The following is a 57,671-nucleotide window of genomic DNA, read 5'->3' on the forward strand; positions in this document are numbered from 1 at the left end:
TCCGTTCCTGGATCAGGCCCTGATGCGCCCGGGCCAGCACCTTGACCCCGGCCGCGAGCGGCGAGTCGGGCTCGGTGACGCGGAGCTGGTGGCGCTCGACCCATGGCCCGGCCGTTGGCGGGTCTCGGTGGATCATCTGTGGTCCTCGGACTGCTAGAGTTTGTGATGAAAGCCCCGGTGGACCGCTGACCTTGGTCATGTCGCCGGGGCCTCTGACTTTCCGGCCCGGCAGCCAGCCACTTGGTTGGTGAGCCGGGTTCTGCGCGTTCGGGTAGTCGCTGTCAGAGGCGCCAGGATTTGTTGTTGAGGTGCAGCCAGCGGAGGAAGTGTTTGGCTTGGCGTTGGGTGCTTAGGGGGCCGGTCAGGAGGTCTGCGGCGATCTGGGCCGGGGCTACGGTGCGGCTGTTGGTAGGGCGGGTTCGGGCTCGGATGAAGACGATGTCGGTTGCCGGTTCGGCTAGGAGGACGTTGGCGCGGGGGCCTGCGGGCGTGAGGTTCCAGCCTGCTGCAGCGGCGTTTGCGTCCGGGGTGTAGATCATCGCGGAGCGTGGGGCTGTGCCGTCGGCCCAATGAGCAGCGGCGAGTGGGCCGGTGACCGCGTGGGGGATTCCCGCGGTGTGGATCCGGGTCATCAGCGGTTCCAGGCCGCGAGGTGCATTCCAGCGGGTCAGGCGGTTGTTGCGGACGAAGCCGAGGTCGTCGGTCCAGCGACGGAGGAGCGGCGCCCAGTCCGGTACGGCGATGGCGCCGGGTGAATGGCGCGCCACGAGACCTTCAGCCTCGAGCAGATCGACGATCCGATGGACCTGCGGGGTGGGGATCTTCGTGATCGAGACGAGGTCGCGCGTGGTCCACAGGCCGTTGTAGTCGAGGAGCGCTCTGACGACCGCGGCTGTGTCGGCTCCCTGCAACGTTCCCGCAGTACCCGGTTTCCGCCAAGGGTCGCGGTCGGTACCGCGGTCGGAGATGAACAGGTCGGGGCGCAGTACGTTCAGCAGCAGGTTGCCGGTGCAGTCGGCAAAGGCGAGACCGGTCTCGGTCAGGCGCCTGCGCACCGGGGCGGACAGGTGATCGGCGACGACCAGCCCAGGACGGCCTGTCTCGTTCAGTTGGTTGCGGAGCCGCGGCACGTCCTGGACCTCGACGGTCTGGTGGATCGACAAGCGCAGCTCGACTGACAGGCCTTCCGGCGAGGTCAGGATTGTTCCCGGCTCGATGCGCCAGCCGCTGGGCAGACGGTCCGCGAGCACGAGCAGGGCGCGAGCCCTCAGCTGGTCGCAGGTAGGAGCCTCATCCACGGCGATGGCCTTTCACTAGGGAGTCAGCTGGAGGGTGGTGACGGGGGTCCAGTGGTAGAGGTGGGGGGAGCGGGTGAGGGTGATGAGGGAGACGGACGCGACGGTGGTGATGGCCGTTTGGGCGGGGGCTTCGGCGAGCTTGGCGAGTAAGGGCGCGGCGGGGGCTGGGGTGGTGAAGTAGCCGAGGGTGATGTGGGGGTTGAGGGCGGGGAGTTCCGGGACGGCATCTGGGCCCCAGACGTCGCCGATGGCGGCGCGGATCGTGTTGCGGAGGCGTTGGAGTGGCTCGGCCGGGGTGACGGGCAGTTGGACGGTCTCCGGGTCGACCACGGCCGGGCCGATCGTCACGTCGAAGGGCGAGAAGCGCTCCAGCCGGCTCTCGGCCGCCTCGGTGATCGCCCGCAGTTCGCCCGGCTCCACCCGGTCCGCGAAGCCAACGCCCTGCAGGGTCAGGTGCAACCACTCGAGCGGCACCGGCGCGATCCCTGGCATCGCCGCGACCACCGCCTCGTACGCACAGAACAGGCGCGCGACGGCAGGATCGTCGGCGAAGGTCAGGTGCCACGTATAGAAGGAGCGGTCCTCACGCCAGCCGGGACGCAGGTACCAGTGGTCGCGGACTTCGTCGAACATCTCGGGGCTCCCGTCAGTCGAGCCGGCCGCGCGTGGTCGCGGGGCGGCGGATGAACTCGCGGATGCCCTCGTGCATCGCGCGGGCCTTCGGTTCCTCGGCGTACCGCTCGGTCCTGGTGATCGCCGCGACCTCGCTGATCCGGTGGATCAACGGCCGGACGCGGTACTCCGTGGGGGTGGCGAGCACGGCGCCGAGTGCTTCCAGCGCGCCGTCCAGCACGCCGAGCTCGAGGCGCGCCTTCACCTGCTGCAGGCGGACCATCCGCTCGGACCCGTAGTTGCGCAGGGAATGCGGAGCCGCTTCGAACAGCGCGACCCCCCGGTCGGCGTGGTCGAGCGTGTACTGCGCTTCGCCGAGTGCCAGATGGGCGTCTGACCAGATCCCCTCGGCGCGTTCCGGAGTACAGAGAAAGGGGCCGCCGAGCTCGGTCAGGCCCGGCTTGATCCGGGTGTGCTTCGCGTTGTGCAGGGCGTCCCGGGCGTCGTCGATGCGGCCGCACCGCGCCAGGTCCACCGCCGCCACGCTCGCGAGGAACAGCGCGGACGTGCCCGCGGCGTACTGGAGTCCGTCCTCGGCGTACCGCGCGGCGCGGGTGAAGTCGTCCTGCCAGAAGGCGGCCGTGTGCTGGGTCGCGCGCACCCACGCGCGGAGCTCGTCGTTCCCCGCCGCCTCGGCGCACGCCCACGCGGTCCGAGTGTGGCTCTCCGCGATGTCCGGCCGGCCGAGGTCCACCGACATCCAGCCGAGGAGCGTGAGCGCCCACCCGGCCGCGGCGTACAGATCGCGCGTCTGGCTCGGTGGCTGCCTCCCGGCGAGCAGCCGGAACGCGCGGTCGCGGATCGCCCGGCAGCGCAGGAAGAGCGGCTTGGTCGGCACCTTGAGGTAGTTCTGCGCGATCCGGCGGATGTCCGCGTGCAGTTGCTCGACGGTGAGGTCGCCGACGTTCGACTCCTCCGCCAGCGCCAGCAGCGCGACCGACTCGTCACCCGCGTCGACCACGTCGTCCTCGAGCCCGATCGTCGAGCAACTGCTCAGGTCCAGGTCGAGCTGACCGGCCGCGCCCGGCGGCGGGGCGAAGCCGATCTCGTTGTCGGTGGCAACGTTCAGGACGAACCGCAGCCCGGATCGGTACGCCGCGCCCGGCCAGCGCACCGCACCACGTTCGAGCTTGGCGATGTAGTGCCCGTCCAGGTCGTACTGCGTATCGGTGGTCTCCCACAACCAGGTGCAGACGGCCTCCGCCAGCTCCGCGCGGGACATGTGTTCACCTGGTGCGCGGCGCGACGGGGTCCGCTCCCGCGCCGCCCGCAACAACCCGTTGGCCTCTGACATGGCCGCCACTGTAGGGGTCCGAACACGCTCCGCGATGGCCGAAAAGGCCCCTGTGGACGACTTGCCCCACGATGCCCCGAGATGCCCCGCGATGGCCCGGATCCCTGCCCCGCGAGAAGGTCTCCCAACACCACCCCTGGGTGCGCTATGGGGTCACACCCTAGGGTGACCGTGTGGCTGAAGAGGCGATCACTACGTTGCGTGCGGAACTCCGGAGTTTCGGCCGGGCCGAGGAAGGCTTCGCGCTGCTGGAGACGTTCCTCGAGGTCGCGCTGCCGCGGTTGAGCGACACGGTGATCGACCCGCGCGGCCTGGTGCTGCCGAACGAGATGACCGACGACCGTGCGGTGGTGCAGGGGCTGATCGACGAGATCGCCGCCGACCGGGAGCCGGCGCGGCGCCTGCTGACCGCGGCCGAGCGCTCCTATGACGTCGGGGACGAGCAGAGCCGCTGGGACTTCACCCGGCTCGCCTACTGCTCCGCCTCGGCCTCCGTCTGGAGCAAGGGCAGGCGCACCACGTACTTCGAGGTGGTACACCACGACCGAGCCACCTACTGGCTCCCGGACAGCCTCAAGGCGGAGTACTTCGACCGCATCTCCACCAAGGGCTGGGCCATCCCGGAGGCGTGGCTCCAGGCGATCCCCAAGCAGCCCAAGCCCTGGTGGAAGCGCGGGCGCTAGCCGATGGCCGGCAGCCGTTCGAGCGCCTTGGCGACGGACGCCTGGAGATCGGCGTCATCCCAGGCCCGGTCAGTCATCGAGCCGGACAGGTAGGCGTCGTACGCCGCCAGGTCCAGGTGACCGTGTCCGCACAGGGCGGTCAGGATGACCTTCTCCTCGCCGGACTCCTTGCAGCGCTGGGCTTCCTCGATCGTGGCGGCCAGCGCGTGGGTCGGCTCCGGCGCCGGCACGATGCCCTCGGCCCGGGCGAACAGCACGCCCGCGGCGAAGCACTCGGACTGCGCCTTGGCGATCGCCTCCAGCTCGCCGGTCTCGTAGAGGTGGCTGATCAGCGGGCTCATCCCGTGGTACCGCAGGCCGCCGGCGTGGATCGGGTCCGGGACGAAGTCGTGCCCGAGGGTGTGCATCTTCATCAGCGGCGTCATCCCGATCGTGTCGCCGAAGTCGTACGCGTAGGTGCCCTGGGTCAGCGACGGGCAGGCCTCCGGCTCCACCGCGCGCACCACCGGGGCCATCCGCCCGGCCCACTTCTCCCGCAGGAACGGGAACGCCAGCCCGCCGAAGTTCGAGCCGCCGCCGGTACAGCCGACCAGCAGGTCCGGGGTCTCGCCGACCATCGAGAGCTGGATCAGGGCTTCCTCGCCGATGATCGTCTGGTGCAGCAGGACGTGGTTCAGCACGCTGCCGAGCGCATAGTGGATGGTCGGGTCCTGCAAGGCCATCTCGACCGCCTCGCTGATCGCGATGCCGAGCGAGCCGCTGGAGTCGGGGTCCTCGGCCAGGATCTTGCGGCCGGACTCGGTGAGCTCGGACGGGCTCGGGTGCACGGTCGCCCCGAAGACCTCCATCATCGTCCGCCGGTACGGCTTCTGGTCGTATGACGCCCGCACCTGCCAGACCTCGCACTCCAGCCCGTACTGCGCGCACGCGAACGCCAGGGCGGTTCCCCACTGGCCCGCGCCGGTCTCGGTGGTCAGCTTCCGGATCCCGGCCTTCGCGTTGTAGTAGGCCTGCGGGACCGCCGTGTTCGGCTTGTGCGAGCCGGCCGGGGAGACACCTTCGTACTTGTAGTAGATCCGAGCCGGCGTATCGAGCGCCTTCTCCAGCCGGTGCGCCCGGTAGAGCGGACTCGGCCGCCACAGCCGGTACACGTCGAGCACCTCACCCGGGATGTCGACGTACTGGTCCTGCGACACCTCCTGCAGGATCAGATCCATCGGGAACAGCGGCGCCAGGTCGTCCGGCCCCACCGGCTGCCCGGTGCCGGGATGCAGCACCGGCGGCGGTGGCGTCGGCAGATCGTGCAGCACGTTGTACCAGCGGGTCGGCAGCTCGTCCTCGGGCAGCAAGATCTTGGTCGGCATCATCTCCGCAAAGTAAGGCCGCCCACGGACCCCGCGCAATCCCCGCCCCGCGCGATCGGGTGGGGCGAGACCGGCTGGCGGCTAGTACGCGGGTTCTGGTGCAGGTGAGTGTGCGGGCTGGGTGACGCCGAGCCAGGTGTCGATGTCGGTCAGGAGGGTCTTCTGTACTTCGGCTGGTGCTGTGGAGGCGAGCACCGACCCACGTGCTAGATCCGCAAGCTCAGCGTCCGTGAAGCCGTGCACGCTGCGGGCGGTCTCGTACTGCTCGGCGAGGCGGGAGCCGAACAGCAGCGGGTCGTCCGCTCCCAGCGCGATTCGTGCGCCCGCCTCGTACAGCTGGCGCAGTGGCACGTCTTCCGCACGCTGGTAGACGCCGAGCGAGACGTTGGATGCCGGGCAGACCTCCAGGGCGACCTGGGCGTCGACCAGGCGCTTCAACAGGTCCGGGTCCTCGACCGAGCGCACGCCGTGGCCGATCCGGCCCGCTCCGAGCTCGTCCAAGCACGTCCGCACCGTCGCGGGCCCGCACAGCTCGCCGCCATGCGGAGTCGCCAGCAGCCCCGCGTTCCGCGCGATCCGGAAGGCCGGGGCGAACTCCGACGTCGTCCCGCGCCGCTCGTCGTTGGACAACCCGAACCCGACGACACCACGTCCGAAGTACTGCGCCGCGAGCCGGGCGAGGGTACGCGCGTCGAGCGGGTGACGGGTTCGGTTCGCCGCGATGACCACTTGTACTGCGATGCCGGTGGTGGCCGACGCGTCGCGGGCGGCGTCGAGCACCAGATCGGTGAAGTCGGTGATCCCGTGGAAGCGGTTCGCGTAGCCGGAGGGGTCGACCTGGATCTCCAGCCAGCGGGACCCGTCGGCCCGGTCGTCCTCGGCGGCCTCGCGGACCAGCCGGCGCACGTCGTCCTCGGTCCGCAGTACGGAGCGGGCGATGTCGTAGAGGCGCTGGAACCGGAACCAGCCGCGCTCGTCGGCCGCGGACAGCTCCGGCGGCCAGTCGGTGCGGAGGGCGTCGGGCAACCGGACGCCGTGCTTGTCGGCCAGCTCGACCAGCGTCAGGTGCCGCATCGAGCCGGTGAAGTGCAGGTGCAGGTGGGTCTTCGGCAGCAGCCGCAGGTCCCGATCCGTCATCACAGAAGGTTACCGAGACCTGGCCCGACCCACGAAACCGGGCGGGCGCTGCAGAGGTTCTGCTGCGCCCGCCCGAGGGGTGATCAGGTGTTGGTCAGCTCAGGAGCTTGGCGATGCGGGAGACGCCTTCGGTGAGGTCCGCGTCGCCCAGGGCATAGGACAGGCGCAGGTAGCCCGGGGCGCCGAAAGCCTCGCCCGGGACGACCGCGACCTCGGCCTCGTCGAGGATGATGGCGGCGAGTTCGGCGGACGTGGTGGCGGTCCGGCCGTTGATCTCCCGGCCGAGCACACCCTTGACCGACGGGTACGCGTAGAACGCGCCGGTCGGCTCCGGGCACTCGACGCCGGGGATCTCGTTCAGCATCTGCACCATCGTCTTGCGGCGCCGGTCGAAGGCGACCTTCATCTCGTCGACGGCGCTCAGGTCGCCGGTCAGCGCGGCGATCGCGGCCCGCTGCGCGACGTTGCAGACGTTCGAGGTCTGGTGCGACTGCAGGTTCGTCGCGGCCTTGATGACGTCCTTCGGGCCGATCATCCAGCCGACCCGCCAGCCGGTCATCGCGTACGTCTTGGCGACCCCGTTCAGCACCACGGTCCGGTCCGCGAGCTCCGGTACGGCGACCGGCAGCGAGGTGGACTCGGTGTCGCCGTAGGTGAGGTGCTCGTAGATCTCGTCGGTGATCACCCAGATGTCGTGCTCCAGCGCCCAGCGGCCGATCGCCTCGACCGCCTCCGGGGTGTCCACCGCGCCGGTCGGGTTCGACGGCGAGCAGAACAGCAGCGCCTTCGTCTTCTCGGTCCGGGCCGCCTCGAGCTGCTCGACGGTGACCAGGTAGTCCTGGCTCTCGTCCGCCAGCACCTCGACCGGCACCCCGCCGGCCAGCTGGATCGCCTCCGGGTAGGTGGTCCAGTACGGCGCCGGCAGCAGCACCTCGTCGCCCGGGTCGAGCAGCGTCGCGAAGGTGTTGTAGACGGCATGCTTGCCACCGTTGGTCACCAGGACCTGCGCGGCCTCGATCTCGTACCCCGAATCCCGCTTCGTCTTGTCGACGATCGCCTGCTTCAGCTCGGGCAACCCGCCCGCCGGGCTGTAGCGGTGGTTCTTCGGATCGCGAGCGGCCTCGACGGCTGCCTCGACGATGTAGTCCGGCGTCGGGAAGTCCGGTTCGCCGGCGCCGAAGCCGATCACCGGCCGGCCGGCCGCCTTCAGGGCCTTCGCCTTCGCGTCGACAGCGAGGGTGGCCGATTCACTGATTGCACCGATACGTGCGGAGATGCGGGAGACCATGGCTCCCATCCTGACACTGCCGCCCGTGCGCTGACATCTGGGTATCACCTGCTGACCGTCCGTGCCTCTCCGCCCGCCGCAAGGTGGTGCCCCGGGGCTGGTCGGAACTGTCACGAGCCCCCTGGCGTTGGGTGCTGCGTGGAGACGGTATGGTTCTGCCCGCAGTACGACGTCCGGCCGGAAGTGCACGGGAGTTCGGCGCCGTGGCGGGGAGCCGGAGCGGCCTGGGGCTCAGTTCGACCAGGTGGCCCCGACCCCGTACACTCTTCTAGTCCGGGCGTAGATGGCCCTGACTCGGCATGCCCGAGATCAGGTCCAGCGGCGTTCGGAACTTTGCAGAGGGCACTAGCTCAACTGGCAGAGCATCGGTCTCCAAAACCGAAGGTTGGGGGTTCAAGTCCCTCGTGCCCTGCAAATCCTGACCGGCGAAGGGCCGGCCAGGCCGCCGCTAGCGAAAGAGGTAGGTCGTGACGGAGACGCGCACCCCGGCACCGTCCGGCGCCGGCAAGCCTGCGGAGAGCAAGTCGGGCAACCGCCTGCTGCGCTTCTACCGCCAGGTGGTCGCCGAGCTCCGCAAGGTCGTCTGGCCGACCCGCAAGCAGCTTTCCACCTACTTCGTGGTCGTCCTGACCTTCGTGGTGTTCGTCATCGCGATCGTGTCGGTGCTCGACCTCGCCTTCGGCTGGGCGATGTTCAAGATCTTCGGCTGATCCCGGCCGCCCCGAACCACCAGCCCGAGCTCACCGGTTCCACCACCCCGATGCACAGATGACGGAGTACAACGTGTCCGACCAGCGCGACGACGAGGTCCTCGACGTGGAGGACGAGTTCGACGTATCCGCTGACTCCGACGACGATCTCGACTTCGACCTCGACGACTCGGACGACGATGACGACGACCTGTTCAAGGCCGACGACGACGACCCGTTCGTGGAGCTCGACGTAGAGGCCTCCGTCGACGAGGACGATGACGACGTGCCGGTCGCCGCCGACAGCGAGTACTCCGCCGACGACGAGGCCGAGGACGGCCCGGCCGACACCGACGACTCCGACGACGAGCCGGTGGTGGTCGTCGCGGCCGCCAGCGCCGCCGAGGACGACGAGGTGGTGACCGAGGCGGACATCGAGGACGCCACGGACGAGCTGGCCGCCGAGACCGCCGAGACCGCGCCGGACGACACTACCGAGCCCGAGACCGAGCCCGACGAGGTCGTCTACGCCAGCGACGAAGCTCCCGAGGCCGTCGCGGACGAGGCCGAGGTCGAGGAAGTGGTCGCCGAGCAGGTCGAGCCGGAGGAGCCGGGCGACCCGCTGGAGGAGCTGCGCAGCACGCTGCGCTCCCAGATCGGCGACTGGTACGTGGTGCACACGTACTCAGGGATGGAGAACCGGGTCAAGGGCAACCTGGAGAACCGGATCAACTCCCTGAACATGGAGGACTACATCTTCGAGATCGTCGTGCCGACCGAAGAGGTCGCCGAGATCAAGAACGGGCAGCGCCGGATGGTCAAGCGCACCGTGCTCCCCGGCTACGTGCTGGTCCGGATGGACCTGACCGACGAGTCCTGGTCGACCGTGCGGCACACGCCGTCGGTGACCGGCTTCGTCGGGAACAGCCAGAAGCCCGTCCCGCTCAGCCTCGAAGAGGTCGAGAAGATGCTCGCTCCGGCCGTCGTGGCGGCGGCCGAGGCGGCGGCTGCCGAGACCGGTGCCGCACCCACCAAGACCGCGGCCAAGAAGAAGGTCGAGGTCGCCGACTTCGGTGTGGGCGACTCGGTCATGGTGGTCGACGGGCCGTTCGCGACCCTGCACGCCACGATCACGGAGATCAATGCCGACGCCCAGAGGATCAAGGCGCTGGTGGAGATCTTCGGCCGGGAGACCCCGGTGGAACTCAGCTTCAGCCAGATCCAGAAAGTCTAAGGACCCGAGAGAATGCCTCCCAAGAAGAAGATCGCTGCCCTCGTGAAGGTGCAGCTCCAGGCCGGTGCCGCGACGCCGGCCCCGCCGGTCGGTACCGCGCTCGGTCCGCACGGCGTCAACATCATGGAGTTCTGCAAGGCGTACAACGCCCAGACGGAGTCCATGCGCGGAAACGTCGTGCCGGTCGAGATCACCATCTACGAAGACCGCTCCTTCACCTTCATCACCAAGACGCCGCCGGCGCCGGAGATGATCAAGAAGGCCGCGGGCCTGCAGAAGGGTTCGGCCGTCCCGCAGAAGGACAAGGTCGGCAAGATCACCAAGGACCAGGTCCGCGAGATCGCCACCACCAAGATGCCGGACCTGAACGCCCGGGACATCGACGCCGCGATGAAGATCATCGAGGGCACCGCCCGCTCGATGGGTGTCGTCGTCGAGAAATAAGTCCCACCGCACCGTCGTTGGAACTTTGAGCACCACCAGTACCCGTGGAAGGGCGAAGCGCCGCCCGTGACACCACATCCCAGAGAGGAACACTCATGACTCAGCGCAGCAAGAGCTACCGCGCGATCGCGGAGAAGATCGACTTCGACCACCTGTACACCCCGCTCGAGGCGATCAAGTTCGCCAAGCAGGGCGCGACCGGCAAGAAGTTCAACTCCACCATCGATGTCGCGATGCGCCTCGGGGTCGACCCCCGCAAGGCCGACCAGATGGTGCGCGGCACCGTCAACCTTCCGCACGGCACCGGCAAGACGGCACGGGTCCTCGTCTTCGCCACCGGTGAGAAGGCCGAGGCCGCCCGGGCCGCCGGCGCCGACTTCGTCGGCGACGACGACCTGATCAAGAAGGTGACGGACGGCTGGCTCGACTTCGACGCCGTCGTCGCCACCCCCGACCTGATGGGCAAGGTCGGCCGGCTGGGCCGCGTGCTCGGCCCGCGTGGTCTGATGCCGAACCCGAAGACCGGTACGGTCACCCCGGACGTGACGAAGGCTGTCACCGACATCAAGGGCGGCAAGATCGAGTTCCGGGTCGACCGGCACGCGAACCTGCACTTCATCATCGGCAAGGTCTCCTTCGACGAGGCCCAGCTGGTGGAGAACTACAGCGCCGCGCTGGAGGAGATTCTCCGGCTGAAGCCCTCCAGCTCGAAGGGCCGCTACATCAAGAAGACCGTCTTCTCGACGACGATGGGTCCGGGCGTCCAGGTCGACCCGAACGCCACCCACAACCTGCTCGAGGAGAACCCCGAGGCCTGAGCCTCGCGGTCTCGTAGTACCCGCAGGACAAACGAAATGCCCCGGTCGGCGGACCGGGGCATTTCGCTGTCTCTACTGATACCCGCGTCCCCATCGCAACAGCGCGACCACGCGGTAGCCGCACCTGTGATCAACGATAGGACCGGATCAAGCGCTCCCGCAGTGAAGTCGCAGCGCCCTCCGGTACGGACTCCGGGCGGCGGTCGGATCGGGGCGAATCAGCGGGCAACGAGGTCCGGGGTCAGGTCGGCGATACGCTGACAGCCGGCCAGGCGGAGGGCGTGCTCGAACTCTGCGCCCAGGTCGCCGAGCAGGCGGGTGACCGCGTCGGAACTGCCGACCGTGAGTGCCCAGAGCGCCGGCCGGCCGACGAAGACGGCGTGAGCGCCGAGGGCGAGGGCGGCGAGGATGTGCTCCCCGCGCCGGATCCCGCCGTCGACGTAGATCTCGGCGCCGGTGCCCTCGAGGGCCTCCGCGACCTCGGGCAGCGCCTGCGCGGTCGAGATGGAGCCGTCGAGCTGGCGGCCGCCGTGGTTCGACACGATCACCCCGGCCGCTCCCGCGTCGACGCAGCGCTTGGCGTCGTCGCCGCGCAGGACGCCTTTGACCAGGACCGGGAGCCCGGTGCGCTCACCGAGCCAGCCGATCACGTCCGGCGTCAGGTCGTCGGCCTTGCCGAGGTCTTCCGCGGTGTACTGACTCTCGTCGAGGTTCGCCAGCAGGTGGCCCGACTGGATCACCTCCCAGACCGTCGGCCCGTCGTCCTCCTTGCGGCCGACCACCGGGGTGTCGGCGGTCAGGATGACGGCCCGCGCGCCGGCCGCGACCGCCGCGTCCAGCATCTTGACTGTCACCTCGCGGTTCCTCACCACGTAGATCTGCAGCCACCAGGGCGCACCCGTCGCCCCGATCTCGGCGAACGTCGTACCGGCGTTGCTCGACACTCCCATTACCGAGTTCGCCGCGGCGACGCCCGCCGACATCGCCGCCTCGCCGCCCGGATCGGCCTGCCGCTGCATCGTGGTCGGAGCCACCAGCACCGGCAGGTCGACCGGCGTACCGAGCACTGTGGTCGAGATGTCCACGGTCGACACGTCGGTGAGCACGCGGGGACGGAAGCGGTACGAGCTCCAGGCCGCGACGGCCTCGCCCGCGCTGATCCCACCGGCGGAGCCCTGCCGGAAATACCGGTGCAATGGCTCCGGCAGCTTCTCGGCGGCCGCCTCCTCCAGGCTGTCGATCCATCGCATAGGCCTGATCCTGCCATCCGGAAGGCGCTGTCGGAAGGCGCGTGCCGGCAGGTGGCCAAGCCAGGAAAGAGGTTGCCCAGCCAGGTAAAGTTGGTCCCGTGAAGCAGTACGAGCGGCGATTTCTCCGCCCCGGCCGGCACAGCGGTGCCGACGGGGTGAGCTGCTGCTGCGCTCTCTCCTGAGGTGACCGCGGCCGGTCGGGGTGTCTGTCCCCCTCGAACCCGCTGCTCCCTTGGAGAGAACTCCGATGTCTGTTCTGACCGCTGAAGAACTGAACAACACTCTTGCTCTGCGCGACCTCGCCGACCCGGCCCAGGGACCGCACGCGATCCAGCTGATCGTCGAGCAGCTCCGTACCGCGCTCGGCCACGCGTGGCCGTACACCGAGATCTGGACCCGCCGAGATCACCCGGTCGTCTCGCTCGCCGACAACTACGACAACCTCGGGTACGCCGCCGGGGCGGTCACCCGCGAGGCGCGGTATACGCGCTACGCCTCGGAAGGCGAAGTACTGCGCAGTCATACGTCGGCGATGATCCCGCCGGCGCTGCGCGAGCTCGGCGCGTCCGACTCGACCGACGTGCTGATGGTGTGCGCGGGGATCTGCTACCGGCGCGACTCAGTCGACTGGCAGCACACCGGTACGCCGCACCAGCTGGATCTGTGGCGGATCAGCCGCAACGTGACGCTCGGGGAGCCCGAGCTGGAGGAAATGATCGCCCGGCTGGTGGCCACTGTGCTGCCCGGGCAGACCTACCGGACTGTGCCGGCGGTCCACCCGTACACGACCCACGGCCGGCAGATCGACGTGCTGCTCGACGACCAGTGGATCGAGATCGGCGAGTGCGGGGTCGCGGCGCCTCACGTACTGCGCACGGCCGGGCTCGACGAGAGCTGGACGGGCCTGGCGATGGGGCCTGGCCTGGACCGGTTGCTCATGCTGCGCAAGGGGATCCGGGACATCCGGTTGCTTCGGTCAACGGATCCCCGGGTCGCCGAGCAGATGCTCGACCTGCAGCCGTACAAGCCGGTCTCCGCGATGCCCGCGGTACGGCGTGATCTGTCGGTGGTGGTCGGGCCGGACGTCGACACCTCGGCCGAGGTGCTCGGCGACCGCGTCCGCAACGCCCTCGGCCCCGACGCGGACGCCGCGGAATCCGTCGAGGTCCGCGGCGAGACGTCGTACGACAACCTGCCGGAGGCGGCGCGAACCCGGCTGCAGCTCGAGCCGGGGCAACGCAACGTCCTGGTCAGGCTGATCCTCAGGCCACTGGACCGGACGCTCACCGACGCCGAGGCCAACCACCTCCGCGACCTGGTCTACACGGCTCTGCATGAAGGCCCGGTGCTCGAACTGATCGGGTAGCAAGTACCTCCGGGGCTGGTGGTGAACACCAGCCCCGGAGGGATCAGCGCAACGCTGCGCAGAAGGTGGATGCCTTCTCGGTGATGTCGGCCCAGCGGCCGGCTGCCACGTCGGCCGGTGACACCACGTCGGTCCCGGCGCTGACCGCCAGCGCGCCGGCGTCGAGGAACTGCCGGGCGTTGCCGGCGTTCACACCGCCGGACGGGACCAGCGGTACGCCGGGGAACGGCCCGCCGAGGTCCTTCAGGTACTTCGGTCCCAGGTGGTGCGCCGGGAAGATCTTCACCGCGTCGGAGCCGAGCGCGACCGCGGTCATCACCTCGGACGGGGTGAACGCGCCGAGCACGATCGGGATCCCCGCGTCGTGCGCCGCCGCCACGATCGCAGCCGCTTCAGGACCCTGCCCGGGCGTGACCAGGAACTGCGCGCCTGCGTCGACCGCGGCGCGAGCCTGCTCCGCGGTCTGCACGGTGCCGGCGCCCACCACGGCTCCGGTGTCGCCGGAAGCGGCGCGGTCCAGGTGCCGCGGCAGGTCCGGGGTGGTGAACGTCAGCTCGATCACATGGATGCCGCCGGCAACGAGCGCCGAGCACAGGTCCCGCGCGTCGTCGATCGCCGGCGCCCGTACGACGCTCAGCACGCGGTCGCTGCGGAGCAGGTCCAGGGTGGTCATGCACTCTCTCCTCGGTTGGTTGCGGTACGGCGGATCGCGCGCCCGGGCAGTGCGTCGGTACGCCGGCCGTCGGCGATCACGGGGACGCCACCGACCAGGACCCAGGGGATCCCTTCGGCCTGCTGCCGGGGGTTGTCGAAGGTCGCGGTGTCGCGCACGGTCGCCGGGTCGAACAGCACCAGATCGGCGTGATACCCCTCACGGACCAGCCCGCGATCGTTCAACCGGAGGCGGCCTGCGGGACGGCCGGTCAGGTGGTGCACGCAGTCCTCGAGCTCGAGCACGCCCAGCTCGCGGACGTAGCGCGCGAGGTAGCGGGGGAAGGTGCCCCAGGCCCGGGGGTGCGGTTTGCCGCCGACCAGGATCGCGTCCGAACCACCGGTGTGGGCCGGGTGCTTCATGATCGCCCGCACGTTCTCCTCGTGCCCGATGTGCTGCAGGATCGTGGTCGCCAGGTTGTCCCGGACCAGCAGGTCGAAGAACACCCAGGACGGGGGTTTGCCGATGCCGGCCGCGATCGCCGCGACGGTGTTGCCCACCGCGCCGCTCAGGGTCTGGTTCCGCACGCCGCTGATCTCGATGGTGTTCCAGTCCGTCACGCAGCCGTGGCTGCCGTCGGTGCCGACCTGCTCCAGCTCGTAGGCGATCCGCTCGCGATCAGCCGGGTCGGCGAGCCTGGCCAGCAACGCGTCCGGGCCACCTTCGGCGGTCCAGCTCGGCAGGATCGCCGACAAAGTGGTTGCCCCCGGCAAATAAGGATAGGTGTCGGTGGTGATGTCGATGCCACCGGCCAGCGCCTCGTCGATCATCGCCAGCAGGTCGACGCCTCGACCTTTGTTCGGCTCGAAATTCATCGTCGCGTGGGTGAGGTGGAGCGCGCAGCCGGACTCCCGCGCCACGTCGACCATCTCGCCGTACGCCTCCAGCGCGCCCTTGCCGTACGACCGCTGGTGCGGGCTGTAGTAGCCGCCGTACTCCGCGACCAGCCGGCACAGCTCGATCAGTTCGGCGGTGTCGGCGAACATCCCGGGGGTGTACGTGAGCCCGCTGCTCATCCCGACGGCGCCTTGCTCGAGGCCCTCGGCGAGCAGCCGCTTCATCTCCGCGAGCTCGGTGGAGGTGGCCGGGCGGTTGGCGGTGCCGACCACCATCATCCGCAGCGTGCCCTGCGGGACCAGGTACGCAGCGTTGCAGGCGATCCCCCGATCCAGCCGGTCGAGGTACCCGGCGACGCTGGACCAGGAGAAGTCGAAGTCGTCCGGCTCGCCGTTCCACCCGGCGATCTGGCGCCGTACCGCGGAACGGGTGGCGTCGTCGATCGGCGCGAACGACAGGCCGTCCTGGCCGAGCACCTCCAGCGTGACGCCCTGGCTGACCTTCGCCAGGTGGTCCGGGTTGGCCAGGATCTGCAGGTCCGAGTGGGCGTGCATGTCGATAAAGCCGGGGGACAGCACCAGCCCGTCCGCCGGGATGGTCCATGACGCAGCCGGCAGGTCGTTGCCGATGGCCACGATCCGGCCGGCGTCGACGGCGACGTCGGCCCGCACTCCGGGCGCGCCGGTGCCGTCGACCACGGTCGCGCCGGTGATCAGCAGTTCGGTCATCAGGGGATCGCCGGCCCGTCAGAAGAAGGTGCGGACCAGGTCGACCACGAATGGGTCGTCGGCATCCGGGTCGTCGATGACCGGGATCAGCCCCCACTTGTCGAAGGCCGTGCATGGGTGCGACAGGCCGACCCGCAGCTCGTCCCCGATCACCAGCGGCGGTTCGCCGTCCGGGGAGAAGCGGAGGAACCCGTGCTGGTCGTTCAGCTTGGTCACCGTCATCCCGTCGACCGGCCGGGCGGAGTCCCCGGCGGCCCGCGGCCGGAGTACCTGCGGCTCGGGCATGCCCTCGTCGAAGGGCAGGTCGCGCTTGCCGGCGTCGAAGATCGCCAGCCCTGGTTCGGGTTGCGAGGTGACCCGTATCCAGCCGTGCATGGCCGGGATCAGCCGTTCGCCGTCGGTACGCGGTGCCGACCCGAGCGGCGACACCTTCCGGTAGTACCCGTCGTCGTGCGCGATGTAAGCGCCGGACCGCAGCACCACCCGCGCCCCGTTCTTGCCGAGCGGTGCGAGCACCTCGGCCACCTGCTCGAAGTACGCGCTGCCGCCGGCGCTGACCACCGGTACGACGTCAGCGTCGTACCGGTCCTGCTCCTGCAGGCTGGTGTGGACCGCGGCGAGGTCGCGGAGGTACGAGCGGACGTGTTCGAGCCCGGCCTCGTCAGCCCCGCGCGCGATCGCTCCTTCGTAGCCGGCCACCCCGGCCAGGCGCAGGGTCCGCGAGTCGGCGATCGCGTTGCCCACCGCGACTCCGGTCGCGACATCGCGCACACCGGTCCGGCCGCCGGCCCCACCGACCTCGACCAGTACGTCGAGCCGCCGGGCGTCGGGACCGATGTGGGCAGCGCGAGCGGCGTCCAGCAGTTCGACCGTGCGGACCGAGTCGGCCCAGACCATCACCTCGAAGTCCGGGTCGGCCGCGAGCTCGTCCGCGATCCACCGCAACTGCAGCGGGGAGATCACCGAGTTGGCGATCATCACCCGGCTCACTCCGTAGGTCCGGGCGACCCCGAGCTGGAAGGCGTTCGCCAGCGTGATCGCCCAGGAGCCGGCCTCGAGCTGAGCCGCCCAGAGCGCCGGGGCCATCGTGGTCTTGCCGTGCGGCGCGAGGTCGACGCCGTGCTCGGCGCACCAGCGGGCGAGGGTGGCGACGTTGTGCTGAAGGCCGGGCGCGGACAACGTGAGCAGCGGAGTCGGCAGATTGGACAGGCGTGGCTTGCCGGCCAGCACCTCGGCGACGGTCCGGCCCCAGAAGGACGGTGGCAACGCCTTGTCCTGCCAGCTGATCGGCTGGTCCGCCAGAGCGGCGACGGCGGCGGCATCGTACGAAGCTGACATGACGTCCTCTGCTGATCGATGATCGGTTTGGCGGGGCTAAGTCTGGGCCCAAGCTACTCCGATTGCATATGACGCAACAGTCGTTGCGCATTCTGACGTGCCGGTTGTAGCATCACGCCAGAACTCCGTCAACGCAGCGGTGAAAGGACACCTGATGGTCGACCTGGCGCCGCGTGCGGTCTGCCTCGGCGAGGCGATGATCATGCTCGCCGCCGAGACCGGTGCCCCGCTGGAGGATGCCGAGACGTTCCGGCGCTCCGTGGGTGGCGCCGAGTGCAACGTCGCGGGCGGGCTGGCTGCGCTGGACATCCCGACCGGCTGGATCTCGCGCGTCGGAGCCGACGGCTTCGGCCGCCACGTAGTGCGCGACCTGCAGGTCCGCGGTGTGGAGGTCGGCGCCGTCGAGGAGGATCCGGTCCGGCCGACCGGGCTGTACGTGAAGGACAGCGTCGGCGGGCGCACCCGGATGCACTACTACCGCTCCGGCTCCGCAGCGTCGGCGATGGATGCGGACTTCCTCGATCGGCCGGCCGTGCGGAGCCGCTTGGTCGGCGCCGAACTCGTGCACACCACCGGGATCACCGCGGCCATCTCGACCACCTCCGCCGGGATGCTCGATCGCCTGGCTGCGTTGAAGGAGACCCTGGGCTTCACCCTGAGCGTCGACCTCAACTGGCGTCCCGCGTTGTGGCGCGGCAACGATCCGGCTCCACTGTGGCGACTGCTGCGCGCGGCCGACGTCGTACTGATCGGGGCGGACGAGGCGATGCTGTTCGCCGGGACCAGTGATCCCGGCAAGCTGCGCGAACTGCTCGGGCCTCGATCGACGATCGTGGTGAAGTCGGACGCGCACGTCGCGCTCGCGTTGGGGCCGGACGGTCGTCGTACGGAGGTTCCTGCGCTCACTGTCGACGTGGTGGAGCCAGTGGGGGCCGGGGACGCTTTCGCCGCCGGGTTCCTAGCCGGGACCTTGCAGGGCATGCCGATGGAGCAGCGGCTGCGGCTGGGGCACCTGAGCGCCGCTGCGGTGCTGGCCGTGCGTCAGGACCACGCGGCTCCGCCTCCGCCCGCTGTCCGGCAGGCGTTGCTCGCCTGCTCGGACGAGGACTGGGCCGGGACACAGGTCGGTTCTGCCGGTATCAAATCTGCAGCCCTGGTGGGAGGCTCGGTGTGAGTCAGAGCCTGGCCAGAGCCCTGCAGATCCTGGCGAGTCTGGGAGAGGGCGACCGCTCGCTCGACCAGCTCGCGACGGAGTTGGACGTGCACAAGACGACAGTGCTGCGCCTGCTGCGCACGATGGAGGCCGAGCGCTTCGTCCGCCGCGACGAGTCGCACCGGTACCGCTTGGGCTCGCGGCTGTTCTCCTTGGCGGATGCGGCCCGCGAGCAACACGTAGTACGGGCTGTTGCCGCGCCGCACCTGCGGCAGCTCAATCAGAAGACCGGGCAGACCGTGCACCTGGCGGCGTACGAGAACGGGCAGGTCACCTACATCGACAAGCTCGACAGCGTCCAGTCGGTCCGGATGTACTCGCAGATCGGCGTCCCGGCGGCGCTGCACTGCACCGCGGTCGGCAAGGTCCTGCTGGCCGCACAGCCGAAGCGGCAGCGCGAGGCTCTGCTGGCCAGCATCGACTATCACCTGTACACGCCGAACACGATCTCCGGCCCGGACGAACTGCGCGACGAGCTGGACCGGGTCCGGGCGCAGGGCTGGGCCCACGACCGGGCCGAGCACGAGTCCTTCATCAACTGCATCGGAGCGCCGATCGCCGACCGCTCGGGCCGGGTGGTGGGAGCCGTGTCCGTCTCGGTCCCCGACGTCCTGCTCAACTATGAGCAGGTGCTCGAGCTGCTGCCCGACCTGCTCGCCACCGCGGCGGCCATCGGCGCCGACTACACCAACTGATCGAGAGGAACCTCCTATGACCGACAAGACCGTCATCTCCACCCCCGACGCCCCCGCACCGATGCCGGTGTTCTCCCAGGGAGTCCGCAAGGGCAACATCCTGCAGGTGTCCGGCCAGGGCTCCGTCGACCCGGAGAGCGGCCAGTTCGTCTTCGAGGGTGACGTGAAGGCGCAGACCACCCGGGTCCTGCAGAACATCGAGGCGATCCTGAAGGCCGGTGGCGCCACCTTCGACGACGTCGTGATGCTGCGCGTCTACCTAACCACCCGCGACCACTTCGTCCCGATGAACGACGCGTACGCCGAGTTCGTCGGCACCCGGACTCCGAGCGGCGTGCTGCCGTCGCGGACCACCGTCTTCACCGGCCTCCCGCTCGAGCCCATGCTGGTCGAGATCGACGCCCTCGCAGTTCTGTCCTGACCCATCCGACCCGCGGGACTGCCATCTCATTACTTAATTGAGGATGGGACGATAGACCGGATGGCAGACCCCGTCAGTCTCTGGAAGATCGCCCCCTCGGTCTATCTGCCGGCGCTGCTGTACGGCATCGGCCAGGGGGCGATCGCTCCCGTTGTCGCTCTGTCCGCCCGCGACCTGGGCGCCTCGTTCGCGGGTGCCAGTCTGGTCGTCGCGGCGGCCGGCGTCGGCCAGGTGATCGGAGACATCCCCGCCGGTGCGCTCACCACGAGGATCGGCGAGCGCCGCGCGATGCTGCTCGCCACCGGCCTCGTCTCCGTCGCACTGGTCGCCTGCCTGGTCGTCCCGACCGTCTGGGGTCTCGCCGTCGCGATCGGCGCGACGGGGTTGGCCGGCGCCGTCTGGGGTCTCGCCCGGCAGGCGTACCTCAGCGAGGCCGTACCCCTGGAGATGCGGGCGCGGGCGCTGTCCACGCTTGGTGGCGTCCAGCGGATCGGGTCGTTCATCGGGCCGTTCCTGGGTGCCTTCGCGATGAAGTTCCTCGGCACCGACGGCGCCTACTGGGTCCACCTCGTCGCCGCGGCCCTCGCCTGCGTAGTGCTGCTCAGCCTCCCCGACATCGAGTCCGTACGCCGGAGTCGCGCCGGCCGCCCGGTGGTCCTGCAGTCCACCCGCGCCGTCATCCACGAACACCTCCCTGTACTGCGGACGCTGGGAATCGGCGCGCTCCTCGTCGGCGCCGTCCGCGCGTCCCGGCAGGTGGTGATCCCGCTCTGGGCCGAGCACATCGGGCTGGATCCGCAGACGACGAGTCTGATCTTCGGGATCTCCGGCGCGGTCGACATGCTTCTCTTCTATCCGGCGGGGTCCGTGATGGACCGGTTCGGCCGCAAGTGGGTCGCCGTACCGTCCATGCTCGTGCTCGGTCTCGCGCACCTGTTGTTGCCGTTGACGCACTCGGGTGCGGCGCTGACCGCGGTCGCGCTGCTGATGGGAATCGGCAACGGGCTCGGGGCCGGGGTGATCATGACGCTCGGCGCGGACGCGTCCCCGCCGGTCGGCAGGGCGCAGTTCCTCGGCGCCTTCCGCCTCTTCGCCGACACCGGCAACGGCGCCGGCCCGTTCCTCATCGCGGCGGTGACGGCTCTGTCCAGTCTGGCCCCGGCTGTACTGTTCATGGGGCTCACGGGTTGGGCCGCGGCCTTCGCCATGAGCCGCTGGATCCCACCGCGTCCCCAGGCTCCGAGCCTTCCCCAGGCTCTGCAGTAGCTGACCCCGGTAACCGATTTGGTGGCGGCGTCACGGCCGGTTACTCTTGAGGCTGCCGAAGACCGCTGGTCGTTGCTCCCGGAGCAACTGAAGGTCCCACAAGCTCGTGGGCGGCCCGCGCAGGTGACAAGTAAGTGAGAGTAGTTTCTTCACGCCCTTGCGCCTGCGCAGGGGCGTTTTCGATTTCTGCGGGTCCTGGCCGGTGCGGCAACGAAGCCCAACCCTGTGATTGCAGGGCGGAAGGAGACCCATGGCGAGGCCGGACAAGGCAGCCGCCGTCGCAGAGCTCACGGAGAACTTCAAGAGCTCTAACGGCGCCGTGCTGACCGAGTACCGCGGACTCACTGTGGCGCAGTTGCGGCAGTTGCGCACTACGCTCGGTGACGACGTGAACTACGCCGTGGTGAAGAACACGCTGACCCAGATCGCGGCCAAGGACGCGGGAGTGGAGTCGTTCGACTCGCTGCTGCAGGGTCCGTCGGCCATCGCCTTCATCAAGGGCGACCCGGTGGTCGCGGCCAAGGGGCTGCGTGACTTCGCCAAGGCCAATCCCCTTCTCGTCATCAAGGGCGGTGTGCTGGACGGCAAGGCACTCAGCTCCGACGAGATCAACAAGCTCGCTGACCTGGAGTCGCGTGAGGTTCTCCTCTCGAAGCTCGCAGGGGCGATGAAGGCGGCCCCGCAGCAAGCGGTGTCGTTGTTCGCTGCTCCGCTGTCGCAGGCCGCGCGCCTGTTCGCGGCGCTGCAGGACAAGCTGCCGGCCGGCGACGCCCCCGTGGCGGACGAGGCTCCGGCTGCGGAGGCCGTGCAGGACGCACCGGCCGACGCACCTGCCGAGGCGAGCACCGAGGAGACCGCGTCAGCCGACAGCTGACCCGATCGAATCACGCAGGACCCCAGTCAGTAATCACCTAGCAACACACTTATCGGAAGGACCGCCAAAATGGCGAAGCTCAGCACCGAAGAGCTGCTCGGCCAGTTCAAGGACCTCACCCTGCTCGAGCTCTCTGAGTTCGTGAAGGCCTTCGAGGAGGAGTTCGGCGTGACCGCCGCCGCTCCCGTCGCAGTCGCCGCGGCCCCGGCCGCCGGTGGCGGCGCCGCCGAGGAGACCGTCGAGCAGGACGAGTTCGACGTCGTCCTCGAGGCGGCCGGCGACAAGAAGATCCAGGTCATCAAGGAGGTGCGCGGCCTCACCAGCCTCGGCCTGAAGGAGGCCAAGGACCTCGTCGAGAGTGCGCCGAAGGCCATCCTGGAGAAGGTCGACAAGGCTGCCGCGGAGAAGGCCAAGGAGGCCCTCGAGGGCGCCGGCGCCACCGTCACCCTGAAGTGACCCGTGCGGCCCAGCCGCACACCCAGTAGTACCCGCGAAGGGCGGTCCCACCAGGGACCGCCCTTCGTCACGTCCGGCCGACCTCGCGTCGAGATCCGGGGAGGCGCGCTCGCCATCGGGATCGGATCCAGGCGACGAGGCCGATCCAGACGCCGGCCCAGAGCCAGCCGGCCAGCAGGTCGGACGGGTAGTGCCGCCCGAGCTCCAGCTGGGAGTACCCGACGAGCAGCAGCGCCGCGGCACCGACGACCGCGCCGACCGCTCGCGCCCGCCGGCTCCGCAGGATCATCACCAGGCTGCCGACCAGGGCAGCGGTGTTCGCCGCGTGGCCACTCGGGAAGCTGTACTCCGAGACCGACTCCGCCAGCGGCAGGTGGTCAGGCCGCGGCCGGCCGGCCAGCTCCTTCAAGAGCGGGTTCACCATCCACACGACACCGACGCCCGCCACGAAGAACGCCGCATCCGCCCACCGGCGCAGTACAAGCAGCACCACGAGCACACCGACCGCGATGATGGCGAGCGGGCCCAGCTCACTGAGATCACTCACAGCTCGCATGACCCGCTCCACCGACCAACCGCCGACCAGTCATGGCCGGGTCAGACCCCGATTCGTTGCCAGGGGCCCCAGATGGCGAAGCTCAGGCCGCGGCTGGCCTGGATGTTGACGAACAGGGTGTGCCCGTCCGGGCTGAACGTCGAGCCGGCGAACTCGTCGCCGGACCGGTCCGCGCCGGTGCTGCTGGTGAGCCGGTTCAGGGCGATGTCCCAGAGTTGGCCACCGCGGGACAGACCGCGTAGGTAGTTGTCCTCGGTGTTGTCCTCACAGAGCACCAGCGTGCCTCGATTGCTGGTCGTCACGTTGTCCGGGAAGTCCAGCGTCGACCGGTTCGGCGACTGGTAGATCAGCTGCAGCTTCCTCGCTCGGGTGTGGTACGCCCAGATCTGACCGAAGCCGTTGCCGTAACCGCCGACCGGGTCCGGTCCGGTCTCCGCGGCGCCACCGCCCTGGGTCGAGCAGAAGTACACGACATTGCGGTCGTAGACCTGACCCTCCAACCGCGAGAAGTACGCCGCACCCTGCGCGCGGCCCTGATCACCGACGTACACGAGAGCCTGGTCGTTGGTCGTCGGCGCGGTCTGGCCCGGCGTATACGGGAACCGCGGCGCCGGGTCGTCGATGTCGACCCACGTCACGTCGTACGTCGCCCGCATCGGCTGTTCCGCGGCCAGGTTCAGGTTCGGGTGGCCGCGGACGGCGAGCATCTGCAGTCGGCCGCCGTCCTCGAGCCGGCCGGCCATCATCGGATTCCGGGGCGGGAGATAGCGGTAGAACCCGGACGGGAAGGCGAAGTTGTCCTCGGTCAGGTAGAGGATGCCCGCCTCGGGGTCGAAGGCGACGGCCTCGTGGGCGAACCGGCCCGCCTGGGTGATCGGCTGCCGGTCCGACTGGCCGCCGGCCGGGACCTCGAAGACGAACCCGTGCGGCTTGGTCAGCGGCACGTTCGACGCCCCGGTGAAGTCCGGTCCGACGTCGGGACCGTTCACCGTCTCCTCACAGGTGACCCAACTGCCCCACGGCATGATGCCGCCGCTGCAGTTCATCATCGTGCCGTTCAGGCTGGTGTAGGCGTCGACCACCTCGCCGAACCGTGTCACCTCGACGGTCGTCGTACCGCTCTGCGCCTGAGTGTCGTACGGCGTCCCCGGGCCGAACGGGGCGCCCGGGTTGTTCACCTCGTGGTTGCGGACCAGCAGCACGTTGCCTTGGGCCGACTGGAACGCGCCCATACCGTCGTGCCGCCCGGGCAGCCGGGTGCCGTCGGTCAGTACCACCGGGAACTCCGTGTCGTGGAACGACCGGTAGGAGAACCCCTCCGGCAGGTGCAGCCGCACCTTGCCGTCACGCTGGTCCGGGATGGCCCGCAGCGCCCGGAACGGCGCATTGCCCTTCGGATCCGCGACCGCCTGCTGGGCGACGAATCCCTGGAACGGCCCACCGGCGACGATGCCGCCCGCGACCGCCACGCTTCCCCTGAGGAACGTCCGGCGTTCGATGCTCATCTGTCCTCTCCCTCCCTGAGGGTCCTGCCGCCGACGCTAACTCCCGGCAAGCCTCACGGACAGCGCTGAGCGACTGCCGCGTCAGCCCAGCCAGGCGTCGATGTCGCTCAGTGCTCGCTCGATCACCGGACCGGGTGCGGCCGAGCTGACGAAGGAGTGCGTTCGCAGTACCGAGTTCGCCTGCGTGCGGCACCACCGGCAGGCCGCCGGCGCGGGCGATCGCCGCAGCCTCGACAAACACCTCGGGCCCGGCGGCAGCCTCGTCATCGTCGATCCCGAACCCGACGACACCGCGGCCGACCCGACTGACAGCCAACCGCGCGACCTCCTCGGCGGCGTCAGCCCCGAGCCCGCGGTTGGCAGCCACCACGAGCCCGAATCCGACGCCGGTGGCGGTTCCCGCGGCCAGGCCGGCATCGAGGACCACGTCCAACCCGGCCGCGTCCGAACCGAGCCGCCCACCGAGCAGACCCGGCCACATCGACGGCTCGATCCACCGAACGCCCTGGTCCGCGGCATCCTCGACGATCTCGGTGATCAACCGCCGGACGTCCGCCTCGGTCCGCAGGCAGCCGGCCGCCGCGGTGATGGTCGCCATGAACGCGTCGAACGATCCGAAACTGGTCGGCAGCGGCGCCTGGACGCCGTACCGGGCGGCCAGTTCGGCCAGGGTGGAAGGGCGCATCGCGCCGTCCACATGCAGGTGGAGATGGGCTTTCGGCAAGGGCTTGAGATCGTTCACTCAACAGAGTCAAGCAATACCAGTACGCAGCCGGTCCGGCAGGTCCATCGCGGCCGCGGAGGACCGGCGTACCAGGATTTGGGCAGCCGCGGTGCGTGACCGGAGCGTGACTCATTGGTCATCGACACTTGACGCACAGGGGTTACACAAATAAGTGACTCGTGCGTAACCTAGGCAACCGCGCCCTCGTTGAACCGGCGAAAGCACGTCGGTCGGGGCTGCACAACGAACCCGTGAGGAGGACCGGTGGGCGTAGAAGTCCGCGTCGAGGGACTGACCAAGTCCTTCGGAAGTCAGCTGATCTGGGGCGACGTGTCCCTGACGCTGCCCGCCGGTGAGATCTGCGTGATGCTGGGCCCTTCCGGCACCGGGAAGTCCGTATTCCTGAAGACGTTGATCGGCCTGCTCAAGCCCGACAAGGGCCACGTGCACATCGAGGGTGTCGACATCGCCACCTGTTCGGAACGCAAGCTCTACGAGGTGCGCAAGCTGTTCGGCGTGCTGTTCCAGGACGGCGCGATGTTCGGCTCGATGAACCTCTACGACAACGTCGCCTTCCCGCTGCGCGAGCACACCCGCAAGTCCGAGTCCGAGATCCGCTCCATCGTGATGGAGAAGATGGAGATGGTCGGTCTGGTCGGCGCGGAGAAGAAGCTGCCCGGCGAGATCTCCGGCGGGATGCGCAAGCGGGCCGGCCTGGCCCGCGCGCTGGTGCTGGAGCCGGAGATCCTGCTCTTCGACGAGCCCGACTCGGGTCTCGACCCGGTCCGGACCGCGTTCCTGAACCAGCTGATCATCGACCTGAACGAGATGACCGAGGCGACCTGCCTGATCGTCACCCACGACATCAACACCGCCCGCACGGTGCCGGACAACATCGGCCTGCTGTACCACCGGCACCTGGCGATGTTCGGCCCGCGCGAGATGCTGCTGTCCAGCGAGGAGCCGGTGGTCCGCCAGTTCCTGAACGCGCAGCGGGTCGGCCCGATCGGCATGTCCGAGGAGAAGGACGCCGACGAACTGGCCCGTGAGGCCGACCAGGAACTGCCGCCGCTGCCGCCGATCCCGGTGCAGCAGTTGCCGAGCAGCGGGGTGATCCGGCCGACCCAGCGACCGCCGGGGGAGTGGTGTGCCGAGAACGGCGTGACACCTCCGCCGGGCAGCTTCGCCTCCGATGTGGTGGGGGCTACGTGACCGTTTCTGCGACCGCCCCGCTGAAGCACGCAGGATCTCTCTTCGCTTTCGCCCTCGACACCGCCCGGGCCTCCGTCCGGCGGCCGTTCCAGCTGCGCGAGTTCCTGCAGCAGGCGTGGTTCGTCGCCAGCGTGACGATCATCCCGACCGCCCTGGTCGCGATCCCGTTCGGCGCGGTGATCGCGCTGCAGGTCGGCGGGCTGATCAGGCAGTTCGGCGCCCAGGCCTTCACCGGGTCGGCCGCCGTGCTGGCCGTGGTCCGGGAGGCGTCCCCGATCGCGACCGCGCTGCTGATCGCCGGCGCCGGCGGGTCCGCGATCTGCGCGGATCTCGGCGCCCGCAAGATCCGCGAGGAGCTCGACGCGATGATGGTGCTCGGCATCGACCCGATCCAGCGCCTGGTCGTACCGCGGGTGCTGGCCACCATGCTGGTCGCCTTCTTCCTGAACGGTTTCGTCAGCGTGGTCGGCGTGATGGGCGGCTACGTCTTCAACGTGGTCCTGCAGGACGGCACGCCCGGTAGTTATATAGCCTCCTTCACCGCGCTCGCCCACCTGCCGGACCTGTGGCAGGGCCAGGCGAAGGCGCTGGTGTTCGGTTTCATCGCCGCGGTGGTCGCGTCCTACAAGGGCGTCAACGCCGGCGGCGGTCCGAAGGGCGTGGGCGACGCGGTGAACCAGTCCGTCGTGATCACCTTCATGCTGCTGTTCGTCGCGAACTTCTCCATGACGGCGATCTACTTCCAGCTCGTCCCACCGAAGGGGGCCTGAGCATGTCAGCCCTCGTCGACACCCTGGTGAAGAAGCCGCTGAACTCGCTCGACCGGCTCGGTGAGCAGCTCGCCTTCTATATCAAGGCGCTGGCCTGGTCCGGCAAGTCGATCACCCGCTACCGCAAGGAGATCCTTCGGCTGCTGGCCGAGGTGACGCTCGGCACCGGCGCCCTCGCGGTGATCGGCGGCACCGTCGGCGTGATCACCTTCCTGGCCTTCTTCACCGGCACCGAGGTCGGCCTCCAGGGGTACTCGGCGCTCAACCAGATCGGCACCTCCGCCTTCGCCGGCTTCGTCAGCGCCTACATCAACACCCGCGAGATCGGCCCGCTGATCGCCGGCATCGCGCTGGCCGCCACCGTCGGCTGCGGGTTCACCGCCCAGCTCGGCGCGATGCGGATCAGCGAGGAGATCGACGCGCTCGAGGTGATGGCGATCCCGTCGCTGCCGTTCCTGGTCACCACCCGGATCATCGCGGGCCTGATCGCCGTCATCCCGCTGTACGTCGTCGGCCTGCTCGCCTCGTACTTCGCCACCCGGCTGACGGTGACCACGTTCTACGGGCAGAGCACAGGCACCTACGACCATTACTTCCACTTGTTCCTACCACCAGGGGATGTGCTCTGGTCGTTCGGCAAGGTGCTCGTCTTCGCGGTCCTGGTGATCCTGGTGCACTGCTACCACGGCTACCACGCGACCGGTGGTCCCGCCGGAGTCGGCGTCGCCGTCGGCCGCGCAGTACGGACCTCCATCGTCGTCATCAACGTCGTCGACCTGCTGCTCTCGATGGCCATCTGGGGTACCACGACCACGGTCAGGCTGGCGGGGTAGCGCGATGACCAGACGAGTACTCGGCACGGCCTTCATCGGGTTGCTCTGCTTCCTGCTCTGGCTCACCTACGCCTTCTACGCGAAGGTCTTCACCGACACGGTCGACGTGAAGCTGCGGACCAGCCACATCGGCCTCCAGCTGAACCGGCACGCGGACGTGAAGCTGCGCGGCATCATCGTCGGCGAGGTGCGCAGCGTCGCCACCGACGGCGACACCGCCACCGTGGAACTGGCGCTGAAGCCGGACCAGGTCAAGGAGATCTCCAGCCAGGTCAGCGCGCGGATCCTGCCGAAGACGCTGTTCGGCGAGAAGTACGTCGCCCTCGTCCCGCCGCAGGGCGGGGAAGGCCGGTCGATCCGGGCCGGCGACGTGATCCCGCGGGACAAGACGGCGGTCGGCATCGAGATCGAGAAGGTGCTGAACGACGCGCTCCCGCTGCTGCAGGCGGTCGACCCGGCGGACCTGAACGCCACCCTGAACACGCTGGCCACGGCGCTGGAGGGACGCGGCTCCGAGATCGCCGAGACCCTCACCCAGCTGGACGGCTACCTGAAGAAGCTGAACCCCAGCGTGCCGAACCTGATCGCCGCGCTGACCAAGCTGACCCAGGTCTCCCAGCTCTACGGCGACGTGACGCCCGACCTGGTCCGCGCCCTGCGCAACCTGACCATCACCGGCAACACCGTGGTGGAGAAGGAGCAGCAGCTGCAGAAGTTCTTCACCGACGTGCAGACGCTGTCGACCACCGGTGACACCTTCCTGAAGCAGAACGAGGACCGGGTGATCCGGCTCGGCGAGGTGAGCCGGCCGATCCTGGACCTGCTGGAGCGGTACTCCCCGGAGTTCCCCTGCTTCCTCAAGGTGATGACGGACACCGCGCCGATCCTGAACGACACCTTCCGCGACGGCGCCCTGCACATCAACCTCGAGCTGATCACGAACCAGCCCACGCCGTACCAGCCGAACGAGCTGCCGGCGTACAAGGACAAGCGCGGGCCCACCTGCGTCGGCAAGAGCTACAGCCACCCGGGCGCGAAGCCGGGTCCCTACACGCAGCAGAACCCCGCGCCGTACCTCACCGGTGACGACGGCGTGATCGGCGACCACAACAAGGAGAGCCGCTTCCCGCTGAACCTGCAGCTGAACCGGGCGATGCCAGGGTTCGCGCTGGACACCGGCGGTGCGGGCACGCCCGCGGAGCAGAAGGTGATCGACTCCTTCGCCGGTCCCGCGATGGGCATCCCGGCAACCGACGTACCGGACCTGACCACATTGATCATCGGCCCGCTGGTCCGCGGAGGTCAGGTGAACTTGAAGTGAAACTGCTGGACAAGAAGACCTCGATCGACACTGTGCGACTGGCGATCTTCGTGGTGGTCACCACCATCGCGACCGCGCTGCTGGCCGTCACCATCGGCAACATCAGCTTCAACGCGACCACGAAGTACCGGGCCGTGTTCACCGACGTGGTCGGGCTGAACAAGGGCGACGACATCCGGATCGCCGGTGTTCGTGTCGGCCAGGTCGACAAGATCGCCATCTACCAGACAGCGCCGAATTCTGAGGCGTTGGCGATGGTCACCTTCAGCGTCGACTCCGACCAGGTCGTCGACACCTCGACCCACGCGACGATGCGCTACCGGAACCTCGTCGGCAACCGCTACATCGCGCTCACCGAGGGGGTCGGCGGCGGCACCCGGATGAAGGCGAACGGACTGATCGACAAGGACCGTACTGCGCCTGCGCTGGACCTGTCGGTGCTCTTCAACGGGTTCAAGCCGCTGTTCACCGCGCTGACCCCGAAGGACGTGAACCAGTTCGCGTTCGAGGTGATCAAGGTGCTGCAGGGTGAGGGAGGCACGATCGAGAGCCTGCTGGCGCGGACCGCGTCGTTGACCACCACGCTGGCCGACGCGGACCAGGTGATCGGCGACCTGATCACCAACCTGACCTCGACGCTGCAGATCGTCTCGCAGCGGCAGCAGGACTTCTCCGCGCTGCTGGTGAACCTGCAGAAGTTCATCACCGGGCTGAGCCAGGACATCAACCCGATCTTCGGCTCGCTCGGCTCGATCAACTCGCTGAATGCCAAGACGGCCGGCCTGCTGCAGCAGACCCGGGTGCCGCTGAAGGCGGACCTGGACCGGCTGCGCCAGGTCTCCACCACGCTCGACGACACCCAGGGGATCTGGGTCAAGACGCTGCAGAACATGCCCGGCAAGCTCGAGACGATGACCCGGACCGCGACGTACGGCTCCTGGTTCAACTTCTACCTGTGTGGCTTCGACGGCAACGTCACCCTGCCGATCGGCACCCGACTCCCAGTGAGCTACGACAACAACTCGGCGAGGTGCGAGAAGTGACCCCGTTCCGTGAGCAGAACCAGGTCACCATCGGGGTGGTCGGGCTGACCGTGATCGGGCTGATCATGCTGGCCGCGTTCAAGGCGCAGGACCTGCCGCTGATCGGCGGCGGCACGAAGTACTCCGCGCAGTTCTCCGAGGCCGGCGGGCTGAAGCCGAACGACGAGATCCGGGTCGCCGGGGTCCGCGTCGGTCAGGTTCGCAAGGTCGATCTCGAAGGCACGCACGTCCGGGTCGACTTCGTGGTCGACCGCGGGGTGAAGCTGGGCGACAAGACCGGCGCCGAGATGAAGATCAAGACGCTGCTCGGGCAGAAGTACCTGAAGCTGAACCCGGCCGGTGACGGCGAGCTCAAGGAAGGCTCGGAGATCCCGCTGGACCGGACCGTCTCGGCGTACGACGTGGTCGACGCGTTCACCGATCTGGCCGACACCACCGAGCGGATCGACACCGTCCAGCTGGCGAAGGCCCTGCACACGTTGTCGGCGACCTTCAAGAACACCCCCGAAGAGGTGCAGGCCTCGCTCACCGGGCTGTCCCGGCTGTCCCGGAACGTGGCCAAGCGCGACGACGAGCTGAAGAAGCTCCTGAGGCACTCGGACGTGGTCACCAGGATCCTGGCCGACCGGAACCAGGAGCTGGTCAAGCTGATGAAGGACGGCAACACCGTGTTCCAGGCGGTGCAGGCGCGGCGGGCGCTGATCCACCAGCTGCTGGTATCGACGCAGAAGCTGTCCGCGCAGATCACCGCGCTGGTCCGGGAGAACCGCAAGGACCTGGCGCCCACGCTGCAGAAGGTGAACGCCGTCCTGGCCACCCTGCTGAAGAACCAGAACGCCCTCGACGCCAGCATCCGCGGCCTCGCGCCGTACGCCCGGGTCTTCACCAACACCCTCGGCACCGGCCCGTGGTTCGACACCTACGTGCAGAACCTGGTCCCGGTCCCGGAGATCCCATTGCCCGCCGGCTTCCCGCCCGGGTTGCCGCCGGTCCTCGGGGGTGGCCGATGAGGCGACCGGGGCGGTGGGGTGGGGAGGGTATCAAGATGGCTTCGTTCTCCCGGTTGGTCGCGATCGGTGTCGTCCTGGTGGTGCTCGCCGTCAGCGCGATCTCGCTCTGGCCGCACCCCGAACGCGTCTCCGCGACGGCGTACTTCCCGCGCGCGGTGAGCGTCTACCCCGGCTCGGACGTCCGGATCCTCGGGATCAAGGTCGGCGAGATCGAGAGCGTCACCCCGGCTGGTCGCGCCGTCCGGGTGAAGTTCTGGTGGGAGGCCAAGCACAAGGTGCCGGCCAACGCGAAGGCGGTGATCGCCTCGCCGTCGATCGTTGCCGACCGCTACATCCAGCTCACCCCGGCCTACTCCAAGGGCGACGTGATGGCCGACGGCGCGGAGATCCCGCTGGACCGGACCGCCGTACCGCTGGAGCTCGACCAGATCTACCAGAGCCTGAACGACCTGTCTGTCGCGCTCGGCCCGAAGGGGGCGAACGATCAGGGCGCCCTGTCGCGGCTGCTGGACGTCTCCGCGGCGAACCTGAACGGCCAGGGCAAGAAGCTGAACCAGACCATCACCGACGTGTCGACGCTGACCCAGACACTGGAGGGCAACTCCAAGAACCTGTTCGCCACGATCCGGCAGCTGCAGACGTTCGTGTCCGCGCTGGCCGCGAACGACTCTCTGGTGAAGCAGTTCAACACCAACTTCGCCGCCACCTCGACCACGCTGGCAGGTGAGCGCAAGGACCTCGCCGCGGCGCTGTCCACGCTGGCGACGGCGCTCGGCGAGGTGGCCGCGTTCGTGAAGGACAACCGCGGGCTGCTGAAGACGACCATTTCCGGCGCCACCGACGTCTCCCAGATCCTGGTCAAGGAGAAGGCCGCGCTGGCGGAGATCATCGACACCGCGCCACTCGGCCTGGGGAACCTGGCCCGCGTCTACAACCCGCAGTTCGGCACGCTGGACCAGCGGATCAACCTGGCCCAGCTGGACGACCCGGCGACCTTCATCTGCTCGCTGCTGCTGCAGGCGAACCAGCCGCTGTCTGCCTGTTCCGCGCTCAAGCCGGTCCTCGCTGCCCTGCCGAAGCTCCCGCTCCTCAGCAGCGTCACCGGCTCCGGCGGCCCGGCCGGTACTCCGTGGGCTCCCGCCCCGGAGCCGAAGATGCCGAGCCCGGACAACGTCGACGAGACCCTCGGCGGCCTGGTCCCCGGAGGTGCCCGATGAGGCGCCGTACCGCGGTAGTGGCCGGCGTGGTCGCGATGGCCACGGTGCTGACCGGGTGCGACTTCAGCGTGTACTCGCTGCCGTTGCCGGGTGGCGCCAAGATCAAGGGCCCGTCGTACTCGATCACCGTCGAGTTCTCCGACGTGCTGGACCTGGTCCCGAAGTCGTCGGTGAAGGTGGACGACGTCACCGTCGGCACGGTCCAGAAGGTCTGGCTCGAGGGCTACGTCGCCAAGGTGAAGCTGAAGCTGCCGAAGAGCGTCGACCTGCCGGACAACTCCCGCGCGACGATCCGCCAGACCAGCCTGCTCGGCGAGAAGTTCGTCTCGCTGGCACCGCCGACTGGCGACGAGAAGCCGCGCGGCAAGCTGGAGAACGGCGAGCTGATCCCGCTGTCGCGGACCACCAGCAACGTCGAGGTCGAGGAAGTGCTGTCGGCGCTCTCGTTGCTGCTGAACGGCGGCGGTGTGGCCCAGCTGCAGATCATCACCCAGGAGCTGAACAAGGCGCTGACCGGGAACGAGCCGGCCATCCGCAGTGTGCTGACCCAGCTGAACACCTTCGTCGGCACCCTGGACAAGAACAAGCAGCAGATCGTCACCGCGATCACAGCGGTGGACGCGCTGGCGAAGAAGCTGAACGCGCAGAAGGCGACCCTGGCGACCGCGATCGACTCGCTGCCGAAGTCGATAGCCACCCTGGACAAGCAGCGGGCCGCGCTGGTCAAGACGCTGCAGGCGCTGGCGAAACTGGGCAACACCGCGACCCGGGTGATCACCGCGTCGCAGCAGGACCTGGTGGCCAACCTGCAGTCCCTCTACCCGCTGCTGACCAAGCTGGCCGAGGCAGGGGAGAACCTGCCGAAGTCGCTGGAACTGCTGCTCACCTACCCGTTCCCGGACGCCGCGGCCAAGGCCGTGAAGGGTGACTTCACCAACCTGGACATCACCCTGGACGTGAACACCAAGAAGGCGCTGGAAGGCATCCTCGGGCTCAAGCTGCCGAACGTCGGGCCGAACGCGCTCCCGACCGGCAACGTCAGCCTGCCTCTGCACAACCCGCCGAAGTTCCCGACCAACGGGTTGCCGTCGCTGCCGGTGCCGACCGGCGCCACGACGACCTGCATCACCCTGCTCGGCCTCCCGGTCTGTACGGCGAAGCTGAACCGCTCCGCGTTCGACCCCGAACTGGCGAAGGTCCTGATGCCGGGGGTGGCCAAGTGATCAGCAAGACGGTCCGGGTCCAGCTGATGGTGTTCCTGCTGATCACCGTCGTCGGCGTCGCGTACGTCGGCGGCAAGTACGCGCAGGTCGACCAGTTGCTCTTCGACGACGACTACACGGTGAGCGCCAGCTTCGCCGAGTCCGGCGGCATCTTCAGCGGCGCCGAGGTGACGTACCGCGGCCAGCCGGTCGGCCGGGTCGGCAAGCTCGAGCTGCTCTCCGACGGCGTCGAGGTCGACCTGGACATCGACAAGGAGGTGAAGATCCCGAACGACCTGGTCGCGGTGGTCGCGAACCGCTCCGCGATCGGCGAGCAGTACGTCGACCTGCAGCCGCGCCGCGACGACGGCCCGTACCTGCAGGACCGGTCCAAGATCGCCCGGCAGGACACCGCGATCCCGATCGACACCACCGAGCTGCTGCTGAATCTCGACCAGCTGGTGAACTCGGTCGACAAGAACAGCCTGAAGACCACCGTCCAGGAGCTCGGCGACGCCCTGCGCGGCAAGGGCAGCGACCTGCAGAAGATCATCGACAGCTCCGGGCTGCTGATCAACGACGCGGACGCGAACATCCTGCAGACGATCAAGCTGATCAACGACGGCAGCACCGTGCTCGCCACCCAGGTGGCCAGCGGGGACGCGATCAAGACCTGGGCGAAGAACCTCGCGCTGCTGTCCGAGACCCTGGTCAGCTCGGACGCGAACCTGCGCTCCGTGATCGACAACGGCTCGGCCGCCTCGCAGCAGGTGACCGCCCTGATCCAGGAGAACCGGGCGGACATCGCGGTGCTGCTGGGTAACCTCCTCACGGTGAACGAGATGACCGCGGTACGCCTGGACGCCGTCGAGCAGCTGCTGGTGGTGTACCCGGCTGTGGCGATGGGCGGTTACGTAGTACCGGCGAAGGACCCGGGGACCGGGCACTACGACGCGCACTTCGGCCTGGTGCTCGGCTTCAGCCCACCCGCCTGCCGGGCCGGCTACAACGGCACCGACAAGCGCGTCCCGCAGGACACCACGAACAAGCCCGCCAACACCAAGGCCGGCTGTACTGCGTCGCCCGGGTCCGGCGTGAACGTCCGCGGCTCGCAGAACAAGCCGACACCGTCGTCCCGCTCGGACGCGAACCGGATCGGCTACGGTGTCGGGTACGACCCCGCCACGGGAGCCGCCGGAGGCACCGACGGCATGCCCGAGCTGGTGCTCGGCTCGACCGGCGGCCAGGAGGAACTGCTCGGCAAGGACTCCTGGAAAGCCCTGATTCTCGGACCGGTGAGCGGCCAGTGACTACTTCCACCCTTCTGCCTGGCAAGACCACGGGCGACGGCGACAACCATGACCACGGCTCCGGGCGTAAGCGCCTGGTCGCGGTCTGGGCACTCAGCGTGCTGCTGCTGATCGCGCTCGTGGGCGCGATGCTGGCGATCTTCGCGATCCGCCGCCAGACCACCGGCGACGAGGACCGCGCGGCCGCGATGCAGGCGGCCCGCCAGTTGGCCCTCGACTTCACCACCTACGACTACAAGACCTGGGACGCGGACTCGAAGCGGGTGCTCGACGACGCCACCGGGCAGTTCAAGGAGGAGTTCGCGGCCGGCTCGAACTCGGTCAAGGCCGAGGTGCTGACCAACCAGGCGACCTCCAAGGGTGACGTGAAGGAGGCCGCGGTGGTCTCGAACGACAAGGACTCGGCCCAGGTGCTGGTGATCGTGAACGCCGTGGTGACGAACACCGCCGGCAAGGACGGCGTCGAGCGGCGCTACCGGATCAAGCTGGACATGGTCCGGGAGAAGGACCGCTGGCTGACCGCGGACTTCCAGGTGGTCGGCTGATGGCCCGCCGGATCGCCGGTCAGCGGCGCGGCACCGACCGCCGGACCGAGAGCTCCGAGGTGACTCAGGCCACACCAGACGTTCCCGAGGTGGATTCGAAGCCGAGCCCAGAGGCTCGCGAAATTACTGAGAGTGAGCAAACCGAGGATGTAGAGGTCGCGGATACCGTTCGGAAGGACCCCGCTCCGGGTGGGCGGGTCACGCTGATCCTGTCGGCGGTCCTCGCCGTTCTGGTGGTGCTGATCCTGGCGCTCGGCGGCATTCTCGGGATCAAGGCGCTGAAGGGCCGGGAGGCCGAGGACGCCCGCGGCCAAGCGGCGACGGCGGGCCGGAAGGCGGCCGAGACCGCGCTCAGCTACGACTACCGCACGCTGGACAAGAGCTTCGCGGCCGCCCGGGCGACGATGACCCCGGACTTCGCGGCCAAGTTCGACGACACGGCCAAGGTGGCCGGCGAACTGGCCACCAAGACCAAGGCCACCGTCCGCGCCGACGTCCGGGAGGTCGGCGTCCGGGACGGGGACGCGGACCGGGTCACGCTGATCATCTTCGTGAACCAGACCACCACCAGCACGATCACACAGGGTAAGCCCCGGGTCGACCTGAACCGGACGAGATTCACAATGGTCCGAAACGGGGATCAATGGCTGGTCCAGGAGATCGCCGGACTGTAGTCTCTTTGTGACTCCGGACAGGACGGACCGGGCGGCTCGCGGGTGCTCTACCCGCTGGAGAACCCGGGTCGATCCTTGACGGAGTGGGTGGTCCGACGGCATAGTGTCGGACCCCATTGGACAGGCTTGCCCTGATCGGGTAGCCTATTGCTTTGCGCTGCCTTTAACCCCACCCTGGTTCGGCTCAAAACTTGACTAGGGCGGTTCGGCGTGCGCTCCCAGCACCGAAGTGATTTCTGCGAGCCCGTGGAAGGACGCCCCTTGGTCGCCTCGCGCAACCCCCAGTCCGACAGTATTACCGACGTTTCCGGCTCCCGCCGCATCTCCTTCGCAAAGATTTCCGAGCCTCTCGAGGTTCCGGATCTGCTTGCGCTGCAGGTGGACAGTTTCGACTGGCTGGTCGGGAACGAAACCTGGCAGGCTCGAGTGGCCGCCGCCGAGGCGGAGGGACGGACTGATCTGTCCTCCCCGTCCGGCCTGGAGGAGATCTTCGAAGAGATCTCCCCGATCGAGGACTTCAGCGGCACCATGTCGCTGTCGTTCCGCGACCACCGGTTCGAGCCCCCGAAGAACACGGTCGACGAGTGCAAGGAGCGTGACGTCACCTACTCGGCGCCGCTGTTCGTCACCGCCGAGTTCATGAACAACGAGACCGGCGAGATCAAGAGCCAGACCGTCTTCATGGGTGACTTCCCGTTGATGACGCGCAAGGGCACGTTCGTGATCAACGGCACCGAGCGTGTCGTCGTGTCCCAGCTGGTTCGCTCGCCCGGTGTGTACTTCGAGCGCACGCCGGACAAGACGTCGGACAAGGACATCTTCACCGCCAAGATCATCCCGTCGCGCGGCGCGTGGCTGGAGTTCGAGGTCGACAAGCGCGACATGGTGGGCGTGCGGCTGGACCGCAAGCGCAAGCAGAACGTCACCGTGCTGCTCAAGGCGCTCGGCTGGACCGACGCGCAGATCCTCGAGGAGTTCGGCGAGTACGAGTCGATCCGCCTCACCCTGGAGAAGGACCACACCTCCGGGCAGGACGACGCGCTGCTCGACATCTACCGCAAGCTCCGTCCGGGCGAACCGCCGACGCGCGAGGCTGCCCAGGCGCTGCTGGACAACTACTACTTCAACGGCAAGCGCTACGACCTGGCCAAGGTCGGCCGCTACAAGATCAACAAGAAGCTCGGCCGTGACGAGACTCACGACACCGCGGTTCTGACGATCAACGACATCGTCGCGACGATCAAGTACCTGGTCGCGCTGCACGAGGGCAAGACCGAGCTGGACGCGCCGCAGGGCGAGATCGTGGTCGAAGAGGACGACATCGACCACTTCGGCAACCGCCGTCTGCGCACGGTCGGCGAGCTGATCCAGAACCAGCTCCGTACCGGCCTGGCCCGGATGGAGCGGGTGGTCCGCGAGCGGATGACGACCCAGGACGTCGAGGCGATCACGCCGCAGACCCTGATCAACATCCGTCCCGTGGTGGCGGCGCTGAAGGAGTTCTTCGGCACCTCCCAGCTGTCGCAGTTCATGGACCAGACCAACCCGATCGCGGGTCTGACCCACAAGCGCCGCCTGTCGGCGCTTGGCCCGGGTGGTCTGTCGCGTGAGCGGGCCGGCTTCGAGGTCCGCGACGTGCACCCGTCCCACTACGGCCGGATGTGCCCGATCGAGACCCCGGAAGGCCCGAACATCGGCCTGATCGGGTCGCTGGCCACCTACGGCCGGGTGAACCCCTTCGGGTTCGTCGAGACGCCGTACCGCAAGGTCGTCGACGGCCGGGTCACCGACCAGGTCGACTACCTGACCGCGGACGAGGAGGACCGGTTCGTCATCGCCCAGGCCAACGCGGCGCTGAACGACGACGACTCGTTCGCCGAGGACCGGGTGCTGGTTCGCCGGCGCCACGGTGAGGTCGAGCTCGTGCTGGTCGACGACGTGGACTACATGGACGTCTCGCCGCGCCAGATGGTGTCGGTCGCGACGGCGATGATCCCGTTCCTCGAGCACGACGACGCCAACCGCGCCCTGATGGGCTCCAACATGCAGCGCCAGGCCGTTCCGCTGATCACGGCGGACGCCCCCCTGGTCGGTACCGGCATGGAGTTCCGCGGTGCGGTCGACGCCGGTGACGTGGTGGTGTCGGAGAAGGCTGGTGTGATCAAGGAGGTCTCGGCCGACCTGATCGAGGTCGCCGCCGACGACGGCACCTACCAGACCTACCGGCTGGCGAAGTTCCGCCGCTCGAACCAGGGCACCTGCATCAACCAGCGTCCGCTGGTGGACGCGGGGCAGCGGGTCGAGATCGGCTCGCCGCTGGCCGACGGTCCGTGCACCGACGAGGGCGAGATGGCCCTCGGCCGGAACCTGCTCGTGGCGTTCATGCCGTGGGAGGGTCACAACTACGAGGACGCGATCATCCTCAGCCAGCGCGTCGTGCAGCAGGACCTGCTGACCTCGATCCACATCGAGGAGCACGAGGTCGACGCCCGCGACACCAAGCTGGGCCCGGAGGAGATCACCCGCGACATCCCCAACGTCTCCGACGAGATGCTGGCGGACCTGGACGAGCGGGGCATCATCCGGATCGGCGCCGAGGTCACCACGGGTGACATCCTGGTCGGCAAGGTCACGCCCAAGGGTGAGACCGAGCTGACCCCGGAGGAGCGGCTGCTGCGCGCGATCTTCGGTGAGAAGGCCCGTGAGGTGCGCGACACCTCGCTGAAGGTGCCGCACGGTGAGAACGGAACCGTCATCGGGGTCCGCGTCTTCGACCGCGACAACGGCGACGAGCTGCCGCCGGGCGTGAACCAGCTGGTCCGCGTGTACGTCGCGCAGAAGCGCAAGATCTCCGTCGGTGACAAGCTCGCCGGACGCCACGGCAACAAGGGCGTCATCTCGAAGATCCTGCCGGTCGAGGACATGCCGTTCATGGAGGACGGCACCCAGGTCGACATCATCCTGAACCCGCTGGGCGTGCCCGGCCGGATGAACGTCGGTCAGGTGCTCGAGACCCACCTCGGCTGGGTTGCCAGCCGCGGCTGGAAGGTCGACCCGGACAGCAAGGAGGAGTGGGCCCAGCGGCTGATCAAGATCGGTGCCGGCGAAGCCGCTCCGTTCACGAACGTCGCCACCCCGGTCTTCGACGGCGCCAAGGAGGAGGAGGTCACCGGCCTGCTCGGCTCCACGCTGCCGAACCGCGACGGCGACCGGATGGTCGACAGCACCGGCAAGGCCCGGCTGTTCGACGGCCGCTCGGGTGAGCCTTTCCCGCAGCCGGTCGGCGTCGGCTACATGTACATGCTGAAGCTGCACCACCTGGTGGACGACAAGATCCACGCCCGCTCGACCGGTCCGTACTCGATGATCACGCAGCAGCCGCTGGGTGGTAAGGCGCAGTTCGGTGGTCAGCGGTTCGGCGAGATGGAGGTGTGGGCCCTCGAGGCCTACGGTGCCGCCTTCGCGCTGCAGGAGTTGCTCACCATCAAGTCCGACGACGTCGTCGGTCGCGTCAAGGTGTACGAAGCGATCGTCAAGGGCGAGAACATCCCGGAGCCGGGTATCCCGGAGTCCTTCAAGGTTCTGGTCAAGGAAATGCAGTCCCTGTGTCTCAATGTCGAGGTGCTCTCGTCCGACGGAAGCCGGGTCGAGATGCGCGACAGCGAAGAGGACGTCTTCCGCGCTGCGGAGGAACTGGGCATCGACCTGTCCCGGCGTGAGCCGAACAGCGTCGAGGAGGTCTGAGCGGGTTGCCGCTTGAGATCAACAACCAACTCACTCAGACCAACCCCTGCGGGGGTCTGGGGGTCGCCCCCCAGATGACAACAGCAATCGGGAGATAACACATCGTGCTCGACGTGAACTTCTTCGACGAGCTTCGGATCGGCCTGGCGACCGCGGATGAGATCCGCCAGTGGTCGCACGGCGAGGTCAAGAAGCCCGAGACGATCAACTACCGGACGCTCAAGCCCGAGCGTGACGGACTGTTCTGCGAGAAGATCTTCGGTCCCACCCGGGACTGGGAGTGCTACTGCGGTAAGTACAAGCGCGTTCGCTTCAAGGGCATCATCTGCGAGCGGTGTGGCGTCGAGGTCACCCGTTCCAAGGTGCGCCGTGAGCGGATGGGCCACATCGAGCTGGCCGCGCCGGTCACCCACATCTGGTACTTCAAGGGTGTCCCGTCGCGACTCGGCTACCTGCTCGATCTCGCCCCGAAGGACCTGGAGAAGGTCATCTACTTCGCGGCGTACATGATCACCGACGTCGACGACGAGGCGCGGCACCGCGACCTCTCGTCGCTGGAGGGCCGGACCGACGTCGAGCGCAAGCAGCTCGAGGGCCGGCGCGACAACGACATCGAGACGCGGATGAAGAAGCTCGAGGAGGACCTCGCCCAGCTCGAGGCCGAGGGCGCCAAGGCCGACGTCCGCCGCAAGGTGAAGGAAGGCGCCGAGCGTGAGGTCAAGCAGCTGCGCGATCGTGCGCAGCGCGAGATCGACCGTCTCGACGAGGTCTGGAGCCGGTTCAAGAACCTCAAGGTCCAGGACCTGGAGGGCGACGAGATCCTGTACCGCGCCATGAAGGAGCGGTTCGGCAAGTACTTCGAGGGCGCGATGGGTGCCGCCGCGATCCAGCGGCGCCTGGAAACCTTCGACCTCAAGGCCGAGGCGGACAGCCTGCGAGAGACCATCAAGACCGGCAAGGGTCAGCGCAAGACCCGCGCCCTGAAGCGGCTCAAGGTCGTCACCGCGTTCCTGGCCACCAACAACAGCCCGATGGGCATGGTGCTCGACTGCGTCCCGGTGATTCCGCCGGACCTGCGGCCGATGGTCCAGCTCGACGGTGGCCGGTTCGCCACCTCCGACCTGAACGACCTGTACCGCCGGGTGATCAACCGGAACAACCGGCTCAAGCGCCTGCTCGACCTGGGTGCGCCGGAGATCATCGTCAACAACGAGAAGCGGATGCTGCAGGAGGCCGTCGACGCGCTGTTCGACAACGGCCGTCGTGGCCGTCCGGTCACCGGCCCGGGCAACCGGCCGCTGAAGTCGCTGTCCGACATGCTCAAGGGCAAGCAGGGCCGGTTCCGTCAGAACTTGCTCGGCAAGCGCGTCGACTACTCCGGCCGTTCGGTCATCGTGGTCGGCCCGCAGTTGAAGCTGCACCAGTGCGGTCTGCCGAAGGCGATGGCGCTGGAGCTGTTCAAGCCGTTCGTGATGAAGCGGCTGGTCGACCTCAACCACGCGCAGAACATCAAGTCCGCCAAGCGGATGGTCGAGCGTCAGCGCGCCCAGGTCTGGGACGTGCTGGAAGAGGTCATCACCGAGCACCCCGTGCTGCTGAACCGCGCGCCTACCCTGCACCGGCTGGGTATCCAGGCGTTCGAGCCGCAGCTGATCGAGGGCAAGGCGATCCAGATCCACCCGCTCGTCTGCTCCGCGTTCAACGCGGACTTCGACGGTGACCAGATGGCGGTGCATCTGCCGCTGTCGGCCGAGGCCCAGGCCGAGGCCCGGATCCTGATGCTGTCGACGAACAACATCCTGAAGCCTGCTGACGGCCGTCCGGTCACGATGCCGACCCAGGACATGATCATCGGCATCTACTTCCTGACCATGCTGAAGGAAGGCGCCCTCGGTGAGGGTCGCGCGTTCAGCTCGGTGGCCGAGGCGCTGATGGCCTTCGACCGTGGCGAGCTCTCGCTGCAGGCGAAGGTCACGCTGCGCCTGAACGAGGCCGGTACGCCGAAGGGCGCGCTGGAGCTGGCCGAGGGCGAGTTCTCGCTGGAGACGACGCTGGGTCGCGCCCTGTTCAACGAGGCGCTGCCGGCGGACTACACCTTCGTGGACACCGAGGTCGGCAAGAAGCAGCTGGGCTCGATCGTCAACGACCTGGCCGAGCGCTACTCCAAGGTCCAGGTGGCGAACTGCCTGGACGCGCTGAAGGACCTCGGTTTCCGCTGGGCCACCCGCTCGGGTGTCACGGTGTCGATCGACGACTTCAGCACGCCGCCGAGCAAGCCGGAGATCATGGCTCGCTACGAGTCGCAGGCCGAGAAGGTCCAGAAGCAGTTCGAGCGGGGTCTGATCACCTCGTCCGAGCGGCGCCAGGAACTGATCGAGATCTGGACCGGCGCGAACGCCGAGGTCGGCAAGGCCATGGAGGAGAACTTCGCCAAGGCCAACCCGATCTGGATGATGGTCCACTCGGGTGCGCGAGGCAACATGATGCAGATCCGGCAGATCGCCGGTATGCGTGGTCTGGTGGCCAACCCGAAGGGCGAGATCATCGCCCGGCCGATCAAGTCCAACTTCCGCGAGGGCCTGTCGGTGGTCGAGTACTTCATCGCCACCCACGGTGCTCGCAAGGGTCTTGCCGACACCGCGCTGCGGACCGCCGACTCGGGGTACCTGACCCGTCGTCTGGTGGACGTCTCGCAGGACGTCATCATCCGCGAGGAGGACTGCGGCACCGAGCGCGGCCTGCCGAAGAAGATCGGCGAGCCGGGTCCGGACGGCAAGGTCGTGCACGCGGAGAACGTGGAGACCAGCGCCTATGCGCGCACCCTGGCGACCGACGTGTCGGACGCCAAGGGCAACGTGGTGCTGACCGCGGGCAGCGACCTGGGCGACGTGTCCATCGCCACCCTGGTGGCCGCCGGGATCGAGGAGGTCAAGGTCCGCTCCGTGCTGACCTGTGACGCCAAGACAGGTACCTGTGCGAAGTGCTACGGCCGTTCGCTGGCGACCGGCAAGCCGGTCGACATCGGCGAGGCCGTCGGCATCATCGCGGCGCAGTCCATCGGTGAGCCGGGTACGCAGCTGACGATGCGGACCTTCCACACCGGTGGTGTCGCAGGTGATGACATCACCCACGGTCTGCCGCGTGTGGTCGAGCTCTTCGAGGCCCGCCAGCCCAAGGGCAAGGCGCCGATCTCGGAGGCGGCCGGCCGGATCTCGATCGAGGACACCGACAAGACCCGGAAGCTGGTGCTCACCCCGGACGACGGTTCCGAGGAGGTCGCCTACCCGGTGTCGAAGCGGACCCGGCTGCTGGTCGAGGAAGGCCAGCACGTCGAGGTCGGTCAGCAGCTGACGCAGGGTACGCCGGACCCGCAGGAGGTTCTGCGGATCCTGGGTGTCCGCAAGGCGCAGGAGCACCTGGTGGACGAGGTCCAGGAGGTGTACCGGTCGCAGGGTGTGGCCATCCACGACAAGCACATCGAGATCATCGTCCGGCAGATGCTGCGCCGGGTCACGGTGATCGAGTCCGGCGAGGCGAACCTGCTGCCGGGCGAGCTGGCGGACCGCCTGATGTTCGAGGCGGAGAACCGTCGGGTGGTCGCCGAGGGCGGTACGCCGGCCTCCGGACGTCCGGTGCTGATGGGTATCACCAAGGCGTCGCTGGCGACCGAGTCGTGGCTGTCGGCCGCCTCCTTCCAGGAGACGACCCGCGTCCTCACCGAGGCCGCGATCCACGGCAAGTCCGACTCGCTGGTCGGTCTGAAGGAGAACGTCATCATCGGAAAGCTGATCCCGGCGGGTACCGGCATGGACCGTTACCGCAACATCCGGGTGGAGCCCACCGAGGAGGCGAAGGCCGCGATGTACTCGATGGTCGGCTACGAGTCGTACGACTACGACTTCGGCCCGTCCGCGGGTCAGTCGGTCCCGCTCGACGACTTCGACCTCGGTTCCTACCAGAACTGATTCGCAGTACGAGCAAACCGCCGAGGGCGGCACTCCCACCAGGGGGTGCCGCCCTCGCGGCGTTCTGGGGCACGATGAGTCATGGCCGAGAACAAGACCACCCGGACCGAGAACAGCGTCGAGGACTTCCTGGCGAGCGTGCCGGAGCCACGGCAGTCCGATGCCCGTGAGGTGGACGCGCTGCTGACCGAGGTGACTGGCTTGCCGGCGGCGCTGTGGGGGCCGTCGATCGTCGGCTACGGAAAGCGGCACCTGGTCTACGAGAGCGGCCGCGAGCTCGACTGGTTCGAGATCGGCTTCTCGCCGCGCAAGGCGTCGACCACCCTCTACCTCACCGAGGGCTTCGACGGGTACGACGAACTGCTGGGCCGGCTCGGCAAGCACACCACCGGCAAGTCCTGCCTCTACCTCAAACGCCTGGATGACGTCGATCGCGACGTCCTGAAGGAGCTCGTCACCCGCTCCGTCAGCCACCTCCGCGGGTCCTGACCCGGAGTTCGAGCGAGGCCTGCTGACGGTACGGCGCGAGGCGCGGTTGCCGAGGGCAACTGGTCGCCGGAGCGGCGATCGGACGGCCTGGCTGGGAGTTCGGGATCGCGGCGGCGGGCGACACGCCGGGGGTGCGCGGACGGTTCCCGGGCGACGCGCGGGGCGGGCGCGGAAGTGTCGGCCGGATGCGCGAAGATGGCGCTCATGAAGGATCTCCCGGGGTATCTGCAGCCTTTCGTCCTGACGGTCGAAGGAGCCGCGGACCTGCGGATCGAGCGAGTCGGCGACCTCGACTTCTACCGGCCCGCGAGCACTGCCCGGACAGGAGCGATCCTGCTCGTCCACGGAGGTCCCGGGCCTGCCGATCTCGAGGTGCAGCCTCGCGACTGGCCGGTCTACCAGGGCTACGCCAAAGCCATCGCTCAGCGCGGCCTGGTGGCCGTCACGGTCGACCACAGCCTGATCCGTGGGTATGACCAGCTGACCGCCGCTGCGGACGACGTGGAGGCTGCCGTCGGCATCCTGCGGTCCGACCCGCAGGTAGACCCCGGCAAGGTCGGACTGTGGTTCTTCTCCGGCTCCGGGCTGCTGGCCGGGGAGTGGCTGGACAGCCGGCCGGACTGGCTGCGCTGGATCGCCCTGACCTATCCCTGCCTCGCCACCCCGCCCGGTGTCGACGAACTGGTTTCCGCCGCCGAAGTGATCGGCAAACACAAGGACCTGCCGGTGCTGCTGACGAGGGTCGGCCGCGAGCGAGAAGCACTCGCCGGGCCGGTGGCGGAGTTCGTCTCCGCCGGTGGCGCCGCGCTGGACATCATCGACGTACCGAAAGGGCAACACGGCTTCGACATGCTCGACCACACCGAAGAGTCCCGCGCCGCGGTGACCAAGGCACTGGACTGGGCGATCGCGCACCTCGGCGAAGAACCCGCCGGCCAACTGCCGATCCCCGCAGTCACGACCACCTCCGACCCCATTCCCGCCACCACCATCCCGGCCCCGCCCCGTCAGCCGGCCACCAAGGTGGCAGTCACCCCGACCCCAACCGCCAAGACCACCAACCCCCGCACCCCGGCAGCACCCGCGACCCCGGCAACGCCCGCTGAGCCAGCCAGCCAGCCGGCCACCGCCGAAGCCGCGCCTGCTGCGGCTCCCGTGCCGCAGCAGGCGGATTCGCCGGCGGCTCGGGTGGTGGGGCGCGAGCACGCCGCCTACGAGGCGCACGATCTCGAGGCGTTCCTGGCGCTGTACTCGCCGACCGCCCAGCTCCAGCTGGAGGACGGCACCGTGATGCGCGGCCGCCGGTCTCTCCGGGAGTACTACCAGCCTCGGTTCGAGGCAGGCCGGTGCAAGACCGAGCTGGTGCAGCGGATGCTGGTCGGCGAGTGGGTGGTCGAGCGGTCGATCGTCCACGACTCCGACCGGGGCCCGACCCCGACCATCGGCCTGTACCGCGCACAGGACGGCTTGATCGTCGAAGTCAGGTTCCTTGCCTGACCCGACCTCATCCCCGGCCCCGCGCCGACCCGATCCGTCGGGCCGGCCCGGGGTCGCGGACTTCCTGGCGGAGTTCGAGCGGACCGCCGCCGAACTGGCGGCCGCCTTCGCGGAGGTCGACCCGGCCGCGACCGTGCCTTCCTGTCCCGGGTGGACCGTCGCCGACCTCGCCGCGCACATGGTCAGCGGCGAGCGCTGGGCCGCGTCGATCCTGCTGAGCGGCAAACGCCAGTCCGTTCCGGCCGTGCTGCGAACCACCTCGTGGTCCGACCAGTACGCCGGGACCTCGGCCGCCCTGGCTGCTGCGATCCGCGCGGTGGACCCGGACGAGCCCTGCTGGAACTTCGCCCCGGTGGACCAGCGGGCGGGATTCTGGAGCCGCCGGCGGCTGCACGAGACCACGGTTCACCTGGCCGATGCGATCCAAGCCGGCGGGGGAGTAGCGGTGATACCTCCGGCCGTGGCGGCGGATGGTGTCGACGAGGTGTTCGGGGTGTTCCTGCCGCGGATGCTGGCCAGGGGAGCCGCTCCAGCCGCGGAGACACAACTCGGCGTACGGGCTGTCGACACCGGGCACGAGTGGACGCTCACCCCGGCACGGCCCGGCGAGCCGCCCGCGATCGACCGGGCCAAGGCAACCGGAGTCGCCGTCATCTCAGGCACGGCGTCCGACCTGGACCTCTGCCTCTGGAAACGCCTCCCGGCGACCACCCTGACCATCGAGGGCGACACCACAGCAGCCCTCGCGTTCCTGGCCGGCCGGGCGACTCCCTAACTCATGACCCCGAGTGGGGTGGCCTTCCAGCCGGGGAAGACCTTGGTGGCCTGGGCGGCGGAGAGACCGAGGCGGCCCATCACCACGTCCCAGCCGCCGACGTCGATCGTCGCGACCCGCACGCCCGCCTTGGCCTTGATCAGCTGAGCCAGCGTCGCCAGGGAGTTGCCGAAGTCGCCGTCCGGGTAGCCGCGCTCCTTGGCCGGCTTCTGCTCCTGCTTGCCGTAGGCCTGGGCCTTTGCGGAGGCCTGGAGGACGGCGCGCTGGAGGGTGAAGGAGCGCCTGCGGCGAGAACGCGGTTGTGGAGGGTGTCTGGCCGGCTGATCACCTCGAGTGCCAGCCCGCCGGCGGCCAGCGTGCCGGCGACGGCACCGATGGCCGCCCGGCAGACCACCGGCGACGTGGTCCCTGGGGCGGCAGGACCCGGCGTCGGCGCTTGCGAGGGGTGCGGTGGCGGAGGAGGGACAGGGCGGTGATCCACGAAGTGCTCCCACGGGCGCAGGGCGGTTCGGAACGATCCCCGTTACCAGGTCGTTACACCTGTTTGGCGTGACTATGCCGCAGGACCCCAGGCGCGAACACGAACCGTCGCCGACATTTACCTGGATCAGACATTCGGCTTCCTGATCGCCGCGGACCGGCGGCGAGGATCGGCCTCCACCGGCGGTCGGGGCCTGGCTGGAACCACGTGGCGCATCCGGTAGACTGACAATGCGGCTGCGTCCCATCTGCGCGCTCGGTCAGCTGTTTTGACCGTGCTTGAGGCAGCCGCTAGTCTTAACGATCGTGCCCGGGTCATCCTGGGCCGTCATGCGTGCCCCTCGTAGTTTCGGGACAGCGCGTGGAACGGGACTTCTGCCGACAGTCAGAAAGTTTATGACTCAGGCGCGCCCGTACCCATGCGACACACCCGACCGCGGGGGTCAGGCGCGCAGCAACCGACCGGACGACAGAAAGAGACCTACGCGGTGCCCACCATCCAGCAGTTGGTCCGCAAGGGCCGCCAGGACAAGGTGTCCAAGAACAAGACGCCGGCCCTGAAGGGTTCCCCTCAGCGTCGTGGTGTGTGCACGCGCGTCTACACGACCACTCCGAAGAAGCCGAACTCGGCGCTTCGCAAGGTCGCACGCGTCCGCCTCACCAGCGGCATCGAGGTCACCGCCTACATCCCGGGTGTCGGCCACAACCTGCAGGAGCACTCCATCGTGCTCGTGCGTGGCGGCCGGGTGAAGGACCTCCCCGGTGTCCGGTACAAGATCATCCGCGGTTCGCTCGACACCCAGGGTGTGAAGAACCGGAAGCAGGCTCGCAGCCGGTACGGCGCGAAGAAGGAGAAGAGCTAATGCCGCGCAAGGGTCCCGCCCCGAAGCGGCCGGTCATCATCGACCCGGTCTACAGTTCGCCGCTGGTCACCCAGTTGATCTCCAAGATCCTGGTGGACGGCAAGAAGCAGATCGCGCAGAGCATCGTCTACACGGCGCTCGAGGGCACCCGGACGAAGACCGGCACCGACCCGGTCATCACGCTCAAGCGCGCTCTGGACAACGTGAAGCCCAGCATCGAGGTGAAGAGCCGCCGCGTCGGTGGCGCCACCTACCAGGTGCCGATCGAGGTCAAGCCCGGTCGCTCGACCACGCTCGCCCTGCGCTGGCTCACGTCGTACTCCCGGGCGCGTCGCGAGAAGACCATGTCCGAGCGCCTGATGAACGAGATCCTGGACGCGTCCAACGGTCTCGGCGCGTCGGTGAAGCGTCGCGAGGACACGCACAAGATGGCCGAAGCCAACAAGGCTTTCGCCCACTACCGCTGGTGATCCGGGGTCCGATCCGGACCCCCGAGTTCACTCTTTTGAAGCACGACAGAAGCGAGAGGTAGACCACCGAGGTGGCCGTACAAATCACCACCGACCTGAGCATGGTGCGCAACATCGGCATCATGGCCCACATCGACGCCGGCAAGACGACGACGACCGAGCGGATCCTCTTCTACACCGGTATCACCTACAAGATCGGTGAGGTCCACGACGGCGCCGCCACGATGGACTGGATGGAGCAGGAGCAGGAGCGCGGCATCACCATCACGTCCGCCGCGACGACCTGCACCTGGAAAGACCACACCATCAACATCATCGACACCCCCGGGCACGTCGACTTCACCGTCGAGGTGGAGCGCTCGCTGCGCGTCCTCGACGGCGCCGTCGCGGTGTTCGACGGTGTCGCCGGTGTCGAGCCGCAGTCCGAGACCGTGTGGCGCCAGGCGGACCGGTACGGCGTACCGCGGATCTGCTTCGTCAACAAGTTGGACCGGACCGGCGCGGAGTTCATGCGCTGCGTCGACATGATCGTCGACCGGCTGGCCGCGGTGCCGCTGGTGCTGCAGCTGCCGATCGGCGCCGAGGCCGACTTCATCGGTGTCGTCGACCTGATCGGGATGCGCGCGCTGACCTGGCGCGGCGAGACCACGATGGGTGAGGACTACACCGTCGAGGAGATCCCGGCCACCCACACCGAGATCGCCGCCGAGTGGCGGGACAAGCTGATCGAGACGCTGGCCGAGGCCGACGACGAGATCATGGAGATGTACCTGGAGGGCGAGGACCCGACCCAGGAGCAGATCGTCGCGGGCATCCGGCGGGCGACCATCGCCAGCAAGCTGACCCCGGTGCTGACCGGTACGGCCTTCAAGAACAAGGGCGTGCAGCCCCTGCTCGACGCGATCAACGCCTTCCTGCCGAGCCCGCTCGACGTGCCCGACATCGAGGGCCACGACGTCAAGGACTCGTCGGTCGTCGTCACCCGCAAGCCGGACGACTCCGAGCCCTTCTCGGCGCTGGCGTACAAGATCGCGGCCGACCCGCACCTGGGCAAGCTGACCTTCATCCGGGTGTACTCGGGCAAGCTCGAGACCGGCACCCAGGTCCTGAACCCCACCAAGGGGCGCAAGGAGCGGATCGGCAAGATCTACCGGATGCACGCGAACAAGCGTGAGGAGATCGCGTCGGTCGGCGCCGGCCACATCGTCGCCGTGATGGGTCTGAAGGACACCACCACCGGTGAGACGCTGTCCGACCCGGCCAAGCCGATCATCCTGGAGTCGATGCAGTTCCCGGCTCCGGTCATCTCGGTCGCCATCGAGCCCAAGTCGAAGGCGGACCAGGAGAAGCTCGGCGTCGCGATCCAGCGCCTGGCCGACGAGGACCCGACCTTCCAGGTCCGGACCGACGAGGACACAGGCCAGACGATCATCGCCGGTATGGGTGAGCTCCACCTGGAGATCCTGGTCGACCGGATGAAGCGCGAGTTCCGCGTCGAGGCCAACGTCGGCAAGCCCCAGGTCGCCTACCGCGAGACGATCAAGAAGAAGGTCGAGAAGGTCGACTACACGCACAAGAAGCAGACCGGTGGTTCGGGTCAGTTCGCGCGCGTGATCATCGACGTCGAGCCGACCAGCGCCGAGGCCGGTGGTGAGGGCGGGTACGAGTTCGTCAACGCCGTCACCGGTGGCCGCATCCCCCGGGAGTACATCCCGTCGGTGGACGAGGGCGCCCAGGAGGCGATGGAGTTCGGCGTACTGGCCGGCTACCCGATGGTGGACGTCAAGGTGACGCTGCGCGACGGCGCCTACCACGACGTCGACTCGTCCGAGCTCGCCTTCAAGATCGCCGGTTCGATGGCCTTCAAGGACGCCGCCCGCCGGGCGACGCCCGTCATCCTCGAGCCGATGTTCTCGGTCGAGGTCACCACGCCCGAGGACTACATGGGTGAAGTGATCGGCGACCTCAACTCACGCCGCGGCCAGATCCAGTCGATGGACGAGGGCCCCGGTGGCAGCCGGGTCGTGAAGGCCCTGGTGCCGTTGTCCGAGATGTTCGGGTATGTCGGTGACCTGCGGTCCAAGACCCAGGGCCGCGCGTCGTACTCGATGCAGTTCGATTCCTACGCCGAGGTTCCGAAGAACGTGGCGGAAGAGATCATCAAGAAGGCCCGCGGCGAGTAATCTCGCCCCGGACCAACCAACCCACAGCGCGTCGGCGTACGGCGTAAGTCAACATTTTCCAGGAGGGCCCCAGTGGCTAAGGCGAAGTTCGAGCGGACTAAGCCGCACGTCAACATCGGCACCATCGGTCACATCGACCACGGTAAGACCACTCTTACCGCGGCGATCACCAAGGTGCTGCACGACAAGTACCCGGACCTCAACGAGGCGTCGGCCTTCGACCAGATCGACAAGGCGCCGGAAGAGCGTCAGCGCGGTATCACCATCTCCATCGCGCACGTCGAGTACCAGACCGAGGCCCGGCACTACGCGCACGTCGACTGCCCGGGTCACGCGGACTACATCAAGAACATGATCACCGGTGCGGCCCAGATGGACGGTGCGATCCTGGTCGTCGCCGCCACCGACGGCCCGATGCCGCAGACGCGTGAGCACGTGCTGCTCGCCCGTCAGGTCGGCGTGCCGGCGATGGTCGTTGCCCTGAACAAGTGCGACATGGTCGACGACGAGGAGATCCTGGAGCTCGTCGAGCTCGAGGTCCGCGAGCTGCTCTCCGAGCAGGAGTTCGACGGCGACAACGCGCCGGTCGTGCACGTGGCGGCCCACCCGGCACTGCAGGGTGACGCGAAGTGGGGTGAGTCGATCATGGAGCTGATGAACGCGGTCGACTCCTACATCCCGCAGCCGGAGCGCGAGATCGACAAGCCGTTCCTGATGCCGGTGGAGGACGTCTTCACCATCACCGGTCGCGGCACGGTCATCACCGGTCGTATCGAGCGCGGCGTCGTCAAGGTCAACGAGACCGTCGACCTGATCGGCATCCGCCCGGAGAAGCAGACCACCACGGTCACCGGTATCGAGATGTTCCGCAAGCTGCTCGACGAGGGCCAGGCCGGTGAGAACGTCGGTCTGCTGCTTCGTGGCACCAAGCGCGAGGACGTCGAGCGCGGCATGGTCGTCATCAAGCCGGGCACCACGACCCCGCACACCAACTTCGACGCGTCGGTCTACATCCTGTCCAAGGAGGAGGGCGGCCGTCACACGCCGTTCTTCCAGAACTACCGCCCGCAGTTCTACTTCCGCACCACGGACGTCACCGGCGTCGTCACGCTGCCCGAGGGCACCGAGATGGTCATGCCGGGCGACAACACCGACATGTCGGTCGAGCTGATCCAGCCGATCGCCATGGAAGAGGGCCTGAAGTTCGCGATCCGTGAGGGTGGCCGCACCGTCGGCGCCGGCCGGGTCACCAAGATCCTCAAGTAGTTCCCAGCAGTTCAGCGGTACCGCGAGCCGCCCATCCCCGACGAGGGGGTGGGCGGCTCTCGCGATTCGGGGCACCAGGACGAGGTTCGCAGTACCAGGGCGAGGAGTATGCAGAGATGACCTATCCGAAGGCGTCGGCCGGCGCTGCCGAGGCGAAGCTCACCGCGAGCCCTGACTTCCCCCGGATCGAGGAGGAGGTGCTGGCGTACTGGAAGGCCGATGGCACCTTCCAGGCGTCGATCGACAACCGCCCGGCTGGCGAGAACGGCGAGAACGAGTTCGTCTTCTACGACGGCCCGCCGTTCGCGAACGGACTGCCGCACTACGGCCACCTGCTGACGGGGTACGCCAAGGACGTCATCCCGCGGTACCAGACGCTGCGTGGACGTCGGGTGGAGCGCCGCTTCGGCTGGGACACCCACGGGCTGCCGGCCGAGCTGGAGGCCCAGCGGGTGCTCGGGCTGAAGACGAAGGCGGACATCCTGGCCCTGGGGATCGAGAAGTTCAACGAGGCCTGCCGGACCTCGGTGCTCAAGTACACCGGCGAGTGGCAGGCCTACGTCACCCGCCAGGCCCGCTGGGTCGATTTCGAGAACGACTACAAGACGCTCAACCGGGACTACATGGAATCGGTGATCTGGGCGTTCAAGACCTTGTACGACAAGGGCCTGGTGTACGAGGGGCTGCGGGTCCTGCCGTACTGCTGGAACGACGAGACTCCGCTCTCGAACCACGAGCTGCGGATGGACGACGACGTCTACCAGCCGCGCCAGGACCCCTCCGTGACGGTCGCGGTGACGCTGGAGACGGGGGAGCGGCTGCTCGCGTGGACCACGACGCCCTGGACGCTGCCGAGCAACCTGGCGATGGCGGTCGGGCCGGACCTCGACTACGTCGTGGTCGAGGACGCCGAGGGCCGTCCGTCGATCCTCGCGGAGGCCCGGCTGGACGCGTACGCCACCGAGTTCGGCGCCGATGCCCGGGAGAGGGTCACCCGGCACCTCAAGGGCTCCGAGGTGATCGGGCTGCGCTACACGCCGCTCTTCCCGTTCTTCGCCGACACGGAGCTGTGGGGCACGGAGAACGCGTTTCAGGTGATCGCGGCCGACCACGTCACCACCGAGAACGGCAGCGGTGTCGTCCACATGGCGCCGGCGTACGGCGAGGATGACCAGGCGGCCTGTGACGCCGTCGGCATCCCCACGCTGCTGACGATCGACGAGGGGGCCCGCTTCACCTCCGTGGTGGCTCCTTATCAGGGGGTGTTCGTCTTCGAGGCGAACCGGCCGATCATCAACGACCTCAAGGCCGCCGGCGTGCTGGTCCGCGAGGAGAGCTACGTCCACAGCTACCCGCACTGCTGGCGGTGCCGGAACCCGCTGATCTACAAGGCGGTGTCGAGCTGGTTCGTCGAGGTGACCCGGATCAGGGACCGGATGGTCGAGCTGAACGAGCCGATCACCTGGGTCCCCGAGCACGTGAAGCACGGCCAGTTCGGCAAGTGGCTGTCGAACGCGCGGGACTGGTCGATCAGCCGGAACCGCTTCTGGGGCAGCCCGATCCCGGTCTGGCGCTCCGACGACCCGGCCTACCCGCGGATCGACGTGTACGGCTCGGTGGCGGAGCTCGAGCGCGACTTCGGCGTACCGGTGGCTGATCTGCACCGGCCGTTCATCGACGACCTGACCAGGCCCAACCCGGACGACCCGACCGGCCGTTCGACCATGCGGCGGGTGCCGGACGTGCTGGACGTGTGGTTCGACTCGGGCTCGATGAGCTTCGCCCAGGTGCACTACCCGTTCGAGAACACCGACTGGTTCGAGCACCACTTCCCGGGCGACTTCATCGTCGAGTACATCGGCCAGACCCGCGGCTGGTTCTACACCATGCACATCCTGGCCACCGCGCTGTTCGACCGGCCGGCGTTCTCCTCCTGCGTCAGCCACGGGATCGTGCTCGGCAGCGACGGCCAGAAGATGAGCAAGTCGCTGCGCAACTACCCGGACGTGTCCGCGGTGTTCGAGCGCGACGGAGCCGACGCGATGCGCTGGTTCCTGATGTCGAGCCCGATCCTGCGCGGCGGCAACCTGATGGTCACCGAACAGGGCATCCGCGAGGGCGTCCGCCAGGTGATGATCCCGCTCTGGAACGCCTGGTACTTCTTCTCCCTGTACGCGAACGCCGCCAACGGCGGCACCGGGTACGACGCGACCTGGAGCACCGGGTCCGAAGTACTGCTGGACCGGTATCTGCTGGCGAAGACCCGGGCGTTCGTCGAGGACATCCAGGGCAGGCTCGACGCGCTGGAGATCTCGGCCGCCTGCGAGTCCGTCGCGGCGTACCTGGAGGTGCTGACCAACTGGTACATCCGGCGGTCGCGGGAGCGGTTCTGGGACGACGGGGACGCGTCCTTCGGTGACGCGGCCAACACCCTCTACACCGCCCTCGAGGTGGCCACGAGGGCGATCTCGCCGCTGCTGCCGCTGGCGGCCGAGGAGGTCTGGCGCGGGCTGACCGGCGGCCGGTCGGTCCATCTGACCGACTGGCCCGACGTCACGGACCTGCCGAGCGACCCGGCCCTGGTCGCCCAGATGGACCGGATCCGGGAGGTCTGCTCGGTTACCTCGGCGGTTCGGAAGTCCACCGGGATCCGCGGCCGGCAGCCGCTGTGCAAGCTGACGGTGGCGACGACGGACGCCAAGGCGCTCAAGCCGTTGACCTCGATCGTCGCCGCCGAGGCCAACGTCCAGGAGGTCGTCCTGGTGGACCTGGCCGACGTAGACGACGAGCACGCGCCGGTATCGCAGAAGCTGACCGTCAACGCCCGCGCCGCGGGTCCTCGGCTGGGACGGGATGTCCAGTCGGTGATCAAGGCGGCCAAGAGCGGCGACTGGTCGGTCGACGACGCGGGCGTCGTGACGGCGGGCGGGATCGCCTTGCAGGAAGGCGAGTACACCCTCGAGACGACCCTCGCCGACCACGACGGTACGGCGGACGCGGCCGCGGGGGAGAGCCCGGCGAGCGGGTTGCTGAGCGACGGTGGATTCGTCGTGCTGGACACCGCGATCACCCCCGAACTCGCCGCTGAGGGGATCGCGCGGGACATCATCCGGGCGGTCCAGCAGGCCAGGCGAGACGCGGGCCTCGACATCACCGACCGGATCCGGATCGGGCTGGCTGCCGAAGGCGACGGCGTCCGCCAAGCGGTCGAGACGCACCGCCGCCTGATCATGGACGAGACCCTGGCCCTCGCGATCGACGAGGCCGCTGCCGCCGAAACCGGCGATCCAGTGCAGGTCGGCGACGGTCAGTCGCTGCGAATCCGGATCGACAAGGCGTGAGACGGAGCACATGCGGTGGCGCCGGCAATCCCGGCGCGCCGCCGTCCAGGCCCTCTTCTGGACTGGATTTGTCTTCTCCCGCCGGTATCTGTCAGACTGGTTCGGTTGCTCCGGCGCGACCCGCGCTTGGGGCGGCTGTTTTGTGTGGTCCGTCAGGCGTAACACCGAGCCTGGGAACACGCAGCGCCGCTCTTTCTGGTGGGTCAGCCCGGCCTGGTGCAGTCAAGCCGGGTCCAACTAACTAACTCGAGATCAGTAACGTCATGCCTGCGACAGGCGCGACACACCCGACCTCGGGGGCCGTAGTTCGGTGGCGACCACGCCCACTCTCCGAGGGTGGGCGGAGGTTCAGAGAAGACGAAGAGAAGGACGAAGCGAAGCGATGGCGGGACAGAAGATCCGCATCCGGCTGAAGGCCTACGACCACGAGGTCATCGACAGCTCGGCGCGCAAGATTGTCGACACGGTGACGCGTACTGGTGCGAAGGTTGCTGGCCCGGTGCCGTTGCCGACGGAAAAGAACGTGTTCTGCGTCATCCGCTCGCCGCACAAGTACAAGGACAGCCGCGAGCACTTCGAGATGCGCACCCACAAGCGGCTCATCGACATCATCGACCCCACGCCGAAGACCGTCGACTCGCTGATGCGTCTCGACCTGCCGGCCGGTGTCGACATCGAGATCAAGCTCTGAGGGAAACGCGAAACCAATGAGCATTCAGAAGAACACGCGCGGTCTGCTGGGCACCAAGCTCGGCATGACCCAGACCTGGGACGAGAACAACCGGGTCGTCCCCGTCACCGTGATCCAGGCCGGCCCGTGCGTCGTCACCGAGGTGCGTACCTCGGACAGCCACGGCTACGACGGTGTCCAGATCGCCTTCGGCGACATCGACCCCCGCAAGGTGAACTCGCCGATGCGCGGCCACTTCGAGAAGGCCGGCGTGACCCCGCGCCGCCACCTGCTCGAGCTGCGGACCGCTGACGCCAGCGACTACACCCTGGGCCAGGAGATCAAGGCCGAGGCCTTCGAGGCCGGAGAGATCGTCGACGTCTCCGCCACCAGCAAGGGCAAGGGCTTCGCCGGTGTGATGAAGCGCCACGGCTTCCACGGTCTTCGCGCCACCCACGGTGTGCACAAGAAGCACCGTTCGCCGGGCTCCATCGGCGGCTGCGCGACCCCGGGCCGGGTCTTCAAGGGCCTCAAGATGGCCGGCCGGATGGGCAACGAGAAGGTCACCACGCAGAACGTGACGGTCCACGCGATCGACGCGGAGCGCGGTCTGGTCCTGCTCAAGGGCGCCGTCCCCGGTCCCAAGGGCGGCCTCGTGCTGATCCGCAACGCCGCGAAGGGAGCTACCAAATGAGCACCGTTGACGTCGTCGTCGTGAAGGGCGACAAGGTCAGCAAGAAGGGCTCCGCGGAGCTCCCGGCCGAACTCTTCGACGTTCAGGTCAACATCCCGCTGATCCACCAGGTCGTCGTGGCGCAGCTGGCCGCGGCCCGTCAGGGCACGCACAAGGTCAAGCGCCGTGGCGAGGTGTCCGGTGGTGGCGCCAAGCCGTACCGCCAGAAGGGCACCGGCCGCGCCCGTCAGGGCTCGACCCGCGCGCCGCAGTTCACCGGTGGTGGCGTCGTGCACGGCCCCACGCCGCGCGACTACAGCCAGCGGACCCCGAAGAAGATGATCGCCGCCGCTCTTCGCGGTGCGCTCTCGGACCGGGCCCGCGACGGTCGCGTCCACGTGGTCGAGAAGTTCGTGGACGGCGACGCGCCCTCCACCAAGGCCGCGCTGAAGGTCCTCGCAGAGGTCACCGAGTACCTCAAGGTGCTGGTGGTCGTCGAGCGGACCGATGACGTGTCGCTGCTCAGCCTGCGCAACGTGCCGACCGTGCACCTGATCGCGGCCGACCAGCTGAACGCGTACGACGTGCTGTGCAACGACGCGGTGATCTTCACCAGCGCTTCGCTGGACGCCTTCGTCGCCGGTACGCCGAAGGGCAAGTCCGTCAAGGCCGTCGCAACGTCGACCGAGGCCGAGCAGGAGGTAGAAGCATGAGCCACGGAGTCAACAAGGACCCGCGGGACGTGCTGCTGCGGCCGGTCGTGAGCGAGAAGAGCTACGGCCTGCTGGACGAGCAGAAGTACACGTTCGAGGTCGCTCCGGACGCCAACAAGACCGAGATCAAGCTCGCGGTCGAGAAGGTGTTCAACGTCCGGGTCACTTCCGTCAACACGATCAACCGCAAGGGCAAGCGTCGCCGCACCCGTACGGGCTGGGGCAAGCGTCCTGACACCAAGCGAGCGATCGTCAGCCTCTCCGGCGACGACCGCATCGACATCTTCGGAGGCCAGTCGTAATGGGTATCCGCAAATACAAGCCGACGACGCCGGGCCGCCGTGGCTCGAGCGTGGCCGACTTCGTCGAGCTCACCCGTTCGACCCCTGAGAAGTCCCTGCTCCGCCCGCTGCCCAAGAAGGGCGGCCGGAACAACTCCGGCAAGATCACCACCCGGCACCACGGTGGCGGTCACAAGCGGGCGTACCGCCTGATCGACTTCAAGCGGTACGACAAGGACGGCGTGCCGGCCAAGGTCGCCGA

The 57,671-nt window shown here is 68.3% G+C and carries 52 protein-coding genes and 1 tRNA gene (1 of these 53 running past the window's edge); 39 read left to right on the forward strand and 14 right to left on the reverse strand.

Annotation, left to right across the window (positions count from 1 at the left end; genetic code table 11):
• Nucleotides 1-281: 281 nt before the first annotated feature.
• From EV644_RS21925 to EV644_RS21935, 3 genes are read right to left on the reverse strand one after another with little or no spacing between them, the layout of a single operon-like run.
• Nucleotides 282-1,298, reverse strand: a complete 1,017-nt coding sequence (locus tag EV644_RS21925) for a hypothetical protein (RefSeq protein WP_132190576.1) — start codon at nt 1,296-1,298, stop codon at nt 282-284.
• 15 nt (nt 1,299-1,313) lie between these two features.
• Complete coding sequence (locus EV644_RS21930) at nt 1,314-1,931, reverse strand: 2'-5' RNA ligase family protein (protein WP_132190577.1); 618 nt, start codon at nt 1,929-1,931, stop codon at nt 1,314-1,316.
• A gap of 13 nt (nt 1,932-1,944) precedes the next feature.
• Complete coding sequence (locus tag EV644_RS21935) at nt 1,945-3,264, reverse strand: NsdA family TPR-like regulatory protein (protein WP_241998611.1); 1,320 nt, start codon at nt 3,262-3,264, stop codon at nt 1,945-1,947.
• Nucleotides 3,265-3,437: 173 nt separating this feature from the next.
• On the opposite strand from EV644_RS21935, the gene EV644_RS21940 reads away from it, so the two are divergent.
• A complete protein-coding gene (locus tag EV644_RS21940; RefSeq protein WP_132190578.1) occupies nt 3,438-3,947 on the forward strand; it encodes a hypothetical protein in 510 nt (169 codons plus the stop codon).
• On the opposite strand, the gene EV644_RS21945 is transcribed toward EV644_RS21940, so the two are convergent.
• The 3 genes from EV644_RS21945 to EV644_RS21955 form a co-directional block, all read right to left on the reverse strand.
• Nucleotides 3,944-5,314, reverse strand: coding sequence for a TrpB-like pyridoxal phosphate-dependent enzyme (locus EV644_RS21945; RefSeq protein ID WP_132190579.1), 1,371 nt, complete (start codon nt 5,312-5,314; stop codon nt 3,944-3,946). The genes EV644_RS21940 and EV644_RS21945 overlap by 4 nt on opposite strands.
• A gap of 78 nt (nt 5,315-5,392) precedes the next feature.
• Nucleotides 5,393-6,448, reverse strand: coding sequence for an adenosine deaminase (locus EV644_RS21950; RefSeq protein WP_132190580.1), 1,056 nt, complete (start codon nt 6,446-6,448; stop codon nt 5,393-5,395).
• A 94-nt stretch (nt 6,449-6,542) separates the two neighbouring features.
• Complete coding sequence (locus EV644_RS21955; protein ID WP_132190581.1) at nt 6,543-7,736, reverse strand: pyridoxal phosphate-dependent aminotransferase; 1,194 nt, start codon at nt 7,734-7,736, stop codon at nt 6,543-6,545.
• Nucleotides 7,737-8,075: 339 nt separating this feature from the next.
• Here EV644_RS21955 and EV644_RS21960 point away from each other — a divergent pair.
• The 5 genes from EV644_RS21960 (at nt 8,076) to rplA (ending at nt 10,921) form a co-directional block, all read left to right on the forward strand.
• Nucleotides 8,076-8,148: transfer RNA gene (locus EV644_RS21960), tRNA-Trp, on the forward strand.
• A gap of 55 nt (nt 8,149-8,203) precedes the next feature.
• Entirely contained in the window at nt 8,204-8,446 is a 243-nt protein-coding gene (secE, locus tag EV644_RS21965; RefSeq protein WP_020388149.1) for a preprotein translocase subunit SecE, read from the forward strand.
• Nucleotides 8,447-8,504: 58 nt separating this feature from the next.
• Nucleotides 8,505-9,659, forward strand: coding sequence for a transcription termination/antitermination protein NusG (gene nusG, locus EV644_RS21970; protein ID WP_132190582.1), 1,155 nt, complete (start codon nt 8,505-8,507; stop codon nt 9,657-9,659).
• A 12-nt stretch (nt 9,660-9,671) separates the two neighbouring features.
• On the forward strand, nt 9,672-10,103 hold the full coding sequence (gene rplK, locus EV644_RS21975; RefSeq protein WP_132190583.1) for a 50S ribosomal protein L11: 432 nt from the start codon (nt 9,672-9,674) through the stop codon (nt 10,101-10,103).
• A gap of 95 nt (nt 10,104-10,198) precedes the next feature.
• A complete protein-coding gene (gene rplA, locus EV644_RS21980) occupies nt 10,199-10,921 on the forward strand; it encodes a 50S ribosomal protein L1 (RefSeq protein WP_132190584.1) in 723 nt (240 codons plus the stop codon).
• Between the two features lie 218 nt (nt 10,922-11,139).
• On the opposite strand, the gene EV644_RS21985 is transcribed toward rplA, so the two are convergent.
• Nucleotides 11,140-12,171 (reverse strand): alpha-hydroxy acid oxidase, encoded by a 1,032-nt coding sequence (locus EV644_RS21985; protein WP_132190585.1) that lies wholly within the window; start codon nt 12,169-12,171, stop codon nt 11,140-11,142.
• A gap of 247 nt (nt 12,172-12,418) precedes the next feature.
• Here EV644_RS21985 and srmL point away from each other — a divergent pair, with 247 nt between their 5' ends.
• Nucleotides 12,419-13,537, forward strand: a complete 1,119-nt coding sequence (gene srmL / locus EV644_RS21990) for a PheS-related mystery ligase SrmL (RefSeq protein WP_132190586.1) — start codon at nt 12,419-12,421, stop codon at nt 13,535-13,537.
• Between the two features lie 43 nt (nt 13,538-13,580).
• Here srmL and EV644_RS21995 read toward each other — a convergent pair whose 3' ends face one another.
• Genes EV644_RS21995 through EV644_RS22005 form a run of 3 tightly spaced genes read right to left on the reverse strand, consistent with a single transcriptional unit; the run spans nt 13,581 to nt 17,152 of the window.
• Nucleotides 13,581-14,210, reverse strand: coding sequence for a bifunctional 4-hydroxy-2-oxoglutarate aldolase/2-dehydro-3-deoxy-phosphogluconate aldolase (locus tag EV644_RS21995; protein WP_132190587.1), 630 nt, complete (start codon nt 14,208-14,210; stop codon nt 13,581-13,583).
• Nucleotides 14,207-15,814 carry an N-acyl-D-amino-acid deacylase family protein gene (locus EV644_RS22000; protein ID WP_132190588.1) on the reverse strand — a complete coding sequence of 536 codons (1,608 nt, stop codon included), beginning with the start codon at nt 15,812-15,814 and terminating at the stop codon, nt 14,207-14,209. The genes EV644_RS21995 and EV644_RS22000 overlap by 4 nt, the downstream gene beginning before the upstream one ends.
• A gap of 18 nt (nt 15,815-15,832) precedes the next feature.
• The gene (locus EV644_RS22005; protein ID WP_132190589.1) at nt 15,833-17,152 is read right to left on the reverse strand and encodes a type III PLP-dependent enzyme domain-containing protein; all 1,320 of its coding nucleotides are present in this window, start codon (nt 17,150-17,152) and stop codon (nt 15,833-15,835) included.
• A gap of 154 nt (nt 17,153-17,306) precedes the next feature.
• Here EV644_RS22005 and EV644_RS22010 point away from each other — a divergent pair, with 154 nt between their 5' ends.
• The 6 genes from EV644_RS22010 to rplL all read left to right on the forward strand — a co-directional run bounded on the left by EV644_RS22010 (nt 17,307) and on the right by rplL (nt 22,077).
• Nucleotides 17,307-18,326 (forward strand): sugar kinase, encoded by a 1,020-nt coding sequence (locus EV644_RS22010; RefSeq protein ID WP_132190590.1) that lies wholly within the window; start codon nt 17,307-17,309, stop codon nt 18,324-18,326.
• Nucleotides 18,323-19,060: an IclR family transcriptional regulator gene (locus EV644_RS22015; RefSeq protein ID WP_132190591.1), complete on the forward strand. Its 738-nt coding sequence runs from the start codon at nt 18,323-18,325 to the stop codon at nt 19,058-19,060. Before EV644_RS22010 ends, EV644_RS22015 begins: the two co-directional genes overlap by 4 nt.
• A 16-nt stretch (nt 19,061-19,076) precedes the next feature.
• Nucleotides 19,077-19,481: a RidA family protein gene (locus EV644_RS22020; RefSeq protein ID WP_132190592.1), complete on the forward strand. Its 405-nt coding sequence runs from the start codon at nt 19,077-19,079 to the stop codon at nt 19,479-19,481.
• Between the two features lie 60 nt (nt 19,482-19,541).
• Nucleotides 19,542-20,747: an MFS transporter gene (locus tag EV644_RS22025; protein WP_132190593.1), complete on the forward strand. Its 1,206-nt coding sequence runs from the start codon at nt 19,542-19,544 to the stop codon at nt 20,745-20,747.
• 250 nt (nt 20,748-20,997) lie between these two features.
• Nucleotides 20,998-21,621 carry a 50S ribosomal protein L10 gene (gene rplJ / locus EV644_RS22030; RefSeq protein ID WP_132190594.1) on the forward strand — a complete coding sequence of 208 codons (624 nt, stop codon included), beginning with the start codon at nt 20,998-21,000 and terminating at the stop codon, nt 21,619-21,621.
• Nucleotides 21,622-21,690: 69 nt separating this feature from the next.
• Complete coding sequence (rplL, locus tag EV644_RS22035) at nt 21,691-22,077, forward strand: 50S ribosomal protein L7/L12 (protein WP_132190595.1); 387 nt, start codon at nt 21,691-21,693, stop codon at nt 22,075-22,077.
• Between the two features lie 67 nt (nt 22,078-22,144).
• On the opposite strand, the gene EV644_RS22040 is transcribed toward rplL, so the two are convergent.
• The 3 genes from EV644_RS22040 to EV644_RS47840 are packed head-to-tail and all read right to left on the reverse strand — an operon-like array spanning nt 22,145 to nt 24,823.
• Entirely contained in the window at nt 22,145-22,633 is a 489-nt protein-coding gene (locus tag EV644_RS22040; RefSeq protein WP_132190596.1) for a phosphatase PAP2 family protein, read from the reverse strand.
• A 41-nt stretch (nt 22,634-22,674) separates the two neighbouring features.
• Nucleotides 22,675-24,084 (reverse strand): PhoX family protein, encoded by a 1,410-nt coding sequence (locus tag EV644_RS22045; RefSeq protein WP_369410511.1) that lies wholly within the window; start codon nt 24,082-24,084, stop codon nt 22,675-22,677.
• Nucleotides 23,978-24,823 carry a hypothetical protein gene (locus EV644_RS47840; protein ID WP_369410512.1) on the reverse strand — a complete coding sequence of 282 codons (846 nt, stop codon included), beginning with the start codon at nt 24,821-24,823 and terminating at the stop codon, nt 23,978-23,980. The genes EV644_RS22045 and EV644_RS47840 overlap by 107 nt, the downstream gene beginning before the upstream one ends.
• A 303-nt stretch (nt 24,824-25,126) precedes the next feature.
• Between EV644_RS47840 and EV644_RS22055 the strand changes: the two genes are divergently transcribed.
• From EV644_RS22055 to EV644_RS22130, 16 genes are all read left to right on the forward strand, one after another.
• Nucleotides 25,127-26,074 carry an ABC transporter ATP-binding protein gene (locus EV644_RS22055; RefSeq protein WP_132190599.1) on the forward strand — a complete coding sequence of 316 codons (948 nt, stop codon included), beginning with the start codon at nt 25,127-25,129 and terminating at the stop codon, nt 26,072-26,074.
• Entirely contained in the window at nt 26,071-26,844 is a 774-nt protein-coding gene (locus EV644_RS22060; protein WP_132190600.1) for an MlaE family ABC transporter permease, read from the forward strand. Before EV644_RS22055 ends, EV644_RS22060 begins: the two co-directional genes overlap by 4 nt.
• A 2-nt stretch (nt 26,845-26,846) precedes the next feature.
• Nucleotides 26,847-27,677, forward strand: a complete 831-nt coding sequence (locus EV644_RS22065) for an MlaE family ABC transporter permease (protein WP_132190601.1) — start codon at nt 26,847-26,849, stop codon at nt 27,675-27,677.
• Nucleotides 27,678-27,681: 4 nt separating this feature from the next.
• On the forward strand, nt 27,682-28,998 hold the full coding sequence (locus EV644_RS22070) for an MCE family protein (RefSeq protein WP_132190602.1): 1,317 nt from the start codon (nt 27,682-27,684) through the stop codon (nt 28,996-28,998).
• A complete protein-coding gene (locus EV644_RS22075; RefSeq protein ID WP_132190603.1) occupies nt 28,995-30,041 on the forward strand; it encodes an MCE family protein in 1,047 nt (348 codons plus the stop codon). The genes EV644_RS22070 and EV644_RS22075 overlap by 4 nt, the downstream gene beginning before the upstream one ends.
• Nucleotides 30,038-31,051, forward strand: a complete 1,014-nt coding sequence (locus EV644_RS22080; RefSeq protein ID WP_132190604.1) for an MCE family protein — start codon at nt 30,038-30,040, stop codon at nt 31,049-31,051. Before EV644_RS22075 ends, EV644_RS22080 begins: the two co-directional genes overlap by 4 nt.
• A gap of 35 nt (nt 31,052-31,086) precedes the next feature.
• Entirely contained in the window at nt 31,087-32,268 is a 1,182-nt protein-coding gene (locus tag EV644_RS22085) for an MCE family protein (protein ID WP_241998613.1), read from the forward strand.
• Complete coding sequence (locus EV644_RS22090) at nt 32,265-33,491, forward strand: MCE family protein (protein WP_132190605.1); 1,227 nt, start codon at nt 32,265-32,267, stop codon at nt 33,489-33,491. The genes EV644_RS22085 and EV644_RS22090 overlap by 4 nt, the downstream gene beginning before the upstream one ends.
• A complete protein-coding gene (locus EV644_RS22095; protein WP_132190606.1) occupies nt 33,488-34,780 on the forward strand; it encodes an MCE family protein in 1,293 nt (430 codons plus the stop codon). The genes EV644_RS22090 and EV644_RS22095 overlap by 4 nt, the downstream gene beginning before the upstream one ends.
• Nucleotides 34,777-35,325: an Rv1363c family protein gene (locus EV644_RS22100; protein WP_241998615.1), complete on the forward strand. Its 549-nt coding sequence runs from the start codon at nt 34,777-34,779 to the stop codon at nt 35,323-35,325. The genes EV644_RS22095 and EV644_RS22100 overlap by 4 nt, the downstream gene beginning before the upstream one ends.
• Nucleotides 35,325-35,999: a hypothetical protein gene (locus EV644_RS22105; protein WP_132190607.1), complete on the forward strand. Its 675-nt coding sequence runs from the start codon at nt 35,325-35,327 to the stop codon at nt 35,997-35,999. The genes EV644_RS22100 and EV644_RS22105 overlap by 1 nt, the downstream gene beginning before the upstream one ends.
• 261 nt (nt 36,000-36,260) lie before the next feature.
• Nucleotides 36,261-39,743 (forward strand): DNA-directed RNA polymerase subunit beta, encoded by a 3,483-nt coding sequence (gene rpoB / locus EV644_RS22110; RefSeq protein ID WP_132190608.1) that lies wholly within the window; start codon nt 36,261-36,263, stop codon nt 39,741-39,743.
• 104 nt (nt 39,744-39,847) lie between these two features.
• A complete protein-coding gene (locus EV644_RS22115) occupies nt 39,848-43,708 on the forward strand; it encodes a DNA-directed RNA polymerase subunit beta' (RefSeq protein WP_132190609.1) in 3,861 nt (1,286 codons plus the stop codon).
• Between the two features lie 81 nt (nt 43,709-43,789).
• Nucleotides 43,790-44,197 carry a DUF1801 domain-containing protein gene (locus tag EV644_RS22120; protein WP_132190610.1) on the forward strand — a complete coding sequence of 136 codons (408 nt, stop codon included), beginning with the start codon at nt 43,790-43,792 and terminating at the stop codon, nt 44,195-44,197.
• A gap of 204 nt (nt 44,198-44,401) precedes the next feature.
• Entirely contained in the window at nt 44,402-45,694 is a 1,293-nt protein-coding gene (locus tag EV644_RS22125) for a nuclear transport factor 2 family protein (protein WP_132190611.1), read from the forward strand.
• Nucleotides 45,687-46,469 carry a maleylpyruvate isomerase family mycothiol-dependent enzyme gene (locus EV644_RS22130; RefSeq protein ID WP_132190612.1) on the forward strand — a complete coding sequence of 261 codons (783 nt, stop codon included), beginning with the start codon at nt 45,687-45,689 and terminating at the stop codon, nt 46,467-46,469. The genes EV644_RS22125 and EV644_RS22130 overlap by 8 nt, the downstream gene beginning before the upstream one ends.
• Here the strand turns inward: EV644_RS22130 and EV644_RS45460 are convergent.
• Complete coding sequence (locus tag EV644_RS45460) at nt 46,466-46,963, reverse strand: hypothetical protein (protein WP_199239946.1); 498 nt, start codon at nt 46,961-46,963, stop codon at nt 46,466-46,468. The genes EV644_RS22130 and EV644_RS45460 overlap by 4 nt on opposite strands.
• Nucleotides 46,964-47,437: 474 nt before the next feature.
• Between EV644_RS45460 and rpsL the strand changes: the two genes are divergently transcribed.
• The 10 genes from rpsL to rplB all read left to right on the forward strand — a co-directional run.
• Complete coding sequence (gene rpsL / locus EV644_RS22140; RefSeq protein WP_012923692.1) at nt 47,438-47,812, forward strand: 30S ribosomal protein S12; 375 nt, start codon at nt 47,438-47,440, stop codon at nt 47,810-47,812.
• The gene (gene rpsG / locus EV644_RS22145) at nt 47,812-48,282 is read left to right on the forward strand and encodes a 30S ribosomal protein S7 (protein WP_112243231.1); all 471 of its coding nucleotides are present in this window, start codon (nt 47,812-47,814) and stop codon (nt 48,280-48,282) included. Before rpsL ends, rpsG begins: the two co-directional genes overlap by 1 nt.
• A gap of 71 nt (nt 48,283-48,353) precedes the next feature.
• Nucleotides 48,354-50,465: an elongation factor G gene (gene fusA, locus EV644_RS22150; protein WP_132190613.1), complete on the forward strand. Its 2,112-nt coding sequence runs from the start codon at nt 48,354-48,356 to the stop codon at nt 50,463-50,465.
• Between the two features lie 72 nt (nt 50,466-50,537).
• Nucleotides 50,538-51,731, forward strand: coding sequence for an elongation factor Tu (tuf, locus tag EV644_RS22155; protein ID WP_132190614.1), 1,194 nt, complete (start codon nt 50,538-50,540; stop codon nt 51,729-51,731).
• Between the two features lie 116 nt (nt 51,732-51,847).
• Nucleotides 51,848-55,072: an isoleucine--tRNA ligase gene (gene ileS / locus EV644_RS22160; RefSeq protein WP_132190615.1), complete on the forward strand. Its 3,225-nt coding sequence runs from the start codon at nt 51,848-51,850 to the stop codon at nt 55,070-55,072.
• A 382-nt stretch (nt 55,073-55,454) separates the two neighbouring features.
• A complete protein-coding gene (rpsJ, locus tag EV644_RS22165; RefSeq protein WP_012923688.1) occupies nt 55,455-55,763 on the forward strand; it encodes a 30S ribosomal protein S10 in 309 nt (102 codons plus the stop codon).
• Between the two features lie 16 nt (nt 55,764-55,779).
• Nucleotides 55,780-56,436 carry a 50S ribosomal protein L3 gene (gene rplC, locus EV644_RS22170; RefSeq protein ID WP_241998618.1) on the forward strand — a complete coding sequence of 219 codons (657 nt, stop codon included), beginning with the start codon at nt 55,780-55,782 and terminating at the stop codon, nt 56,434-56,436.
• Nucleotides 56,433-57,128 (forward strand): 50S ribosomal protein L4, encoded by a 696-nt coding sequence (rplD, locus tag EV644_RS22175; RefSeq protein WP_132190616.1) that lies wholly within the window; start codon nt 56,433-56,435, stop codon nt 57,126-57,128. The genes rplC and rplD overlap by 4 nt, the downstream gene beginning before the upstream one ends.
• Nucleotides 57,125-57,430, forward strand: coding sequence for a 50S ribosomal protein L23 (gene rplW / locus EV644_RS22180; protein ID WP_132190617.1), 306 nt, complete (start codon nt 57,125-57,127; stop codon nt 57,428-57,430). The genes rplD and rplW overlap by 4 nt, the downstream gene beginning before the upstream one ends.
• Nucleotides 57,430-57,671: the beginning of a 50S ribosomal protein L2 gene (gene rplB, locus EV644_RS22185; RefSeq protein WP_132190618.1), read on the forward strand. Its footprint extends 592 nt past the window's final position; only the first 242 of its 834 coding nucleotides appear in the window; its start codon is at nt 57,430-57,432; its stop codon lies off the right edge, out of view. Before rplW ends, rplB begins: the two co-directional genes overlap by 1 nt.

The sequence above is a fragment of the Kribbella orskensis genome, assembly GCF_004342085.1.
Taxonomy (GTDB): Bacteria; Actinomycetota; Actinomycetes; order Propionibacteriales; family Kribbellaceae; genus Kribbella; species Kribbella orskensis.

Coding starts and splice junctions, on each gene's coding strand:
- EV644_RS21930 (WP_132190577.1), bottom strand. CDS start 1,931: ATGTTCGACGAAGTCCGCGACCACTGGTACCTGCGTCCCGGCTGGCGT.
- rplW (WP_132190617.1), top strand. CDS start 57,125: ATGAGCCACGGAGTCAACAAGGACCCGCGGGACGTGCTGCTGCGGCCG.
- EV644_RS21945 (WP_132190579.1), bottom strand. CDS start 5,314: ATGATGCCGACCAAGATCTTGCTGCCCGAGGACGAGCTGCCGACCCGC.
- nusG (WP_132190582.1), top strand. CDS start 8,505: ATGACGGAGTACAACGTGTCCGACCAGCGCGACGACGAGGTCCTCGAC.
- EV644_RS21995 (WP_132190587.1), bottom strand. CDS start 14,210: ATGACCACCCTGGACCTGCTCCGCAGCGACCGCGTGCTGAGCGTCGTA.
- EV644_RS21985 (WP_132190585.1), bottom strand. CDS start 12,171: ATGCGATGGATCGACAGCCTGGAGGAGGCGGCCGCCGAGAAGCTGCCG.
- EV644_RS22120 (WP_132190610.1), top strand. CDS start 43,790: ATGGCCGAGAACAAGACCACCCGGACCGAGAACAGCGTCGAGGACTTC.
- srmL (WP_132190586.1), top strand. CDS start 12,419: ATGTCTGTTCTGACCGCTGAAGAACTGAACAACACTCTTGCTCTGCGC.
- rplL (WP_132190595.1), top strand. CDS start 21,691: ATGGCGAAGCTCAGCACCGAAGAGCTGCTCGGCCAGTTCAAGGACCTC.
- EV644_RS22090 (WP_132190605.1), top strand. CDS start 32,265: ATGAGGCGCCGTACCGCGGTAGTGGCCGGCGTGGTCGCGATGGCCACG.
- rplJ (WP_132190594.1), top strand. CDS start 20,998: ATGGCGAGGCCGGACAAGGCAGCCGCCGTCGCAGAGCTCACGGAGAAC.
- EV644_RS22065 (WP_132190601.1), top strand. CDS start 26,847: ATGTCAGCCCTCGTCGACACCCTGGTGAAGAAGCCGCTGAACTCGCTC.
- EV644_RS21950 (WP_132190580.1), bottom strand. CDS start 6,448: ATGACGGATCGGGACCTGCGGCTGCTGCCGAAGACCCACCTGCACCTG.
- ileS (WP_132190615.1), top strand. CDS start 51,848: ATGACCTATCCGAAGGCGTCGGCCGGCGCTGCCGAGGCGAAGCTCACC.
- rplC (WP_241998618.1), top strand. CDS start 55,780: ATGAGCATTCAGAAGAACACGCGCGGTCTGCTGGGCACCAAGCTCGGC.
- EV644_RS22005 (WP_132190589.1), bottom strand. CDS start 17,152: ATGTCAGCTTCGTACGATGCCGCCGCCGTCGCCGCTCTGGCGGACCAG.
- EV644_RS47840 (WP_369410512.1), bottom strand. CDS start 24,823: ATGCGCCCTTCCACCCTGGCCGAACTGGCCGCCCGGTACGGCGTCCAG.
- EV644_RS22025 (WP_132190593.1), top strand. CDS start 19,542: ATGGCAGACCCCGTCAGTCTCTGGAAGATCGCCCCCTCGGTCTATCTG.
- EV644_RS22000 (WP_132190588.1), bottom strand. CDS start 15,814: ATGACCGAACTGCTGATCACCGGCGCGACCGTGGTCGACGGCACCGGC.
- EV644_RS22070 (WP_132190602.1), top strand. CDS start 27,682: ATGACCAGACGAGTACTCGGCACGGCCTTCATCGGGTTGCTCTGCTTC.
- EV644_RS22020 (WP_132190592.1), top strand. CDS start 19,077: ATGACCGACAAGACCGTCATCTCCACCCCCGACGCCCCCGCACCGATG.
- EV644_RS22040 (WP_132190596.1), bottom strand. CDS start 22,633: ATGCGAGCTGTGAGTGATCTCAGTGAGCTGGGCCCGCTCGCCATCATC.
- EV644_RS22010 (WP_132190590.1), top strand. CDS start 17,307: ATGGTCGACCTGGCGCCGCGTGCGGTCTGCCTCGGCGAGGCGATGATC.
- rplA (WP_132190584.1), top strand. CDS start 10,199: ATGACTCAGCGCAGCAAGAGCTACCGCGCGATCGCGGAGAAGATCGAC.
- rpsJ (WP_012923688.1), top strand. CDS start 55,455: ATGGCGGGACAGAAGATCCGCATCCGGCTGAAGGCCTACGACCACGAG.
- EV644_RS22125 (WP_132190611.1), top strand. CDS start 44,402: ATGAAGGATCTCCCGGGGTATCTGCAGCCTTTCGTCCTGACGGTCGAA.
- rplK (WP_132190583.1), top strand. CDS start 9,672: ATGCCTCCCAAGAAGAAGATCGCTGCCCTCGTGAAGGTGCAGCTCCAG.
- EV644_RS21955 (WP_132190581.1), bottom strand. CDS start 7,736: ATGGTCTCCCGCATCTCCGCACGTATCGGTGCAATCAGTGAATCGGCC.
- EV644_RS21935 (WP_241998611.1), bottom strand. CDS start 3,264: ATGTCAGAGGCCAACGGGTTGTTGCGGGCGGCGCGGGAGCGGACCCCG.
- rplD (WP_132190616.1), top strand. CDS start 56,433: ATGAGCACCGTTGACGTCGTCGTCGTGAAGGGCGACAAGGTCAGCAAG.
- EV644_RS22085 (WP_241998613.1), top strand. CDS start 31,087: ATGGCTTCGTTCTCCCGGTTGGTCGCGATCGGTGTCGTCCTGGTGGTG.
- EV644_RS22105 (WP_132190607.1), top strand. CDS start 35,325: ATGGCCCGCCGGATCGCCGGTCAGCGGCGCGGCACCGACCGCCGGACC.
- rpsG (WP_112243231.1), top strand. CDS start 47,812: ATGCCGCGCAAGGGTCCCGCCCCGAAGCGGCCGGTCATCATCGACCCG.